Origin of the sequence: Nocardioides speluncae (assembly GCF_003121585.1) — a bacterium.
Classification (GTDB): domain Bacteria; phylum Actinomycetota; class Actinomycetes; order Propionibacteriales; family Nocardioidaceae; genus Nocardioides; species Nocardioides speluncae.
On sequence record NZ_QEOO01000029.1, the window covers coordinates 1 to 54952 of the forward strand.

The 54952-nt window shown below is 70.9% G+C and carries 57 protein-coding genes (1 of these 57 cut by a window edge); 27 read left to right on the forward strand and 30 right to left on the reverse strand.

Annotated elements, in window-relative coordinates:
• Window positions 1-467: 467 nt before the first annotated feature.
• From DDV73_RS16020 to gabT, 4 genes are read right to left on the reverse strand one after another with little or no spacing between them, the layout of a single operon-like run.
• Window positions 468-1736 (reverse strand): NAD(P)/FAD-dependent oxidoreductase, encoded by a 1269-nt coding sequence (locus DDV73_RS16020; RefSeq protein WP_206050915.1) that lies wholly within the window; start codon window positions 1734-1736, stop codon window positions 468-470.
• Entirely contained in the window at window positions 1733-3109 is a 1377-nt protein-coding gene (locus DDV73_RS16025) for an NAD-dependent succinate-semialdehyde dehydrogenase (protein ID WP_109508270.1), read from the reverse strand. The genes DDV73_RS16020 and DDV73_RS16025 overlap by 4 nt, the downstream gene beginning before the upstream one ends.
• Window positions 3106-4377 (reverse strand): Glu/Leu/Phe/Val family dehydrogenase, encoded by a 1272-nt coding sequence (locus DDV73_RS16030; protein ID WP_109508271.1) that lies wholly within the window; start codon window positions 4375-4377, stop codon window positions 3106-3108. Before DDV73_RS16030 ends, DDV73_RS16025 begins: the two co-directional genes overlap by 4 nt.
• The gene (gabT, locus tag DDV73_RS16035; RefSeq protein ID WP_109508323.1) at window positions 4377-5720 is read right to left on the reverse strand and encodes a 4-aminobutyrate--2-oxoglutarate transaminase; all 1344 of its coding nucleotides are present in this window, start codon (window positions 5718-5720) and stop codon (window positions 4377-4379) included. Before gabT ends, DDV73_RS16030 begins: the two co-directional genes overlap by 1 nt.
• A gap of 83 nt (window positions 5721-5803) precedes the next feature.
• On the opposite strand from gabT, the gene DDV73_RS16040 reads away from it, so the two are divergent.
• Entirely contained in the window at window positions 5804-7285 is a 1482-nt protein-coding gene (locus DDV73_RS16040) for a PucR family transcriptional regulator (protein ID WP_109508272.1), read from the forward strand.
• Here DDV73_RS16040 and DDV73_RS16045 read toward each other — a convergent pair.
• On the reverse strand, window positions 7276-8490 hold the full coding sequence (locus DDV73_RS16045) for an oxygenase MpaB family protein (RefSeq protein ID WP_109508273.1): 1215 nt from the start codon (window positions 8488-8490) through the stop codon (window positions 7276-7278). The two genes, DDV73_RS16040 and DDV73_RS16045, sit on opposite strands and share 10 nt — an antisense overlap.
• An 81-nt stretch (window positions 8491-8571) precedes the next feature.
• On the opposite strand from DDV73_RS16045, the gene DDV73_RS16050 reads away from it, so the two are divergent.
• From DDV73_RS16050 to pdxR, 3 genes are all read left to right on the forward strand, one after another.
• Window positions 8572-9222 (forward strand): TetR/AcrR family transcriptional regulator, encoded by a 651-nt coding sequence (locus tag DDV73_RS16050; protein WP_206050916.1) that lies wholly within the window; start codon window positions 8572-8574, stop codon window positions 9220-9222.
• A gap of 129 nt (window positions 9223-9351) precedes the next feature.
• Complete coding sequence (locus DDV73_RS16055) at window positions 9352-10128, forward strand: DeoR/GlpR family DNA-binding transcription regulator (RefSeq protein WP_240617317.1); 777 nt, start codon at window positions 9352-9354, stop codon at window positions 10126-10128.
• A 22-nt stretch (window positions 10129-10150) separates the two neighbouring features.
• Entirely contained in the window at window positions 10151-11563 is a 1413-nt protein-coding gene (pdxR, locus tag DDV73_RS16060) for a MocR-like pyridoxine biosynthesis transcription factor PdxR (RefSeq protein WP_109508275.1), read from the forward strand.
• A gap of 53 nt (window positions 11564-11616) precedes the next feature.
• Here the strand turns inward: pdxR and DDV73_RS16065 are convergent, their stop codons facing one another.
• The 3 genes from DDV73_RS16065 to DDV73_RS16075 form a co-directional block, all read right to left on the reverse strand.
• On the reverse strand, window positions 11617-12906 hold the full coding sequence (locus tag DDV73_RS16065) for an amino acid permease (protein ID WP_109508276.1): 1290 nt from the start codon (window positions 12904-12906) through the stop codon (window positions 11617-11619).
• 71 nt (window positions 12907-12977) lie between these two features.
• Window positions 12978-14516: an MXAN_6640 family putative metalloprotease gene (locus DDV73_RS16070; protein WP_154402781.1), complete on the reverse strand. Its 1539-nt coding sequence runs from the start codon at window positions 14514-14516 to the stop codon at window positions 12978-12980.
• Between the two features lie 174 nt (window positions 14517-14690).
• Window positions 14691-15095, reverse strand: coding sequence for an FAD synthase family protein (locus tag DDV73_RS16075; RefSeq protein ID WP_109508278.1), 405 nt, complete (start codon window positions 15093-15095; stop codon window positions 14691-14693).
• 106 nt (window positions 15096-15201) lie between these two features.
• Between DDV73_RS16075 and DDV73_RS16080 the strand changes: the two genes are divergently transcribed.
• Both DDV73_RS16080 and DDV73_RS16085 read left to right on the forward strand, forming a co-directional pair.
• Window positions 15202-16488: a DUF445 domain-containing protein gene (locus DDV73_RS16080; protein WP_338066400.1), complete on the forward strand. Its 1287-nt coding sequence runs from the start codon at window positions 15202-15204 to the stop codon at window positions 16486-16488.
• Window positions 16489-16595: 107 nt separating this feature from the next.
• On the forward strand, window positions 16596-16811 hold the full coding sequence (locus DDV73_RS16085; protein ID WP_109508279.1) for an RNA-binding S4 domain-containing protein: 216 nt from the start codon (window positions 16596-16598) through the stop codon (window positions 16809-16811).
• A 102-nt stretch (window positions 16812-16913) separates the two neighbouring features.
• On the opposite strand, the gene DDV73_RS16090 is transcribed toward DDV73_RS16085, so the two are convergent.
• Entirely contained in the window at window positions 16914-17345 is a 432-nt protein-coding gene (locus DDV73_RS16090) for a heavy metal-responsive transcriptional regulator (protein WP_109508280.1), read from the reverse strand.
• Between the two features lie 91 nt (window positions 17346-17436).
• On the opposite strand from DDV73_RS16090, the gene DDV73_RS16095 reads away from it, so the two are divergent.
• Window positions 17437-18012 (forward strand): GNAT family N-acetyltransferase, encoded by a 576-nt coding sequence (locus tag DDV73_RS16095; protein WP_109508281.1) that lies wholly within the window; start codon window positions 17437-17439, stop codon window positions 18010-18012.
• A 17-nt stretch (window positions 18013-18029) separates the two neighbouring features.
• Here the strand turns inward: DDV73_RS16095 and DDV73_RS16100 are convergent, their stop codons facing one another.
• From DDV73_RS16100 to DDV73_RS16120, 5 genes are all read right to left on the reverse strand, one after another.
• Window positions 18030-18398, reverse strand: a complete 369-nt coding sequence (locus DDV73_RS16100) for an FKBP-type peptidyl-prolyl cis-trans isomerase (protein ID WP_109508282.1) — start codon at window positions 18396-18398, stop codon at window positions 18030-18032.
• Window positions 18399-18443: 45 nt separating this feature from the next.
• The gene (locus DDV73_RS16105) at window positions 18444-21083 is read right to left on the reverse strand and encodes a DUF4153 domain-containing protein (RefSeq protein WP_109508283.1); all 2640 of its coding nucleotides are present in this window, start codon (window positions 21081-21083) and stop codon (window positions 18444-18446) included.
• The gene (locus tag DDV73_RS16110; protein ID WP_109508284.1) at window positions 21080-21769 is read right to left on the reverse strand and encodes a response regulator transcription factor; all 690 of its coding nucleotides are present in this window, start codon (window positions 21767-21769) and stop codon (window positions 21080-21082) included. Before DDV73_RS16110 ends, DDV73_RS16105 begins: the two co-directional genes overlap by 4 nt.
• Before the next feature lie 72 nt (window positions 21770-21841).
• Window positions 21842-22276: a CBS domain-containing protein gene (locus tag DDV73_RS16115; protein WP_109508285.1), complete on the reverse strand. Its 435-nt coding sequence runs from the start codon at window positions 22274-22276 to the stop codon at window positions 21842-21844.
• Between the two features lie 73 nt (window positions 22277-22349).
• Window positions 22350-23258, reverse strand: a complete 909-nt coding sequence (locus DDV73_RS16120; RefSeq protein WP_109508286.1) for an inositol monophosphatase family protein — start codon at window positions 23256-23258, stop codon at window positions 22350-22352.
• An 84-nt stretch (window positions 23259-23342) separates the two neighbouring features.
• On the opposite strand from DDV73_RS16120, the gene DDV73_RS16125 reads away from it, so the two are divergent.
• Complete coding sequence (locus DDV73_RS16125) at window positions 23343-23834, forward strand: DUF2231 domain-containing protein (protein WP_109508287.1); 492 nt, start codon at window positions 23343-23345, stop codon at window positions 23832-23834.
• 119 nt (window positions 23835-23953) lie between these two features.
• Here the strand turns inward: DDV73_RS16125 and rsgA are convergent, their stop codons facing one another.
• Genes rsgA through DDV73_RS16140 form a run of 3 tightly spaced genes read right to left on the reverse strand, consistent with a single transcriptional unit; the run spans window position 23954 to window position 27825 of the window.
• Window positions 23954-24952, reverse strand: a complete 999-nt coding sequence (gene rsgA, locus DDV73_RS16130; protein ID WP_109508288.1) for a ribosome small subunit-dependent GTPase A — start codon at window positions 24950-24952, stop codon at window positions 23954-23956.
• Window positions 24949-26223: a 3-phosphoshikimate 1-carboxyvinyltransferase gene (gene aroA, locus DDV73_RS16135; protein ID WP_109508289.1), complete on the reverse strand. Its 1275-nt coding sequence runs from the start codon at window positions 26221-26223 to the stop codon at window positions 24949-24951. Before aroA ends, rsgA begins: the two co-directional genes overlap by 4 nt.
• A gap of 9 nt (window positions 26224-26232) precedes the next feature.
• The gene (locus DDV73_RS16140) at window positions 26233-27825 is read right to left on the reverse strand and encodes a sigma-70 family RNA polymerase sigma factor (RefSeq protein ID WP_109508290.1); all 1593 of its coding nucleotides are present in this window, start codon (window positions 27823-27825) and stop codon (window positions 26233-26235) included.
• Window positions 27826-28006: 181 nt separating this feature from the next.
• Here DDV73_RS16140 and DDV73_RS16145 point away from each other — a divergent pair, with 181 nt between their 5' ends.
• The 10 genes from DDV73_RS16145 to DDV73_RS16185 all read left to right on the forward strand — a co-directional run bounded on the left by DDV73_RS16145 (window position 28007) and on the right by DDV73_RS16185 (window position 33649).
• Window positions 28007-28849, forward strand: coding sequence for a hypothetical protein (locus DDV73_RS16145; protein ID WP_109508291.1), 843 nt, complete (start codon window positions 28007-28009; stop codon window positions 28847-28849).
• A 33-nt stretch (window positions 28850-28882) separates the two neighbouring features.
• On the forward strand, window positions 28883-29641 hold the full coding sequence (locus DDV73_RS16150) for an SOS response-associated peptidase (protein WP_109508292.1): 759 nt from the start codon (window positions 28883-28885) through the stop codon (window positions 29639-29641).
• Window positions 29638-30330, forward strand: a complete 693-nt coding sequence (locus tag DDV73_RS16155) for an alpha/beta hydrolase family protein (protein ID WP_109508293.1) — start codon at window positions 29638-29640, stop codon at window positions 30328-30330. The genes DDV73_RS16150 and DDV73_RS16155 overlap by 4 nt, the downstream gene beginning before the upstream one ends.
• A 98-nt stretch (window positions 30331-30428) precedes the next feature.
• Entirely contained in the window at window positions 30429-31058 is a 630-nt protein-coding gene (locus tag DDV73_RS16160) for a sigma-70 family RNA polymerase sigma factor (protein WP_109508326.1), read from the forward strand.
• Complete coding sequence (gene rsrA, locus DDV73_RS16165) at window positions 31055-31318, forward strand: mycothiol system anti-sigma-R factor (protein WP_109508294.1); 264 nt, start codon at window positions 31055-31057, stop codon at window positions 31316-31318. The genes DDV73_RS16160 and rsrA overlap by 4 nt, the downstream gene beginning before the upstream one ends.
• Before the next feature lie 79 nt (window positions 31319-31397).
• Window positions 31398-31472 carry a 50S ribosomal protein bL37 gene (locus DDV73_RS29730; RefSeq protein WP_369759046.1) on the forward strand — a complete coding sequence of 25 codons (75 nt, stop codon included), beginning with the start codon at window positions 31398-31400 and terminating at the stop codon, window positions 31470-31472.
• A gap of 75 nt (window positions 31473-31547) precedes the next feature.
• Window positions 31548-31913 carry a thioesterase family protein gene (locus DDV73_RS16170; protein ID WP_240617318.1) on the forward strand — a complete coding sequence of 122 codons (366 nt, stop codon included), beginning with the start codon at window positions 31548-31550 and terminating at the stop codon, window positions 31911-31913.
• A 37-nt stretch (window positions 31914-31950) separates the two neighbouring features.
• The gene (locus DDV73_RS16175; RefSeq protein ID WP_109508296.1) at window positions 31951-32451 is read left to right on the forward strand and encodes a SigE family RNA polymerase sigma factor; all 501 of its coding nucleotides are present in this window, start codon (window positions 31951-31953) and stop codon (window positions 32449-32451) included.
• The gene (locus tag DDV73_RS16180) at window positions 32448-33365 is read left to right on the forward strand and encodes a PASTA domain-containing protein (protein WP_109508297.1); all 918 of its coding nucleotides are present in this window, start codon (window positions 32448-32450) and stop codon (window positions 33363-33365) included. Before DDV73_RS16175 ends, DDV73_RS16180 begins: the two co-directional genes overlap by 4 nt.
• A 29-nt stretch (window positions 33366-33394) precedes the next feature.
• The gene (locus tag DDV73_RS16185; protein ID WP_154402783.1) at window positions 33395-33649 is read left to right on the forward strand and encodes a hypothetical protein; all 255 of its coding nucleotides are present in this window, start codon (window positions 33395-33397) and stop codon (window positions 33647-33649) included.
• Here DDV73_RS16185 and DDV73_RS16190 read toward each other — a convergent pair.
• Genes DDV73_RS16190 through DDV73_RS16200 form a run of 3 tightly spaced genes read right to left on the reverse strand, consistent with a single transcriptional unit; the run spans window position 33634 to window position 36704 of the window.
• The gene (locus DDV73_RS16190) at window positions 33634-34113 is read right to left on the reverse strand and encodes a GNAT family N-acetyltransferase (protein WP_109508299.1); all 480 of its coding nucleotides are present in this window, start codon (window positions 34111-34113) and stop codon (window positions 33634-33636) included. The two genes, DDV73_RS16185 and DDV73_RS16190, sit on opposite strands and share 16 nt — an antisense overlap.
• Window positions 34114-34123: 10 nt before the next feature.
• Window positions 34124-35842: an acetolactate synthase gene (locus DDV73_RS16195; RefSeq protein WP_109508327.1), complete on the reverse strand. Its 1719-nt coding sequence runs from the start codon at window positions 35840-35842 to the stop codon at window positions 34124-34126.
• Between the two features lie 10 nt (window positions 35843-35852).
• The gene (locus DDV73_RS16200; protein ID WP_109508300.1) at window positions 35853-36704 is read right to left on the reverse strand and encodes a DUF2785 domain-containing protein; all 852 of its coding nucleotides are present in this window, start codon (window positions 36702-36704) and stop codon (window positions 35853-35855) included.
• Window positions 36705-36804: 100 nt separating this feature from the next.
• Here DDV73_RS16200 and DDV73_RS16205 point away from each other — a divergent pair, with 100 nt between their 5' ends.
• Window positions 36805-38265, forward strand: a complete 1461-nt coding sequence (locus DDV73_RS16205; RefSeq protein ID WP_476703545.1) for a sensor histidine kinase — start codon at window positions 36805-36807, stop codon at window positions 38263-38265.
• A gap of 4 nt (window positions 38266-38269) precedes the next feature.
• On the opposite strand, the gene DDV73_RS16210 is transcribed toward DDV73_RS16205, so the two are convergent.
• Window positions 38270-38521, reverse strand: a complete 252-nt coding sequence (locus tag DDV73_RS16210; protein WP_109508302.1) for a WhiB family transcriptional regulator — start codon at window positions 38519-38521, stop codon at window positions 38270-38272.
• Between the two features lie 335 nt (window positions 38522-38856).
• Here DDV73_RS16210 and DDV73_RS16215 point away from each other — a divergent pair, with 335 nt between their 5' ends.
• The gene (locus DDV73_RS16215) at window positions 38857-39114 is read left to right on the forward strand and encodes a hypothetical protein (RefSeq protein WP_154402784.1); all 258 of its coding nucleotides are present in this window, start codon (window positions 38857-38859) and stop codon (window positions 39112-39114) included.
• Window positions 39115-39118: 4 nt separating this feature from the next.
• Here the strand turns inward: DDV73_RS16215 and DDV73_RS16220 are convergent, their stop codons facing one another.
• The 4 genes from DDV73_RS16220 to sodN all read right to left on the reverse strand — a co-directional run bounded on the left by DDV73_RS16220 (window position 39119) and on the right by sodN (window position 42220).
• The gene (locus tag DDV73_RS16220) at window positions 39119-39928 is read right to left on the reverse strand and encodes an RNA polymerase sigma factor SigF (protein ID WP_109508304.1); all 810 of its coding nucleotides are present in this window, start codon (window positions 39926-39928) and stop codon (window positions 39119-39121) included.
• 14 nt (window positions 39929-39942) lie between these two features.
• Entirely contained in the window at window positions 39943-40353 is a 411-nt protein-coding gene (locus DDV73_RS16225; RefSeq protein ID WP_240617319.1) for an ATP-binding protein, read from the reverse strand.
• Window positions 40354-40437: 84 nt separating this feature from the next.
• Window positions 40438-41652, reverse strand: coding sequence for a Fic family protein (locus DDV73_RS16230; protein WP_206050918.1), 1215 nt, complete (start codon window positions 41650-41652; stop codon window positions 40438-40440).
• A 166-nt stretch (window positions 41653-41818) separates the two neighbouring features.
• Complete coding sequence (sodN, locus tag DDV73_RS16235) at window positions 41819-42220, reverse strand: superoxide dismutase, Ni (RefSeq protein WP_109508307.1); 402 nt, start codon at window positions 42218-42220, stop codon at window positions 41819-41821.
• A gap of 51 nt (window positions 42221-42271) precedes the next feature.
• Between sodN and DDV73_RS16240 the strand changes: the two genes are divergently transcribed.
• The 4 genes from DDV73_RS16240 (at window position 42272) to DDV73_RS16255 (ending at window position 45690) form a co-directional block, all read left to right on the forward strand.
• Window positions 42272-42628 (forward strand): S24/S26 family peptidase, encoded by a 357-nt coding sequence (locus tag DDV73_RS16240; protein WP_240617320.1) that lies wholly within the window; start codon window positions 42272-42274, stop codon window positions 42626-42628.
• Between the two features lie 228 nt (window positions 42629-42856).
• On the forward strand, window positions 42857-43972 hold the full coding sequence (locus tag DDV73_RS16245) for an NAD(P)-dependent malic enzyme (protein WP_240617323.1): 1116 nt from the start codon (window positions 42857-42859) through the stop codon (window positions 43970-43972).
• Window positions 43973-44014: 42 nt separating this feature from the next.
• Window positions 44015-44983, forward strand: a complete 969-nt coding sequence (locus DDV73_RS16250) for a zinc-binding dehydrogenase (RefSeq protein WP_109508309.1) — start codon at window positions 44015-44017, stop codon at window positions 44981-44983.
• A complete protein-coding gene (locus DDV73_RS16255) occupies window positions 44980-45690 on the forward strand; it encodes an SDR family oxidoreductase (RefSeq protein WP_109508310.1) in 711 nt (236 codons plus the stop codon). Before DDV73_RS16250 ends, DDV73_RS16255 begins: the two co-directional genes overlap by 4 nt.
• Here DDV73_RS16255 and DDV73_RS16260 read toward each other — a convergent pair.
• Complete coding sequence (locus DDV73_RS16260; RefSeq protein WP_109508311.1) at window positions 45668-46318, reverse strand: TetR family transcriptional regulator; 651 nt, start codon at window positions 46316-46318, stop codon at window positions 45668-45670. The genes DDV73_RS16255 and DDV73_RS16260 overlap by 23 nt on opposite strands.
• Before the next feature lie 136 nt (window positions 46319-46454).
• Between DDV73_RS16260 and DDV73_RS16265 the strand changes: the two genes are divergently transcribed.
• Genes DDV73_RS16265 through DDV73_RS16275 form a run of 3 tightly spaced genes read left to right on the forward strand, consistent with a single transcriptional unit; the run spans window position 46455 to window position 48880 of the window.
• On the forward strand, window positions 46455-47531 hold the full coding sequence (locus DDV73_RS16265; protein WP_109508312.1) for a ferredoxin reductase: 1077 nt from the start codon (window positions 46455-46457) through the stop codon (window positions 47529-47531).
• 21 nt (window positions 47532-47552) lie between these two features.
• A complete protein-coding gene (locus DDV73_RS16270) occupies window positions 47553-48653 on the forward strand; it encodes a fatty acid desaturase family protein (RefSeq protein WP_109508313.1) in 1101 nt (366 codons plus the stop codon).
• Window positions 48654-48667: 14 nt separating this feature from the next.
• Complete coding sequence (locus tag DDV73_RS16275; RefSeq protein ID WP_109508314.1) at window positions 48668-48880, forward strand: hypothetical protein; 213 nt, start codon at window positions 48668-48670, stop codon at window positions 48878-48880.
• 42 nt (window positions 48881-48922) lie between these two features.
• Here DDV73_RS16275 and DDV73_RS16280 read toward each other — a convergent pair whose 3' ends face one another.
• The 4 genes from DDV73_RS16280 to DDV73_RS16295 form a co-directional block, all read right to left on the reverse strand.
• Window positions 48923-49327, reverse strand: coding sequence for an MmcQ/YjbR family DNA-binding protein (locus DDV73_RS16280; protein ID WP_109508315.1), 405 nt, complete (start codon window positions 49325-49327; stop codon window positions 48923-48925).
• 40 nt (window positions 49328-49367) lie between these two features.
• On the reverse strand, window positions 49368-50591 hold the full coding sequence (locus DDV73_RS16285; protein WP_240617321.1) for an ROK family transcriptional regulator: 1224 nt from the start codon (window positions 50589-50591) through the stop codon (window positions 49368-49370).
• A gap of 4 nt (window positions 50592-50595) precedes the next feature.
• The gene (locus DDV73_RS16290; protein WP_109508316.1) at window positions 50596-54462 is read right to left on the reverse strand and encodes an endo-alpha-N-acetylgalactosaminidase family protein; all 3867 of its coding nucleotides are present in this window, start codon (window positions 54460-54462) and stop codon (window positions 50596-50598) included.
• A 97-nt stretch (window positions 54463-54559) separates the two neighbouring features.
• Window positions 54560-54952, reverse strand: partial view of a vWA domain-containing protein gene (locus tag DDV73_RS16295; RefSeq protein WP_109508317.1) — the end only. It continues 903 nt past the right edge of the window; 393 of the gene's 1296 nt are visible here — the last part of the coding sequence; its start codon lies beyond the right edge, outside the window — the gene reads right to left on this strand; its stop codon occupies window positions 54560-54562.

Consider the following 54952-nt stretch of genomic DNA (forward strand, 5'->3'; position numbering starts at 1 on the left):
CCGCCAGCACCAGCCACCCAGATCCACCCACGATCAACCTCCACGCCCTCAGACCGAGAGCCGCATGACAGACCGATCTACGCTACGTGGCATTGCCTCTAGCCGAGACAGCGCGAGCAGGGCGTCGGCCTTCTCGTCGGTCCGCATGAAAGCGGGCTCAACCTCGACAACTTCACTCAATGCGGCCTCAATAGCGGCAGCACACGCAAGCACCGGATGTGGTGAATTAACGAGCATTCCTCCGGCACCTCCCCCGAAGCGTACCGATCAATTGGACAACTCCATCGTACATATGTTCGGGCGATAGTCAAAGGTTTGGAAACCGCAACCACAGACCGTTGACCCGAACAAACCGTAAGCCGAAAAGCAGCCGAACCAAGTACCGCAACCAACCGCCAACGGTAACCACGTAACTCTGTAGTTGAGCCCCCAGCCCGAAACGGCCCTGCCAGATCGCCAGCATGGGTCTAATCAGCAGCCTGGGCGTGGATCGCGTCGCGGAGGGCGGCCCGGGGGGACTCGATGGCGGTGACGGCGACCGGGTCGCGGCCGCGGGCGCCGAGCGCCCAGATCAGGTTCACCAGCAGCCGCCGCTTGGAGCAGGGCAGGCGGGAGCCGTGGTAGAGCCGGTGCACCAGCCAGGCGGGCAGCCCTCGCAGCGGTACGCCGTAGAGCTCGGCCACGCCCTTACGCAGCCCGAGTGAGGCGACTGCACCCGCGTCCTTGTGCCGGTACGGCGCCGGCCGGCCGGTCAGGTTCCGGCTGAGCCGTGCGGCCTGCCGGACGGCGTGCTGTGCGGTGGGTGGGCACAGGCCGCCGCCGACCAGGTCCGGGACCGCGGCGCAGTCCCCTAGCGCCCACACCCCGTCGCCGACCCGGAGGAACTCGTCGGTGACCACCCGGCCGGCCGGGTCGCAGGGCAGACCCAGACTGCGCAGCGCCGGGTTGGCGACCACCCCGGCGGTCCACACCACGGTGTCGGTCGCGATCACCGTCCCGTCGCTGAGTACGGCGCGGCCCTCGGTCAGCTCGGTCAGCGAGGTCGCGGTGCGGATCTCGACCCCACGCTCCCGGAGCTGCGCAGCCGCATACCGGGCCAGCCGGTCCGGCAGCTGGCCGAGGATCCGCGGCCCGGCCTCCACCATCACCCACCGCGCGTCGGCGACCGACAGGCCGTCGTACCGGGGGAGCACCCGCCGGACCATGTCCTCCAGCTCGGCCAGCGCCTCGACGCCGGCGTACCCGCCGCCGACGAAGACGAAGGTCAGGGCGCGTGCGCGAGCGTCCGGGTCGGCCGTGGTCGCGGCCAGCTCGAGGCGGCCGAGGATCCGGTTGCCGAGGTGCAGCGCCTCCTCGACTGTGCGGAAGCCGACGGCGTGCTCGGCCAGCCCCGGCACCGGAAAGGCGCGAGTGACCGAGCCGAGCGCGAGCACGAGGTCGTCGTACTCGAGCCGCTGCACGGTGCCGTCGGGCGCGGCGACGTCGGCGACCCGAGCCGAGCGGTCGACGGCGACCAGCGACCCGGTGAGCACCCGAGCGCCGGGTAGCGCCGAGCGGAGCGGTACGACGACATGGCCAGCGTGCACGGTTGCGGCCGCGGTCTCGGGCAGCAGCGGCTGGTAGGTCATGTAGCCGTGCGGGTTCACCACGGTGACCTCGCAGCCGCGCTTGAGCAGCAGCCGCGCCGCGGCCAGGCCGGCGTACCCGCCGCCGGCCACCACCACTCGGCGGCTCACGGCCAGTCCAGGCTGAAGTACTGGGTCTCCTGGTACTCGCGGATGCCCGCGCGGGCGCCTTCCCGGCCGATGCCGCTCTGCTTCACACCCCCGAACGGAGTCGACGGGTCCGACACCACGCCGCGGTTCACCCCGACCATGCCGGCCTCCAGCCCCTCGGCGATCCGCAGCGCGTCCTGCAGGCGCCCGGCGTACACGTAGGCGGCCAGGCCGTGCTCGCTGTCGTTGGCCTGGGCGAGCATCTCGTCCCGGTCGGTCCAGGTGATCACCGAGACGACCGGGCCGAAGACCTCCTCGCGGGCGATCCGCATCTCCGGCAGTACGCCGGTCAGCAGCGTCGCCGGGTAGCGCCAGCCGTCGGGCCCCGCCAGGCCCTGATGCCGTACGACGGCGCCCGCGGCCACCGCCTCGTCCACCAGGGCGGTGACCTTGGCGACCGCGTCGGCGCTGATCAGCGGCGCGATGTCGAGCGCCTCGACCTCGGCGCCGAACCTGGCCACGAACTCGTCGACGACGTCGGCGTGCACGAAGAACCGGTTGGCGGCGGTGCAGGCCTGGCCTGCGTTGCGGAACTTCGCGATCATCGCGCCGGCCAGCGCCGCGTCCAGGTCGGCGTCGGCGGTGATCACGAACGGCGCGTTGCCGCCGAGCTCCATGCTGCTGTTGAGCACCCGGTCGGCCGCCTGCTTGAGCAGCACCCGGCCGACCCCGGTCGAGCCGGTGAACGAGAGCTTGCGGACCCGGTCGTCGGCCAGCCAGGTGCTGACCACCTCGGCCGGCGTGGTGGTCGGCACGACCGTGACCACGCCATCGGGCACGCCTGCCTGGGTGAGCAGCGAGGCGATCGCCAGCGCGGTGAGAGGCGTCTCCGCGGCCGGCTTGAGGACCACCGTGCAGCCGGCCGCCAGGGCCGGGGCGATCTTCCGAGTGGCCATCGCGGCCGGGAAGTTCCACGGCGTCACGAGGGCCGCCACTCCGACAGGGCGGTGGGTGACGACCGTGCGGGTGCCGCCGGCGGGGGAGACGCCGTACTCGCCCTCGGTGCGGACGGCCTCCTCGGAGAACCAGCGGAAGAACTCCGCGGCGTACCCGACCTCGGCCCGGGCGTCGGCGTCGGACTTGCCGTTCTCGGACGTGATCAGTGCGGCGAGCCGGTCGGTGTCGTCGACAATCAGCTCGTAGGCGCGGCGCAGCACCTCGGCGCGGACCCGCGGCGCCGTCGCGGACCAGGCCGGGAAGGCCCCGGCCGCGGCGTCCACTGCGCTGGTGGCGTCGGCGGCGGTGCCGTCCGGCACCGATGCGATCGGCTCGGTGGTGGCGGGGTTGCGGACCTCGAACCGACGGGTGGCGGTGCTGGTGGTGGTGACAGTCACGGGTACAGACCTCTCAGGAGATGGGCTTGGGCGACGCGCTCGACGGCAAGGCAGGTGGCGGCGGTGCGCAGGGGCAGGTCGAGCCGGGCGGCGTGCTCGCTGACCCGCTCCCAGGCCGACGTCATTCGGTCGGCGAGCTGCGCCTCGACCTCGGCGGCGGACCACCAGTAGGCCTGGTTGGCCTGGACCCACTCGAAGTAGGACACGATCACGCCGCCGGCGTTGGCCAGGATGTCGGGTACGACGAGCCGCCCGGCGTCCTGCAGGATCACATCGGCCTCCGGGGTGGTCGGGCCGTTGGCACCCTCGACGATCACCTGCGCGCGGACCTCGGCGGCGTTGCCGGCGTGCAGCACGCCCTCGACCGCAGCGACGACCAGCAGGTCGACATCCAGGGTGAGCAGGTCGTCGACCTGGTCCCCGCACGCGAAGCCGACCACCGAGCCGGTCGCGTCGACGTGCTCCTCAACCGCGGGGATGGGCAGGCCGGCGGACGCGGCGGTCGTGCCGTACTGGTCGGAGACCGCGGCCACGCGCACGCCCGCCTCGGCGAGGAACCGCGCGGCGTACCGGCCGACCTTGCCGAACCCCTGCACCGCCGCCGTCGCGCCGGCCGGGTCGATGCCACGGGAGCGCAGCGCGGCGAGTGCCACCTGGACGACGCCGCGCGAGGTCGCGGTGGCCCGGCCACGGGAGCCGCCGAGGCTGACCGGCTTGCCCGTCGTCACGCCGAGCACGGTGTGCCCCTGCTGGGCGGAGTACGTGTCCATCAGCCAGGCCATGGTGTTCTCGTCGGTGCCGATGTCGGGTGCGGGGATGTCCCGCTCGGGTCCGATCAGCGGGCTGATCTCGCTGGTGTACCGACGCGTCACCCGCTCCAGCTCGGCCTGGGAGTACTGCCGTGGGTCGATCCGGATGCCGCCCTTGGCGCCGCCGTACGGCACGTCCAGCAGCGCGCACTTCCAGGTCATCCACATCGCCAGCGCGCGCACCTCGTCGAGGTTCACGTCGGGGGAGTAACGCAGGCCGCCCTTGGCCGGGCCGCGGGTGAGGCTGTGCTGGACCCGGTGGCCGGTGAGCAGCTCGATCCGGCTGTCGTCGCGGCGCAGCGGGATGCTGACCGTGACCTCGCGGCGAGGAGCGGCGAGCATCGCGTGCAGGCCGTCGTCGTAGCCGAGGATCGTGGTCGCCTCGCGCAGCTGCGTTTGGGCGTCGTTCAGCGGCCCGCCGGCGACTTGCTGATCGGCGGGCTGAGTCATGGTGGTCATTACGTGTCCTTGAAGATCTGCTCGAGGACGTCGAGGGCCTCGGTCAGCAGGTGGTCGGGGATGGAGAGCGGGGGCAGGAAGCGGAGCACGTTGCCGTACGTGCCGCAGGTGAGTACGACGAGCCCCTGCGCGTGGGCGGCGGCGGCCAGTGCCTTGGTCAGGTCGGCATCGGGCTCGGTGGACCCGGGCTTCACCAGCTCGACCGCCATCATCGCGCCGCGGCCGCGGACCTCGCCGATCCGCGGGTCGGCCGCCTGGATCGCGGTGAGCCGCTCGTGCATCAGCTTGCCGATGGCCCGGGCGCGCGCGACCAGCCCTTCGGACTCGATCGTCTCGATCACGGCCAGCGCCGCCGCACACGCGATCGGGTTGCCGCCGTACGTGCCGCCGAGCCCGCCGACGTGCGGCGCGTCCATGATCTCCGCGCGCCCGGTCACCGCGGCCAGCGGCAGACCGCCCGCGATGCCCTTGGCGGTCACGATCAGGTCGGGCACGACGCCTTCGTGGTCGCAGGCGAACAGCTCGCCGGTGCGGGCGAAGCCGGTCTGGACCTCGTCGGCGATGAAGACCACGTCGTTGGCCCGACACCACTCCGCCAGCGCCGGCAGGAAGCCCTGGGCCGGGACGATGAACCCGCCCTCGCCCTGGATCGGCTCGATCACGACCGCGGCCAGGTTCTCGGCGCCGACCTGCTTCTCGATGACGTCGACCGCCCGGCGCGCGGCCTCGGCGCCGTCCACGCCGGAGTCGCGGAACGGGTAGGACAGCGGCGCCCGGTAGACCTCGGCCGCGAACGGCCCGAAGCCGTGCTTGTACGGCATGTTCTTCGCGGTCATCGCCATGGTCAGGTTGGTGCGCCCGTGGTATGCGTGGTCGAAGACGGCCACCGCCTGCCGCTTGGTGTGTGCGCGCGCGATCTTCACCGCGTTCTCCACGGCCTCCGCGCCCGAGTTGAACAGCACGCTGCGCTTGTCGTGGCTGCCCGGCGTGATCCGGTTCAGGGCCTCGGCCACCTCCACGTACCCGTCGTACGGCGTGATCATGAAGCAGGTGTGCGTGAACGCCGCCACCTGCTCGGCCACCGCCGACGACACCCGGGGAGCGCTGTTGCCGACGGTGGTGACCGCGATGCCGGAGCCGAGGTCGATCAGCGAGTTGCCGTCCGCGTCGACGACCACGCCGCCGCCGGCGGCCACGACGTACACAGGCAGCATGGTGCCGACGCCACGCGCGACCGCCGTGGTCTTGCGCTGCTGCAGCTCCTGGGAGATGGGTCCGGGGATTGCGGTGACGAGGCGGCGCTCCTGGGGGAGCTGCGGGCCGCCGGTGGGGTTCTCGCTCATGATGCTCACGCTAGGGATCCGAGCTCGGCGAGGCGATGGTCAAGACGCACAACCTTGGCGGCACAGTTGTGCAACCATGACACATGGTCGACGTCGCACTCCTGTTGGAGCAGCCGGAGCTCGTGCTCCGCGCCGTACACCTGCCCCGCCCGGACGCCGAGATCCGGTGGGTGGCCACCAGCGAGCTCGAGGACCCGACCCGGTTCCTTGAAGGCGGTGAGCTGCTGCTGACCACCGGCCTCGCCACCAAGGGCTGGCGCGGTCAGTGGGACGAGTACGTCGCGCGGCTGGCCCGGGTCGGCGTCAGCTCGCTGGCGCTCGGCGTCGGGCTCACCCACGCCCGGGTGCCGGCGACGCTGCTCACCGCCTGCGAGAAGCACGGGCTGAACCTGCTCGAGGTCCCGCGCGAGACCGCGTTCGTGACGGTCAGCAGGGCCACCGCCGGGCTCATCGACGAACGGGATGAGGGCGAGGCGCGGCTGGCGCTGGAGACCCAGCGGCAGCTGACGTCCGCAGCGGTCCGCAACGACGGCCAACGGGCCGTCGTGGGCCGGCTGGCGCAGCTTCTCGACGGCTGCGCGTTCCTGCTGACCGCCGACGGCCGGCTCGCGGCCGGGCCGACCGGTCCGCGGCCTGAGCTCGCCGACGTCGACGCGGCGCTCGCCGAGCTGGCGAAGATCCGCGCCGAGGGGCTCCGGGCCGCCTCCAGCGCAAGTGACGAGCACCGCACCAGCCTGCTGCTCCCGGTCGGGCTCCGCGGCCGGCCGGCGTACTACCTAGCGGTGGCGGTGCCCGGCCGGGTCACCGACGTACGCCGCAACGCGGTCACCACGGCCGTCGCCCTCCTCGGGCTGGCGGCCGAGCAGGAGCGCGGCCGGCTGGACACCCAGCGCCGGCTCTGGCAGAAGATGTACGAGCTGCTCGTCCGGGGCCAGGTCGAGGCGGTCCACGTCGTCGGCGAGGCCGCCGAGCTGCCCGCGCTGCCGGCGCAGGTGCGGGTTGTCCGGGCGGCTGGAGGTGCCGATGTACTCGATGACGCGCTGGGCGAGCTGGAGCGCCGGCGGGTGCTGGCCACGGTGCACGACGGCGTACTCAGGCTGGTCGCGGCACCGGCCAGGGCCACGCGCGCGGCCGAGCGGCTGAGCGTGCGCGGGCTGACTGTCGGGCTGGGCGAGATCGCCGAGCTCGCCGCCGCGGCCACCTCCGACACCACGGCCAGGCTGGCGCTCGAGCGCGCCACCGTGACGACCGGGGTTGTCCGCTGGGACAGCGTGGTGCGCGAGGGCGCGGTCGGTCTCTTGGCCGCCGACGTGGCGGCGTCGTTCTCAGCGTCCTTCTTCGGCGGCCTCGACGACGAGCAGACCGCGACCCTCGGCTCCTTCCTCAAGCATCACGGCTCCCGGCTCAAGGTCGCCGAGGAGCTCGGCCTGCACCGCAACACCGTCCGCAACCGGGTCGCGCAGATCGAGCTGGCGATCGGCCGCTCGCTCGACGACCCCGACACCCGCGCGGCGGCCTGGCTGGCCTGGCAGGCCCGGGACCTACCTGGGTCGCGTCACGGGTAGTGCGGGTTGTTGCCGGTCGGCATGGTGATGTTGATCCGCTGCCCTTCCCCGAGGAAGAACAGGACCGCCCGCCTGAGGCACTCGTCGAAGGTCCAGTAGCCCGCCGGCGGGAACGGCAGGGCCATGGACGCCTCCCGGAACGCGATGAACGCCGGCCAGCCGACGGCGACGAAACCGTCGGTCAGCGGCTCGCGGGGGATCTCCAGCCAGTCGGTGATCTGGTTGCCCAGGCAGTACCGGGTGAACGAGTGCAGCATCGGCTTGCTGACGCCCAGGTCGTACTCGGCGGCCAGGTTGAGCAGGATCTCGGCGAGGCGCACGCCCTCCGTGGTCGGCGCCAGGATCGGGTCGAGCACCTGGCGGGACTGCTCGTTGGCCGCGCTCCAGGTGGCCGGGATGTACTCGTCCTTGACGCCGAGCATGTGGGCGGTGAGCTGCCACAGGTGGAGGAAGGCCGCGGAGTCCGCGGCCGCGACCGAGACGTCCCAGGCCGCCAGCTTGTTGCTGGTAAACGTCGCCAGGCTGTGCCAGGTCACCATGATGTCGGCCTGGCTGATCGGCTTGGTCTCGTCCGCGGCGTCGTTCCAGTGCCGAGACCTCGGCAGCAGGTAGCGGACGGCGGCATGGGTCAGCCGGGTCTTCACGCAGGTCACGACCATCTGGCCACCGGCGCCGAAGGCGCCTCGTTCGCCGAGGTCGTAGCCCAGCTTCGCGGTCTTGGCGATGCGGTCCTTCATGTCCGCGCCGCCCGCGGAGTAGTAGACCGCCCGCGCCTCCCGCGGGATCACGCAGCTCATCATCCCGCTGCCGAACCCGTAGAGGAGGCCGATGTAGAGGCCGCGTCGCTGGTAGAGGTCGAAGGCCCGGCCGAGCTTGGCCTGGTCGGTCCACGACGGGAGCCGCCTGGCCTGGTCGAGGAAGGCGTGGAGGTCGGCCGGGGGGCCGGCCGGCAGCGGCTGGTCGTTGTGGGTCCAGTCGGCCAGCAGCCTGTTGACCAGGTCGACCTCGCCGCGCTCGAAGAGCTGCGCGACGACCGAGTCGGCCTCGTCGTCCCACACCTGGCGCGGGTCCGTCCCTAATCCGCTGCCGGCGACCGACCCGCTGGCCGCCCAGGTCCATGCCTCGGCCGGCGCCACGATCCCGAGCGCTCCCACGGCTCCGAGCGTGCCGCCGATGATCAGTCCACGCCTGCTGAGCTCCGCCATGTCGAGCCTCCCGGGAGTTGGCCGGTCACACTGATACGCTGATACTCAATCAGTATCACCGTATCACGAGGACGTGGATCTGTGACCGAGCTTGCTAGCCCTGACTCACTGCTGGGCCGCGCACTCCTGGGCGCCGTCGAAGGGGCGGGCGACGAGGCGAACGCCGACCTCCTCGACGCGGCGTACGAGCTGTTCTGTCGGTACGGCATCCAGCGCACGACCATGGACGACGTCGCCCGGCGGGCCGGCGTCTCCCGGATCACGGTGTACCGGCGGGTCAGCTCCAAGGAGGCCCTCGTCGAGCAGGTGATGCTGCGCGAGTTCCGCGCCTACGTCGAGCGGTTCCTCGCCGACGTCGGCCGAGCTGAGACCCTGGAGGACCGGGTCGCGGTCGGGTTCGCGAGCGCGCTCCGCGCCGTCCGGAGCAACCCGCTGGTCGACGGGCTGCTGCGGGCCGAGCCGGACCTGGCGGCGCCCTCCGTCCTGGGCCCGGACGGCAGCACCCTGACCGTGATCGGCCGGTTCCTGGCCGGGCAGCTTCGGCGCGAGCAGGAGGCCGGCAACATTGCCGCGGCCGTCGACGTCGACCTGGTCGCGGAGCTGATGGTCCGAGTCTCCTCGTCGCTCCTGCTCACCCCGAGCGACCTGGTCGATCTCGAAGACGCCGAGCAGCTGGAGACCATCGCCCGCCGCTATCTCGCGCCGATGCTGCAGCCGGTCCGGCGTCGCTGACCTGACCTGACCTGGCCGGATGTCGCGGGGCGCCCGCGCCGCGGTGGCCACGCGTCGTACGATCAGGGCCCCGCCTGGTCGTCCGTCGGAAGGTCGCTTACGTTGCAGCGTTACGAACGCCTGAACGCCGTGCTCGAACTCTTGGCCGCACGCGGCAAGCTGTCGGTCGAGGAGCTCGCCGAGGAGTTCGCGGTGTCGCCGGCGACCGTCCGCCGCGACCTCGACGATCTCGCCGACCAGCGGCTGGTCACCAGGACCCGCGGTGGCGCGGTGATCCAGTCGGTCGCCTACGACCTGCCGCTGCGCTACAAGACGGTCCGGCACCGCGACCAGAAGCAGGAGATCGCCGAGTACGCCGCGTCGATGGTCGACCCGGGCGCGGTGGTCGGCCTCAACGGCGGGACCACGACCTCGGCGGTGGCCCGCGCGCTCGCCACCCGCGCCGACCTCGGCGCACCGCCCGCCACGGCTGCCGCGCCGCCGCCCGCGCTGACGATCGTGACCAACGCGCTGAACATCGCCAGCGAGATGGTGGTCCGCCCGCACATCAAGATCGTGATGGTCGGCGGCGTCGCGCTCCCGCAGTCCTACGAGCTGATCGGCCCGCTGGCCGGCAAGGTGCTGGAGGAGATCACGATCGGCACCCTGTTCCTCGGCGTCAACGCGATCTCCGCGGAGGCCGGCGCCACCGCGCACCACGAGGGCGAGGCCGAGATCAACCGCGGCATGGCCGAGCGTGCCGAGCGGGTCGTGGTCGTGGCCGACGGGTCGAAGGTGGGCGAGGTTGCCTTCGCCCGGATCTGCGACATCGACGCGGTCGACGTACTCATCACCGACGCCGGAGCGGACGCCGACGAGGTCGCCCGGATCAAGGATCTCGGCATCGAGGTAGTGCTGGTGCCATGACCGGTCTGACAGGCTCGTAGCCATGGACCTGTCGGTGGATCTGGAGGCGCGGGGCGACCGCGCGTCGGCGATCTACCGCGCGCTGCTCGACGCCGTACGCCGCGGGCGGCTGCACCCGGGCGACCGGCTGCCGCCCACCCGGCAGCTCGCGCTCGACCTCGGCGTGTCCCGCAACACCGTGGCCACGGCGTACGAGCGGATGACGGCCGAGGGCTGGTTCGAGGCCAGGGTCGGCGCCGGCACCTATGTCACCGACGCCGCGATCCCGACCTCGCCTCGGCGCAAGCCGTCCGCGCTCGTGCCTCGGTCGGGCTGGAGCTTCGTGCCGCAGCCGGTCAGCGGCGGCGCGGTCGTGCCGCCGTACGACTTCAGGGTGGGCATCCCGGACGCCGGCCTGTTCCCGTTCGACACCTGGCGCCGGCTGCTGACCGCGGAGGTGCGCCTGCGCGCCAACAGTCCGGGCACCTACGCCGACCCGGCCGGGCTGCCGCAGCTGCGGGAGGCGATCGTGCGCAACCTCGCGCTGTCGCGCGGGGTCGATGCGGACGTCGAGGACGTGCTGGTCACCAACGGCACCCAGCAGGCGCTCGACATCGTCGCGCGGGTGCTGGTCGGGCCGGGCGACGTGGTCGCGGTCGAGGACCCCGGCTACCCGTCCGCCGTCGAGCTCTTCGAGGCCGCCGGCGCCAAGGTGGTGCCCGTGCCGATCGACGAGGAGGGGATCCGGGTCGACCTGATCCCGGGCAGCGCGGTGCTGGTCTTCACAACGCCGTCGCACCAGTTCCCGCTCGGCGTACCCATGTCGCTGGCGCGGCGCCGCGAGCTGCTCGACTTCGCCGAGCGGCACCGGATGGCGATCGTCGAGGACGACTACGACAGCGAGTTCCGCTTCACCGAGCGGCCCCTTGAGCCGCTGCACTGCCTCGACCGGGCCGGCCGGGTGATCTACGTCGGCACCTTCTCGAAGTCGCTGCTGCCGTCGCTGCGCGCCGGCTACCTGGTCGCACCCGAGTCGCTGCGCGACGCGCTGCGCGCGGCCCGGCAGATGACCGACGGCTACGGCCTGCTCCCGATCCAGGCCGCGCTCGCGAGGTTCATGGCCGAGGGCATGTTCGCCCGACACGTGCGCCGCGCCGCCAAGGTGTACGGCGAGCGTCGGGAGCTGGTGCTGGCCGAGCTGAACCGGGTCCCCGGCTGGGAGCCGGTGCCCTCCGCTGCCGGCCTCCACGTCACCGCCCTCGGCCCCGCCGGCGCCGACACCGCCCGGATCCGGCAGGCCGCCGCCGAGCACGGCATCGCGATGGAGTCGCTCGACAGCTTCAGCCGCCTCCCCACCCGCCCCGGGCTGGTCATCGGCTACGGCGCCGCCCGCACCGACTCCATCCGCCCCGGCCTCCTCGCCCTCCGCCGGATCCTGCTCACCACCAACGGATAGTCCAGTACGTTCGGCATCACCTTTCGCCGTCAACTGATGCGAAACGTTCTGGACTATCGACCCTTCCGGCTGCTCCACAGGACTGCGAGGGCGGCGACGACGACGGCGCTGACCACCTGGAGGCCGGTCATCCAGAGCAGCGCGAGGGTGGCGATGAAGGAGACGACGGCGCCGCGGTGGACCCAGGTGCCGCGGGGGAGGACCTTGACGGCGGCGGCGGTGCCGACGACGTACACGAGGGTGAAGGCGCCGGTGACGACCAGGATCGTGGCGGCCAGCGGGGCGCCGCTCACGCCGACGACGGCGAGCGTGGTCAGCGACATCCCCGCGACCACGAGCAGCGACCGGCGCGGTACCTGACCGGCGGCCGAGCCGTGCGCCAGCCACTCCGGCAGCGCGCCGTCCCGGCCGAGCGCGGCACCCAGCCGGGCGCCGCCGGCGAAGTAGGCGTTGATCGCGCCGAGCGAGAGCATCACCGCGGCGAGCGTGGTCACCGGGCGGGCGACCTCACCGAAGCCGAGAACCAGCAGGTCCGACAGTGGCGCCGAGCCGGGGTTCGGGCCGAGCACGGTCACCGTCGCGAAGGCGATGCCGAGGTAGAGGGTGGCGACCACGACCAGCGCGACCATCGTCGCGCGGGGTACGTCGCGGCCCGGGTTGCGGTAGTCACCGGACAGCGAGCTGACCGCCTCCCAGCCGGCGAATGCCCAGACCAGCAGCGCGGCGGCAGCGCCGACCGAGCCCCAGCCGTGTGGCGCGAACGGCGTCAGGTTGCCGAGGTCGGCGTGCGGCAGTGAGACCAGGGTGGCCACGGCCAGCATGGTCGCGAGTACGCCGGCGATCAGCAGCTGGACCCCGCCGGAGATCCGGATCCCGAACCAGTTCATCGCGGTCACCACGACGATCAGCCCGGCCGCGGTGAGCAGCTCGGAGGTGCGGCCGCCACCGAGCGAGTCCGCGACGTAGAAGCCGGCGAAGCTGGCCGCCGGGGGAGCGCCGACGGGGATCGCGAAGTAGAAGCACCAGCCGACCGCGGCCGACGCCTTGGCGCCGAACGCCTGCCGGGCGAACGTCGAGACACCGCCGCCGTCCGGGAACCGGGCGCCCAGTGCGGCGAAGGTGGCCGACAGCGGGATCGACAGCAGCACCAGCCCCAGCCAGGCCACCAGCGAGGCGGGACCGGCGACGGTGGCGGCAACCGCCGGGAGAGCGAGTACGCCGGTCCCGAGGACCGCGCCGATGGTGAGTGCCGAGCCCTGGGCGACGGAGAGCCCGGTGCTGGCTGTGGCAGGGGCGCCGGTGCCTGTGGGGGCCGCGGAGACGGGGGAGACGGTGCTGGTCATGCCATAAAACTAGGGCCCGGATTGGCGCAAGTGCAGCGCCAATCCGGGCCCAAGTCAGCTGGGCCAATATGTCAGCCCTGGACGTTCCTCACGTTGAACTTGAACACCTTGCCGTTGCCGAGCGGAGTGCCCTGGCAGGCGTAGCCGGTGTTCTTCCAGCACCGGTACGAGGTGCTGGCATTGGCCAGGGTGAGCGTCACCCGAGCCACGTTGCTGTTGGTGTAGGACGCCAGCACCTTGCCCCAGCCCCTGTTGTTGAGCCTGACCTCCTTGGAGATCACCTTGCCGTTGCGCAGGTGAACCAGCACCCAGGCGGCCGAGCCGGTGTTCTTGTTCGGCGCGTTCACGATGATCCGGAGCTTGCGCTTGCCGGAGAAGCCCGTGGTCGGGACGAACGAGTAGTTGCGGTTCGTCAGGTGGTTCAGCGTGAGTCGCCCACTGGCGCCCGGCTTGCTCCGGGTCAGCGTGTAGGTCTTGGCGATCTTCGCCGCCGGATAGGCCGAGCCCTCCGAGTACACCTTCTCCGGGACGATGTTGGCCGCACCGAACGCCGCGTAGAAGCGGGGAAGCTTCATCTTCTTGGTGGCCAGGAACGCCTTCACACCCTGGATCGAGTAGCGGTCCTGGCTGGGCCTGGTCGAGTCCAGCTTGTTCCAGATCTGCCGGACCGCGCCGGTGCCGTACTTGGCCGAGATCGCCTCGAAGAAGATCCAGTTGCCGTACGGCGTCAGCGACTGCCGCGCGAACTTGTCCAGCGGGATGTCGTTGCGGCGCATGTGGCCGTAGCCGAGGTACTGACGGTTGTCGTTGACCGAGTCGGCGTACCGCTCCTCCATCCAGGTCGCGGTCGCCTCCATCGCCCAGCGGTCCTCGGCGGCGTCGTAGTTGTACTGCACCGCGTGGAAGAACTCGTGCGCGGCGGTGACCTTCAGGCTGGCGGCGCGGGGCTGCGGCTCGAACTCGACGAAGTCCTCGTCGAGCACGCAGTAGCCGGACGCGCGGAACCGGTGACCGGGCACCGCCTTCTCGGTGGTGCAGTAGCCGTAGAGCCCGTCGTTGCCGACGTCGGAGAGGTAGACGTCGAACTTGTTGTTGCCGCCCTTGCCGCGGTCGGACGCCGGCGCCCGGTACTTGAGCTGGCCGACCTCCTTGCGCCAGACCGACTCCATCACCTTGAGCGAGTACTCCGCCCAGTCGAAGTGGCCGTTGCCGTCGTTGTCGGTGGACGACGGCGCGTCGTTGGTGGACTTGACATAGTGCACACAGACATGGGGGCCGCAGACCTTGGTCGCACGGACGGTGTAGCCGTCGCCGAGCGGGTCCCGTACGCCGTCGGTCGGCCGGGCGAGCAGGGCGTCGGCCTGCTTCTTCTCCGAGGCCGAGAGGCTGTCGTAGCGGAGGAAGAGGTCGGCCATCGCGAGGCTCGTGTCGCGGCCGGTCTCCTTGCCGGAGCGTGCGGCGATCGCGGTGTTGAGAGCAGCCGTCGCCTGGCGGGCGTCTTTCGACTGCAGCGTGAGCTCTTTCTCCGGGTCGGACGCCGCGTTGGCCCCGAGGGGCGCGACGAAGCCGATGGCGAGCACCAGCAGTCCTGCCGAGATTTTGCGAAGCATCGTTTGTTTGACTCCCAGTCGGGATGTGGATGAGGACGCGGGCACCTGCATAAGGCTCTAGCACCCGGAGACCGATTATGGAGATACAGGGGGTGGCCTCCGTTTGCTAGGGCACCCCAGCCGCCCGGCGGGCAACGCCGGGCACTCTACCGAACTACCCCCACGCGGCCGTTTCTAACCGTTTCCGGAGATCTTCTCGATGAGTGCGGTCGTCGAGATCGCTGGCGTCCGGGACAGATAGACGACCTCGCAGACGTCCTTCAGCTCGTCGAACCGGCCGGCCCAGTCGTCGCCCATCACGAGTACGTCGGCGCCGTACTCGACGATGTAGTCGCGCTTCAGTTCCAGGCTCTCCTCGAGGAAGACCCCGTCGACTGGCCGCAGGGCCGCGATGATCGCGAGCCGTTCCTGCTCGCTGAAGACCGGCTCCCGCCCCTTCTTCCGCACGTTCAGCGCATCCGCCGAGACGCCGACGACGAGCCGCTCGCCCAGCCCTGCCGCCCGCTCGATCATCCGCAGGTGGCCGACATGAAAGACGTCGAAGGTGCCAAACGTGATGACGGTGCGCGGCTCAGACATGCGAGGCATCCTCGCACGAGGGGGTAGAAGCCTTGAGCCCTGATCCACGGATGGCCGCGTGCTGCGCGGCGCCCATCGGTGGATCAAGGCTGAGAGGATGGCCAGCGTGACGGATCAGCTGACGCCGAGCATGGGGGCCATCGACATGGTCACGCCCGACCCCGAGGCCGACGAGCAGCGGCGGCGGGGCTTGCGCCGGATGCGGACGCTAGCGGTCTCACTGCTGGTCTTCGCGGCCATCGTCTACCTGGCCACGCTCGGCCAGGACGGCTTCTGGGGGTTCGTGAACGCCGGCGCGGAGGCGTCGATGGTGGGCGCGATCGCGGACTGGTTCGCGGTGACCGCGCTGTTCAAGCACCCGCTCGGGCTGCCGATCCCGCACACCGCGCTGGTACCCAAGCGCAAGGACGACCTCGGCCGCGGGCTCGAGGAGTTCGTCGGCGAGAACTTCCTGCAGGAAGGCATCATCCGCGACCGGGTGGTCGCCGCGACCATCTCCCAGCGCATCGGCGACTGGCTCGTCGTACCCGACAACGCACGGCGAGTGGTCGACGAGGTCGCCGAGATAGCCGGCATCGCGCTCGGCAAGGTCCGCGACGAGCACATCTCCGACCTGGTCGAGATGGCGCTGGTGCCGCGGTTCCGGGAGGAGCCGATCTCGCCGATCCTCGGCAGCCTGCTGACCGAGGCGCTCCGCGACGACCTGCACCGCGGCGTTGTCGATCTGGCCCTGGAGGAGCTGCACCGCTGGCTCGTGCACAACCCGGAGACGTTCACCGAGGTGCTGAGCGAGCGGGCGCCGTGGTGGGCGCCGCCGCGGCTCAACGAGGCGGTCACCAGCCGGATCCACGTGGAGGCGGTCCGCTGGCTGGCCGACATCCGGGAGGACCCGAACCACCACGCCCGGGCCGCGCTCGACTCCATGCTGAGCCAGCTCGCCCACGACCTGCTGTTCGACGAGGCCACCCAGGCCCGCGCCGAGAAGTTCAAGCTGCGGGTGCTCGAGCACCCGCAGGTGGTCGCCACCAGCATCTCGCTGTGGCAGGCGCTGCGGAACGCGCTGGTCAGCTCGCTGAACGACCCGACGGGCCCGGTCCGCCAACGGCTGGTCACCGAGACGACGGCGTTCGCCGAACGGCTCACCGCCGACGCCGACCTGCGCCGCCGGCTGGACGGCCTGGCCGCCGACGCCGCTGTCTTCATCGTGCAGCGGTACGGCGCGGAGCTGACCACCGTGATCACGCACACCATCGAGCGCTGGGACGGCAAGGAAGCCGCCCGCCGGATCGAGCTGCACGTCGGCCGCGACCTCCAGTTCATCCGCATCAACGGCACCATCGTCGGCGGCCTGGTAGGCCTGCTGATCCACACCGTCAGCGTTTTGGTGCACTGACTGGCGCCGGTTGTAACGCGGAGTTATGAGCACTGCCGGGCGGTAATTACTCCCCAACCAGTGCGCGTAACTGCGCGTTACAAGGAGGCGGGCGGTTGAATAGAGCCATGAGCCAGGCAGTGGATGTGTCGATCAGCGACGAGTCGATCAAGCTGGGGCAGTTCCTCAAGCTCGCGAACCTCATCGACAGCGGGTCCGACGCGAAGGGCGTAACGGCGCAGGGGTTGGTGCGGGTCAACGGCGACGTCGAGACCCGGCGAGGGCGGCAGCTGGTGAAGGGTGACGTGGTGACGCTGGCGGGCCGGTCGGCCAAGGTCAGTTAGGCCAAGCGCGGGCCAGTTCCCGGGGCCCTCGGGAACTGGACGGTCTAGTTCGACAGTGTCAGCAGCAGTGGCACGGGCAGTCGCAATCATCGACGTACACGCTCAGCACCTCCCTTCCGCGTCCGGCGGGTACCAGGTCCCGGGGGTCGGTGGTGGGCAGGTCGCGCTGGGGATCGCCGCCAGCATCTCGGCCATCTGCGCGCGCAGCGCGGTCAGCCGGACCAGCTGCTCGTCTACCTCCGCGAGCCGGCGGGTGAGGTGCTGCTCGGCGGGCTCGCACGGGCAGACGCCGGTGTCGCGCACCGCGAGCAGGTCGCGGACGTCGGCCAGGGTCAGCCCGAGCCGCTGGCAGCCCTGGACGAACGCGATCCGGTCGACCATCGACTCGTCGTACTGCCGGTAGCCCGATGCGGTCCGGGCCGGGGCGGGCAGCAGCCCCTCGCGCTCGTAGAAGCGCACCGTGTCCGGTGTGGTGCCGCTCGCGCGAGCGAGCTGGGAGACCGTGTACGTCGTCGTCGCAACCGCGGTGGTCATGCTTCGACGGTAAACCTTGGACCTGGGTCCAAGGTCAAGCCCGAGACAAATCCAGTTGCCGCCGCGGAAGCGCCGTTGATATCAACGACCAATGACGAACTCGGACGTCTCCTGGCCGCAGCGCACCGAGCGGCTCCTGCTCCGGCGGGTAACGGAGAGCGACATCGACCGGCTGCTGGAGTTCCGCAACGACCCCGAGGTCTACCGGTGGTTGCTGAAGACCGAGGTCGACAAGGACGCCCTCCGGGACGCCTGGATGCGCACCCTGACCGAGCCGGGCGAGCACTCGTCGCTCGCCGAGCTCGACGGGACCGTGATCGGCACCGCCGGACTCGTGGTCCGAGACGGCATGGGCCAGGACGGTGCCGCCGCGGTGGTCGGCGACGAGGCGCAGATCGGCTACATCCTCGATCCGGCGTATGGCGGTCGCGGCTACGGGACCGAGATCGCGAGCAACCTGCTCCGGATCGCCTTCGAGGACCTCGGTGTACGGCGGGTGGTCGCGGGCTGCTTCGCCGACAACACCCCGTCCTGGCGGGTGCTCGAGAAGGTCGGCATGCGGCGCGAGCAGCACGGCGTCCAGGACTCCTGGCATGCCGAGCTCGGCTGGGTGGACGGCTACACGTACGGGATCCTCGCCGACGAGTGGCGCGCTACGAGGTCCTAGGGCTTAGCGCCCAGGGCTTAGGAGACGCCGACCAGATCGACGACGAAGATCAGGGTCTCGCCCGGCTTGATCACGCCGCCCGCACCGCGGTCGCCGTACCCCAGGTGCGGCGGGATCACCAGCTTGCGACGGCCGCCGACCTTCATCCCGGCCACGCCCTGGTCCCAGCCGGGGATGACCTGGCCGACTCCGAGCCGGAACCGCAGCGGCTCGCCCCGGTTGTACGACGCGTCGAACTCCTCGCCGGTCGAGTGCGCGACCCCGACGTAGTGCACCGTGACGGTCGAGCCGCTGGTGGCCTCGTCACCGTCGCCGGTGGTCTCGTCGGTCACGACCAGGTCGGCCGGCGGGTCGAAGTCGGGAAAGTCGATCTCGGGCTTGTTCATGGTGCCCGACTATGCCATGCAGACCCCGGCAGTCCGGTGTCGGCGTCAGGGGCGGCGCGTGTCGGACTCCTCGTCGCAGACGAGCTGGCTCGGGAGTGTCGCCTCCTCGTCGCCGATGTCGTCGCGGGCCTGCCACCGGCCAAGGTTCCACTCCAGCCAGTCGTCGTTACCGACCTCGTGCCCGGCCAGCGCGCATGCGCGTTCCTCGCCCTTCAGCTCCGCCAGCACCGGGACCGCGTCCGAAGACAGGCCGCGCAGGTAGTACCAGTCGACCTTGCCGGTCTCGTCGTACCGCTCGAGGTTCTGCCGGGCGATCCAGGCGTCCGGGTTGATCGCGGCGATGCCGAGCAGCGCGACCACGCCGCTGAGCAGCGCGAGCCGCGGCAGCCACTGGTGGATCGGCCAGAACAGGCCGACGAGCATCGCGAGCACGAGCAGCCCGAGCCAGCCCTCGAACACGTCGACCAGCAGCCGCAGCTCCGTGAAGCCGTATGCCTCCTGGTAGACGTGCATCCGATACAGCGCCGAGGCCACCACCACCAGCGTCATCGCGCACAGCAGCCCGAGCGACGCCTGGACCCAGATCCGGTCCTGCTGGGTCTCGCGCGGAGCCTTCCTACCGGCCGCCCACACCACCAGCAGCGTCAGCGCGGTCGCGACGGTGAGCTGGCCGAAGCCTTGGTGCACGTACTCGGCGTAGGTCAGGCCGGTGGTCCGGCGCAGGTAGCCGTGGCCGCCGAAGATCACGGTTGCCTGGGCGATCAGGAAGACCGCGAACACCGCGTCCACCAGCAGCACCGGCGCCAGCCACTCGAAGCGGTGCTGCAACCGCTGCGGCGTGCCGCCCTCCCGCTCGACCGGCGGTGGGTTGAGCCCGAGGTACGCCGCGGCCAGGACCACGCCGCCGACCGCCATCGTGATGAAGGCCCGCTGCACGAACGTGTCCAGCCTCAGGTCCGGCACCAGCACGCCGACCCACTCGGCGAACAGCGCGTCGGCCGAGGCGAACAGCAGCCCGAAGACGGTCACGCCGAGCAGCGACCAGAGCGCCGTACGCAGCACCGCCGGGCCGTGCCCGAAACCGGTCAGCACCCGCAGGCTCTTGCCGAGCCACGGGATACCGCGCAGGCCGGCGAACGGCCAGGCGATGCCGCCGAGGAAGAAGCCCGCGAAGGTCCGGCCACGCACCAGCCCGGCGATGCACAGGGCGGCGCCGGCGAACATGCAGAGCACCGCGATCCACTCGGCGTCGCGCAGCACCGGCACCACCGAGAGCAGGACGCACAGCCCCGCGCAGGCCAGCGTGAACGGGTCCCGCCGATGCTTGGCGAACGCCAGCACGGTCCCGCCGGCGGCGAGCAGCACCAGGACGGTGCCGATGCCGAGGTTGCGCTCCGGGAAGATGAACGCCGCGAGCAGGCCGACGCCGAGGCTCGCCAGCACCGGCCGGATGTCCGGCTCGGCCTTCTCGGGCCAGATGTCGGCGAACAGCGGTGCCGGCGGCGGGTACGGCGGCCTGCCGCCGGTTGAGGAGGTTGCGCTAGCAACCGTCTCGAAACCAGCGGCAGGCCCAGCGGGCGCGGCCTTGGGCTCGACGGGGGGACCAGGCGGGGGCGGCGGTGAGGCAGGAGTGGTCATGGCAGTTTCCTGTCTGGGAGTCGGTCGGTCGGTGCGAGTGGGGAGGTCGACCCGGACCCGGGCGCCGACGGCGCCGTCCGGTCCATCGGCGGGGTCGACGAAGGAGATGACGCCGCCGTGCAGGTCGGTGACCCAGCGGGCGATGGCCAGGCCGAGACCGGTGCCCCCGCCGTCGTGGTTGGCGAGGGTGCCGAACCGCTCGAAGACGCGCTCGCGGTCCTCGGGTGCGATGCCGGGACCGTGGTCGGCGATCTCGATCCGCCAGCCGGCCTCGTACCCGTCGGCGGTGACCCGGACGACGCCGCCGGCCGGACTGTGCCGGGACGCGTTGTCGAGCAGGTTGGCGACGAGCTGGCGCAGCCGGGCGGGGTCGCCGTACGCGGTGTACGCCGCCGGCCGGACCGTGAGGTCCCAGGTGACGTCGCGGCCGGTCGTGTCGGCCGTCGACCGGGCCTCGGCCACCGCCTGCTCCAACAGCAGCGTGACCGGCACCGTGTCCCACGCCAGCGGCGCGATGCCGGCGTCCACCCGGGAGAGGTCGAGCAGGTCGGAGACCAGTGCCGCGAGCCGCTCGGCCTGGTCGAGCGCGGTCCGCAGCGCTGCCGGATCCGGCTCGGAGACGCCGTCGACGAGGTTCTCGAGTACGGCGCACAGTGCGGTCAGCGGGGTCCGCAGCTCGTGGCTCACGTTGGCGATCAGGTCGCGCCTCTCGCGGTCGACGGCCGCCAGGTCATTGGCCATGGTGTTGAAGGCGCAGGCGAGCTGGCCGATCTCGTCGCCGGAGGTCTCGTCCACCCGGACCGCGTAGTCGCCGCGCGCCATCCGCCGGGCGGCGTCGGTCATCTGCCGCAGCGGCGAGGTCATGCCGACCGCGAGCAGCTGGGTGACCCCGAGCGCCAGCAGCACGGTTACCGGCAGGCTCAGCCACGGCGACACCCCGGCCGAGGAGCCGATTGTCGCCACCACCGCCGCCACCGCGACGCTCGCGACCACCAGCAGCCCGAGCTTGACCTTGATCGAGGTGACCTGGTCGAGGGGAGTGGTCACCGGCTCGGTCCTAGCGGTTCCAGCGCGTAGCCGACGCCGTGCGCGGTGCGCACCCGGTCCGGGCCGATCTTGGCGCGCAGCGCCTTCACATGGCTGTCGACCGTGCGGGTACCGGAGGCGCCCGGCCAGCCCCAGACCTCGGCGAGCAGCTTCTCGCGGGTCAGCACCTGGCCCGGTGTGGTCGCGAGGCAGACCAGCAGGTCGAACTCGGTCGGTGTCAGCCGCACCTCGTCCTCGCCGACCCAAACCCGGCGGGCGCCGACGTCGACGCGGAGGTCGCCGTACTCGAGGGTGCGCGGCGTGCCCAGCGAGGCGGCCCGGTCGACCCGGCGCAGCAGCGCGTGGATCCGGGCGACCAGCTCGCGCATCCGGAACGGCTTGGTCAGGTAGTCGTCCGCGCCGACCCCGAGCCCGACCAGGATGTCGGCCTCGTCGTCGCGCGCGGTCAGCATCAGCACCGGCACCGGCTGCACGGCCTGGATCCGGCGGCACACCTCGTGCCCGTCGTACCCCGGCAGCATCACGTCGAGCACGACCACGTCGGGCACGTGGTTGGTGAACGCCGCGACCGCTCCGGGGCCGTCCCACGTCTGGACGACGTCGTACCCCTCGGACAGCAGGCGGTCGGTGACGGCCTGGTTGATCAGCGGCTCGTCCTCGACGACGAGTACCCGACGTTGTGCCATGCCCCGAGCGTAGGAGCGCAGAGGGTCAGAAGTCGGGGATGACCCGTGAAGGTTCTGTGCAGGTCGCGCCGGCTACTTCGTCTGGTGCACGTAGTGGTCGAGCTGGTCGCGCTCGAACTCCAGCTCGCCGATCCGGCTCTTCACCACGTCGCCGATGCTGATGATCCCGGTGAGCTGCTCGTCGCGGACGACGGGAATGTGCCGAATCCGGTGCTCGGTCATCTGCTGCATCAGCTCGTCGACCGACGACTCCGGCGTGCAGGTGTGCACGACCGCGGTCATGATCGCCTGCACCGGGCCGTTGAGGACGGCGTCGTCATCGTTGAGCCGGCGGACCACATCGCGCTCACTGACGATGCCCTCGACCTTGCTGCCGTCGGTGCTGACGATCAGGGCTCCGACGTTGTGCTGGGCGAGCAGAGCGACCAGCTCGCGCACCGTCGCATCGGGGGGAATCGTGACGACTTCCTGGCTGGGCTTTCCCCTGAGTACATCGCTGATCCGCATCGGTGCACCTCCAGCATCACGAGAGTTGTCTGACCACGCTACTGCCGGGTATGCGCAAATGAACAGACTTGTCTCAGCCACCAGGCTCAGGGTCAGGCTCGTCGGGCGTACGTCGCCTCTCGGCGAGGTCGTGCACCGAGCCGGTCCGGTACGCCGCGACGTCCGGGTCGCTGTCGTCGTCGGCGAGCGAGCCGAGGAAGGCGAGCGCGGCCTCGTGCAGGTGGCCGTTGCTGGCCAGCGCGTTCCCGCCGAACGGGCCGGGCGTGCCGTCCAGCGAGCTGAACTGGCCGCCGGCCTCGCGGACGATGATGTCCAGCGCCGCCATGTCGTAGACCTCGAGCTCCGGCTCGGCCGCCAGGTCGACGGCGCCCTCGGCGACGAGCATGTAGGACCAGAAGTCGCCGTACGCCCGGGTCCGCCAGCACCGCCGCGCCAGCGACAGGAACGCCTCCAGCCGGTCCCGCTCGTCCCAGCCGAACAGCGAGCTGTAGGAGAGCGAGGCGTCGTCGAGGCGGCGCACGTCGGACACGTGGCACTGGGTTGCCTTGAGCAGCGAGCGGCCGGTCCAGGTGCCGTTGCCGACCGAGGCCCACCAGCGGCGCTGCAGCTGCGGCGCGGACACCACGCCGAGCACCACCTCGTCGTCGACGACCAGCGAGATCAGCGTCGCCCAGACCGGGACCCCGCGGACGAAGTTCTTGGTGCCGTCGATCGGGTCGATCACCCAGCGGCGCTGGCTGTGCCCGGTCGTGCCGTGCTCCTCGCCGACCACCGCGTCCCGGGACCGGACCCGCGACAGGGTGCGCCGAATGCCCTCCTCGACGGTCTTGTCGGCGTCGGTCACCGGAGTCAGGTCCGGCTTGCTCATCACATGCAGGTCGAGCGCCTTGAACCGGCCCTGGGTGATCGAGTCTGCGTCGTCGGCAAGCACGTGCGCGAGCCGCAGGTCGTCGGTGTAGTCGGTCGGCCGTGAGCTGGGCATGACGCACACGCTAGCGGCAGTCGTCCTGGTGAGGGTGCGGCATAGCGCTCCCATCCCGGCACGACCTGCCGCTAACGTGCATCCATGGAGATCAACGGAGTGCCGCTGCACCCGCTCATCGTGCATGCCGCTGTGGTTTTCGCGCCGCTGGCGTCGCTGGCCGGCCTGCTGTACGCCGTGCTGCCGAGGTGGCGCTGGGCCACGCGCTGGCCGATGATCGCGCTCGCCGTGATCGGTGCCGGATCGGTGCTCGCGGCGTACCTGTCCGGCAAGAACTTCCTCGGCGACCGGCCAGGTCTTCGAGAGGTCCCCGAAATCTGGGAAGACCTCCAAGTCCACCAGGATCGAGCGCTGGCGCTGCTCTGGATCTCGCTGATCTATGTCGCCATAGTCCTGCTCGCAGGCTGGACCCTCGGCGGCCCGAGCGCGCTGGCGTCAGGCGCAGGTGCGCAGGAGACCCGGGCCGGCGCGCTGAGCTGGGGCGCCATCACGCTGCTCGTGGTTGGCGCGGTCGCGGTCCTGGTGATGACGATCCTCACCGGCGACGCCGGTGCCCGGGCGGTCTGGGAGAGCTAGGCCGGTCGTGGAGCTGGGACAAATTCACTAGGTACCTAGTGAATTTGTCCCAGCCCACGGGAAGTTTCCGACGGGGAGGGCCGGTTTCACTGGGTGCCTAGTGAAACTGCCCGGCCCGCTCAGTCGCCCGCCCCACCCTCGCGGGCGTCGAGGAGGCGGCGGAAGGACTGGACGCGGTCGGGGTCGGCTTGGGCGGCGGCGACGGCGATGTCGAGCCCGCACTCCGGCTCGTCGCTGCCGTGCGTACAGCCGCGCGGGCACTCCTCGGTCATCTCGTCGAGGTCGGGGAACGCCTCGATCAGCCGTTCCGGGCGCACGTGCGCGAGGCCGAACGAGCGGATGCCCGGGGTGTCGATTATCCAGCCGCCATCGCCGTCGACCGGGGGCAGCGCCAGCATCACCGCCGAGGTCGAGGTGTGCCGGCCACGGCCGGTGACCGCGTTGACGATGCCGACGTCGCGGCTGGCGGTGGGCACCAGTGCGTTGACCAGCGTCGACTTGCCGACGCCGCTGTGGCCGACCAGCACGCTGGTGTGCCCGGACAGCTGCTCGCGCACCTTGGTCAGGTCGCCGCCGCGCTGAGTGACGACGTACGGAACCCCGAGCGAGCGGTACGTCGACAGCAGCGTCTCCGGATCGGCGAGGTCGGCCTTGGTCAGGCACAGGATCGGGTGCATGCCGGCGTCGTACGCCGCGACCAGGGCGCGGTCGATCAGCCGCGGCCGCGGCTCGGGGTCGGCCAGCGCGGTGACCACCACGAGCTGGTCGGCGTTGGAGACGATGATCCGCTCGATCGGGTCGTCGTCGTCGGCGGTACGGCGCAGCGTGGTGCTGCGCTCGGACACCTCGACGATCCGGGCCAGTGAGCCGTCGGCTCCGGAGACGTCACCGACCACCCGGATCCGGTCGCCCACGACCACACCCTTGCGGCCGAGCGGCCGGGACTTCATCGCCATCACGGTCTGTCCGTCGACCAGCAGCGTGAACCGACCCCGGTCCACCGCGACTACCACGCCGTCGACGGCGTCGTCGTAGGTGGGTCGTTCCTTGGTGCGTGGGCGGGTCCGACGGCGCGGTCGTTCGTAGTGCTCCGCGTCGTGGTCGGACCAGCGGCTCACAACAGGCCGGACCAGAACTCGGCGAACCCGGGGAAGGTCTTGGCGGTGGTGCCGACGTTCTCGACCAGGACGCCGTCCACGGCAGCGCCGATGATCACCGCGGCGTGTGCCATCCGGTGGTCGGCGTAGGTCCGGAACACCCCGCCGCGCAACGGCGCGGGCCGGATCGCGAGCCCGTCGGGCAGCTCGTCGACGTCGGCGCCGAGGTTGCTGAGCTCGGTGGCGAGCGCGGCCAGCCGGTCGGTCTCGTGGCCGCGGATGTGGGCGATCCCGCGCAGGTGGGACGGCGTCTCGGCGAGCGCGCACAGCGCCGCGATCGCCGGGGTCAGCTCACCGACGTCGCGCAGGTCGATGTCGATGCCCTGCAGCGCGTCGGGCCCGGTGACCCGGAGACCGGCGTCGACCAGCTCAACCCGGCAGCCCATCCGGGCCAGGATCTCGCGCAGCTCGTCGCCGGGCTGGGTGGTCTGCAGCGGCCAGTCGCGGATGGTGACCGTGCCGCCGGTCACCGCGGCCAGTGCCAAGAACGGCGCGGCATTGGACAGGTCGGGCTCGATCTCGCAGTTGACCGCGGAGATCGGGCCGGGCGCCACCAACCAGCGGTTGGCGTCGAAGTCATCGACCACCACGCCACGCTGTCGGAGCATCGCGATCGTCATCTCGACGTGCGGCAGCGACGGCACCTGCTTCCCGTCGTGTCGGACGTCGACGCCCTGCTCGTAGCGGGCACCCGCCAGCAGCAGCGCGGAGACGAACTGCGACGACGCGGACGCGTCGATGACCACGGTGCCGCCACGGACCGCCCCAGCACCGTGTACGGCGAACGGCAGCGCGCCGCGGTCGTCGTCGCTGATCTCTACGCCGAGCCCGCGCAGTGCCGTGAGCACCTCACCGATCGGCCGGTTGTGCATGTGCGGGTCGCCGTCGAACAGCACATCACCGGACGCCAGCGCGGCGACAGGCGGCACGAACCGCATCACCGTCCCGGCCAGGCCGCAGTCGACGCTGCCGCCGCCGGTCAGCTGTCCGGGAGTGACCGACCAGTCGTCACCGGAGGTGTCGACCGTCGCCCCCAGCGTGGTCAGCGCGGTAGCCATCAGCAGGGTGTCCCGCGACCGCAGCGCGCGCCGTACCACCGAGGGGCCGTCGGCCAGCGCGGCCAGCACCAGCGCCCGGTTGGTCAGCGACTTCGACCCTGGAAGGGACACCACGGCATCGACCGGTGCCTCCACACGGGGAGCCGGCCACGGGTCGATCAGGGTCGTCGTCACAGCCGAAGGCTACCGACCGGACGCCCGTTCGCCTTCCGACAGCGTCACCGTGGCCACGTCATTGGTGGTATCGGCGTTCTCGGTGTCGCCCAGCGGTACGACGGTGAAGGTGATCGTGCTGACGGTGGTGGGCCACTTCGTCAGCGAGAACTCGTAGGTCGTCGGCGTCTCGTCGACATCGCAGGAACGGAGCCGGCAGCGCGAGTCGTCGGTGCGCAGCAGGCCGAGCCCGCGGCCGTCGATCTGCAGGCTCGCCTCGCCGTCGGGCTCCAGGCCGTCGACACTGACCGTGATCAGCCACTGCACGCCCCACCGGTCGAGCGGGACCGCGCTGGCGGCGACCGTCAGGTCGAACGGCGCCGGCGGCGGCGTGGTCGGCGGCGGGGTCGGGGTGGGAGTAGGCGACGGCGGCTCCGAGGTCGGTGGCGGCGAGGGCGGTGGGCTCGGCGTCGGCGAAGGCTGGGTCGGTGTCGGCTCCGGGCTGGGCTCGGGGCTCGGGGTCGGCTCCGGCTCGGGCGTGTCGGCCGGCGGCGGGATCACCGCGGGCGGCGGCGGGGCCGGGTCGTCCTTGGGCGGTGGGTCCGCGGGCGGCGGGTCGGCGGGCGGCGGCGCCGGAGCCTCGCTGGCCGGCGGATCGGCGGGCGGGTCGGCAGCGGGCTTCTTCTCCTCGCCACCGGTGAGTGCCAGTGCCAGCACGGACGCGGCCACCACGGCCGCTGCAGCGACGCCACCCGCGGCGGCCGTCGCAGGCCCGTTGGCGGACACGAAGTCCTTGGCCCGGTCCACGAGCAGGAAGAGGCCGCCCTTCGCGGCGGCACCACCCGCGGCCACGGCGTACGTCGCGCCCGCGCTCCCGAGCAGCAGCGGCGCCAGGATCCCGGCCAGGTTGGAGTTGACCTCGATCAGTTCCAGGTAGATCGCGGTGCACTTGCGGCAGTCGTCGAGGTGCGCCTCGACCTTGCCGGCATCACGCCGCGACAGCCCGCTTCGGATGTAGCCGCCGAGGTGGTCGTGGGTCCACCGGCAGTTGTCGTCGTCGATGTCCTGGGCGTGCATGTTGAGGAACGCCTGCCGCAGCCCCTCGCGAGCCCGGTAGGCGAGCGCGCTGACCGAGTTCGGCGACATGCCGAGCAGCTGGGCCACCTCGGCCGGCTTCTGGCCCTCGACCTCGGTGTGCCACAGCACCAGCTGCCAGCGCTCGGGCAGCGAGGCGAACGCCTTCGCGGCGGCCGCGTTCTCGAAGCCCGCCACGGCGGTGTCGGTGAACGGCACGCCCGGGTCGAACGACTCCATGTCGTCGGTGGTGTGCAGCTTCGAGGTGGCGCGGACCCGGTCCACGTGCAGCCGGCGTACGGCGGTCAGCAGGTAGGCGCGGAAGGCGACATCGGGCCCGCCGCCACGCTGCAGGACGCCCAGCACCTTCGCGAAGGCATCGGAGACCAGGTCGTCGGCGTCGCTCGGCGACAGCTGGCGGGCCAGCCGTCGGGCAGCCCCGACGTGCCGCTCGAAGAGCGCGCCGTAGGCGTCGACGTCGCCGCCGCGGACCGCCGAGATCAGCTCGGCGTCACCGGGGCCGTCGATGCGGGAGAGGGTTTCAGTCACGTGTGGGTCAACGACCTTCGTCGCGAGGAATTGTCCGAATTCTAGAACACCCTAAGCCCGCCGGACCGGCGCAAAACAAATTCTGTGGAACCGCGTCATGGCCCGGGACCTGGTCCGTCTCAGCGCTGAGATGCACCGTACGGGGGGTGGATCTTGATACCGAAACACGAGGGGAGCAATCGTGGGGATCTTTGCGACGCGTTCGCGGCGCACGACCGCCACGGACGGTCCCGAGGCGAGGAGGGAGCTGCCCGAACGGGTGCGAGCAGGATTGCCCGCACAGTTCGAGGCGGTAGGAGAGGCCCTCGCCTCGGGGTTGGGCTCTGCACGCGACTCTGCTGGTGTCGGCCGGGCGGAGGCCGCATGTGCCGAAGCGGGCCGTGAGCTGGCCCGCGACGGCGCGTCGCTGGACGAGGCCCTGGAGGGGCTTCGACTCACCAGCCTCGCGGTCATCGGCCTTGAGCCGGCGTACGTCGACATCCGCGCGCTCAGCAACGCGTGGAGCGAAGCCACCCTCGGCTACCTGCACCAATTGTCATGTGAGGACCCGATGACTGGCCTGGCCAGTCTGGCGCACGTACGCAGCCGCCTCTCGGAGCTCTACAGGGGAGAGCTCCGCGAGCGCGGCCGCGTGCAGGAGGCGCACGCGCTGGTTGTTGCCAGCCTGCCTGCTGGACCACCGGGCGAGCCGCAGGAGGGCGGCTCGCCCGGCCTCTTTCTTCTTGGGCCGGACGGCAGCCCGGAGGTCGGCCCGGACGCGCACCTGACCCGCACCCTGCGGATGGCCCGCCTCGGCGAGGCCGCCCGCACCGTCTTCGCCGGGCCCGAGACCATCGGCCGGGTCGGTCAGCACCGTGTCGTCGTACTCACCGACCGCGACGAGCTGCTCGGCCGGCGTGTCGCACTGCTACGCCGGATCCTCGGCTCCCTCGTCAACGCCGGCGACGCGCCGCGCGTGTGGATCGAGGGCCTGCCGTCGACCGACGCCGGCGCCGCGCAACTGCTGGACGAGCTCGCCCGCTGACCCGAGGCCCATCGATCCCGATAGCCTGGCCGCATGTGCGGCCGCTATGCGTCGAGCAAGAGCAGTGACGACCTGATCGAGGAGTTCGAGGTCGAGGAGTCGCGGGTCGCTGAGCCGCTGGCGCCCGACTACAACGTGGCTCCCACCAAAGAGGTGTACGCCGTGATGGCGCGGCCGCCGTCCAGTGACAAGTCCGCGCCACCGCAGCGGCAGCTGCGGGTGCTGCGCTGGGGCCTGGTGCCGTCCTGGGCCAAGGACGCCGCGATCGGCAACAAGATGATCAACGCCCGGATGGAGACGGTCGCCGAGAAGCCGTCGTTCCGCCGGGCGTTCGCCTCCCGCCGCTGCCTGCTCCCGGCTGACGGCTACTTCGAGTGGTATCCCACCTCCGCCAAGACCAAGGCCGGCAAGCCGGTGAAGCAGCCGTTCTTCATCCGGCCCAAGGACGGCGGCAGTCTGGCGATGGCCGGCCTCTACGAGATCTGGCGCGACAAGTCGATCGAGGACGAGGACGAGCCGGGCGCGTTCCGCTGGACCTGCACCGTGCTCACCACCGACGCGGAGGATGATCTCGGCAAGATCCATGACCGGATGCCGCTGATGGTGCCGCCGGAGCGGTGGCAGCGCTGGCTGGACCCGACGAAGGCGGAGAAGGACGACCTGCTCGCGCTGCTGGAGCCGGCCGCGCCGGGCCGGCTGGAGGCGTTCCCGGTGTCCAAGCTGGTCAGCAACGTCCGCAACAACGGGCCCGAGCTGGTCGAGCCACTTCCGCTCGAGGAGGCCGACCTGTGAGCACGGCCAAGTCGATCAGTACGCCGCAGGGCGAGGCCCGGCTGATCGCCAACCGGGCCCGGCATCCGGTGGCGACGCTGCTGCTCGGGCACGGCGCCAGCAACGGCGCCGACACCGGTGACCTGGAGACGCTCGCCAAGAAGCTGCCGCCGCAGGGCATCACCGTGCTCCGGCTGGAGCAGCCGTGGCTGGTCGCCGGCCGCAAGGTCGCCTCGCCGCCGGCCGCGCTCGATGAGGCACTGATCGCGGTCGCCGACCGGATCCGGCCGCGCACGCCGATGGTGGTGGGCGGTCGGTCGGCCGGAGCCCGGTCCGCGGCCCGGTGTGCCCGTCAGCTCGGGGCCGCCGGCTGCCTGGCGCTGGCGTTCCCGCTGCACCCGCCCGGCAAGCCGGAGGCTCGCTTCGCGACTTCCCGGCCGTCGGCGGGGCCGACGGCCGGGAAGTCGCGCCTGGACGAGCTGAAGTCGGCCCGGGTGCCGACGCTGGTGATCCAGGGAGAGCGGGACCCGTTCGGCGCCCCGGAGGAGTTCCCCGGCGGCGTCGACGTGACCGTCGTCCCGTCGGCGGACCACTCGTTCAAGGTGCCCAAGCGCGCGGAGATCAGCCAGGTCGACGCCTACGCGATCATCGTCGAGGCGACCCTGGAGTGGATCGTGCGCGACGTCATCGGGAATCAGCCCGGTGGCTGAGGTGTTCTGCTCTCGTGCCCACCCTTCTCGCACCTGTGCCTCTCGTGGATGGGCCGCGCTTGCCGCTCGCGCCGCCGATCGACGTACCCTGGGGGACGATGACTGACTCAATGACCGAGCCCGAGATCGACGTGGCGACGGAGACCGCCGAGGAGCGGACCGCCCGCTTCGAGCGCGACGCGCTGCCGTTCCTCGACCAGCTCTACTCCGCGGCGATGCGGATGACCCGCAACCCGCAGGACGCCGAGGACCTGGTGCAGGAGACCTTCGCGAAGGCCTACTCCTCGTTCCACCAGTTCCGGCCGGGCACGAACCTGAAGGCGTGGCTCTACCGGATCCTGACCAACACCTTCATCAACACCTACCGCAAGAAGCAGCGCCAGCCGCAGCAGTCGATGTCCGAGGACGTCGAGGACTGGCAGCTCGCGCGCGCCGAGTCGCACACCTCGTCCGGGCTGAAGTCCGCCGAGACCGAGGCGCTCGAGCACCTGCCCGACTCCCAGGTCAAAGAGGCGCTGCAGCGGCTTCCCGAGGAGTTCCGGCTGGCCGTATACCTCGCTGATGTCGAGGGGTTCCCGTACAAGGAGATCGCCGAAATCATGGACACCCCGATCGGCACCGTGATGTCCCGGCTGCATCGCGGCCGTCGCCAGCTGCGCGACATGCTCTCGGGCTACGTGCGCGAGAACGACCTGCTCCGCACCAGCAACGGGGGAGGCGAGTCATGAGCTACTCCGAAGACGACGGCGGCTGCGCCGACTACCTCGAGCGGATCGCCTACCTGATCGACAACGAGCTCGACGAGGCCGACTGCGCGGAGGTGCGGGTGCACCTCGACGAGTGCGGCCCGTGCCTGCGCAAGTACGACCTCGAGCTGACCGTGAAGTCGGTCGTCGCCCGGTCCTGCCACGAGTCCGCACCCGCCTCGCTCCGCGACCGGGTGCTGCTGCAGATCCGCGAGGTCCAGGTCCGGATCACCGACGCCTGACTGACATCTCCGCTGATTGGCACTTCCGCTCGCCGACCTGAGAGACTGGGTCGATTCCGCAGACTTCAGGAGGATCACCATGGGCAAGACCGGACGCAAGCGCCGCGCGCGCAAGAAGAAGGGCGCGAACCACGGCAAGCGCCCCAACGCCTGATCCAGGCGAACGCACCGAGCCCCCGAGCCATGCCGGCCGGGGGCTCGTCGCATTTCTCGTGACAGGATCGCCGGCGTGGAAGCGACGCTCACCTTCACCGTCACCGAGTCCGACACAGCCGCTGCCATCGGCTCCGGCAGCCTGCCCGTCCTCGGTACGCCGCGGCTGCTGGCCTGGTGCGAGGCCGCGACCTGCGCCGCAATCGACCCGACCCTGGGCGACGGGAGTACGTCGGTCGGCACCCGGGTCACGCTTGAGCACCTGGCCGCCAGCCCGGTCGGCGCCTCCGTCGAGGTGACCGCGTCGTCGTCGTACACCGACGGCCGGCTGGTCCGGTTCACCGTCGCCGCCCGCGACGCCGGCAGTGGGAAGGTGCTCGGCACCGGAGAGATCACCCGCTTGGTCGTCGACGCCGACCGATTCATGTCCCGGATCTCGTAGGGGAACCCGGGCCGCCGGCCAACGCGTCTCTTCGGTTATGGGCAGGGATGACGAGTTCAGTGAGTACGTCGCGGCGCGATGGCCGCGGCTGGTGCGGTCGGCCGTCCTTCTCGGCTGCGCGCCGGCGGAGGCCGAGGACGTCACCCAGGCGGCGCTGACGCAGTGCCTGGTGAACTGGTCGAAGGTACGCCGGGCAGCCGACCGCGACGCCTACGTCCACCGGGTGCTGATCAACACCTTCGTCTCCGGCCGGCGCCGCCACTGGCACGGTGAGAGGCCGACCGGTGAGCTCCCGGAGCGAGTGGTGGCCGACGAGACCGACTCGGTCGATCTCGCCGACGCCGTCTCCCGATCCCTCGGGCGGCTGAGCCACGACCAGCGAGCGGCGGTGGTGTTGCGCTACTTCGCACACCTCACCGAGGAACAGATGGTCGACGTGCTCGGAGTGGCTCCCGGCACCGTCAAGAGCCGGCTCTCCCGGGCCCTGAAGATCCTCGCCGACGACCCGAACCTCTCAGAACTGCGAGAACTGTCATGAGCGACCGCGACCTCACCGACCTCCTCGAACGCCTCGGCGAGCGCGTCGACGTCTCCCCGCCACCGCTGGCCGCGATGACCCGCGCCGCCGACCGCACCCGGCGACGGCGTACCGCCTGGGTGGTCGGCGGCGCCGTCGCTGCCGCCGTCGCGCTGGTGGCCGGGGGGACCCAGGTCATCGGCGACGGTCTCGCCGACGGCACCGACCCCCGGCCGCCCGCCGATCGCGCCGTCCCCGCCGGCATGCGCCTGGTCGGGCTTGGTCATGCCGCCATCGCCGTCCCCAACGACTGGGGCAGGAATGAGGTCGGATGCGGCACGCCGATCAAGGACACGGTCGTCATCGACCTCACCGTGACCCCGGCCTGCCTCATCCAACGTCCTGCAGATGTCGACGCCGTCCGGATCAACGTCGGTGTCCGGCGCGGTGGCGAGGACATCGAGATCGACGGCACCGCCGCGAGGCGGACACCGACGACCTGTTCCCCCGGCCAGAACGACGAAGGGATCGTGACCTGCAGCGCCTCGATCTACGTTCCGTCGGAAGGTGTCGGGTTCGAGGCATCGTCGTCCACGAGCCGGGAGCGGGTCGACGAGATCCTGGACGAGGTCCGGATCCTCGATGACGAGGTCGGGGTACCCCTCTTCGACCCGCTGGCGGGCCGAGTCTCGGCGGACAACTACGCGGAGCGGCTCCGCGACGCTGGCCTGACCATGGTGAAGAAGTGGGGGGCCGGGCAGGGACCCGCGGGCGCGATCCTCGACGTACAGCCGGAGTCGGGCACCGTCGTCGAGCCCGGCACCCAGGTCACCGTCACGGTCAACAGGCCGCGGTCGCCTTTGGATCAGCTAGAGCTGGGCTATCGGCAATCCGCGCCGCAGCGTCGCGCGACGAACCGCCGTACACCGAGCTGACCGATGCGCAGGTGCGGGCCGGTGCCACGGTGCGGCTGAAGGTCGGCGAGCGGGTCTTCTTCCACCGGCGTGGCGATATCACGGGTCTCTACGCCGCCGAAGTGAACGGCACCTCGCTCGACGTCAAGCATCTGCCGGCCGATGACCCCTATCCGCGCTACGCACATGCGGTGCGGGCCGGCACGACTATGGTCACGCTGACCTTCACGACCAATGGCAAGAAGTCCGAAATCGCCTTGATCACCATTGTCGTCACCGCTGACTCCGGTCAGAGCGAGCGGTAGAACGCGATCAGATCGACGCCGGGGGCGGGTGCCCAGTCGCGTTCGGGGGCGCGGGTGAAGCCGTGCCGGCCGTAGAGCCGGTGCGCGGCGGCCATCTCCTCCAGGCTGGACAGGACGACGCCGGTGCAGCCGCGCTCGGCGAGCACTCTCAGCGTGTTCGCGACCAGCGCGTCGCCGACGCCCTGCCCGCGCGCCTCGGGTGCGACTGCGAGCATCCGGAACTCACCCTCGCCCGGCCGTCCGATCTCGCGCCAGGGCGAGTCCTCCGGGCAGATGGTGACGGTGCCGACGATCTGGCCAGCGTCCTCGGCCAGCCACAGCTCCGCCTCGCGGGCCCGCCCGGCGGCATCGCGGAGGCGGTCGATGTAGCCGTCCTCCGGGCCCTCGGTGAACTCCTCGTACGCCGTCACCGTCAGCTCGCCGACCTTCTCGAGGTCGGCCGGTTCCGCGAGCCGGATCCGCATCGGAGGCCGCCTAGATCCCGAACGTGCTGCGCGGGTAGACCGCGGCCACGTCGGTCACCACGTTGACCAGGTACGGCACACCCGAGGCGAAGGCGCGGTCGAGTGCCGGGCCGATTTCCCGCGGGTCGGTCACGGTCTCGCCGCCACCGCCCAGTGCCCGCACGACACCGTCGTACGACGCCGCGGGGTTGAGGTCGGCGGCCACGTCGTACCCGTAGAGCATCTGCATCGGGCCCTTCTCCAGACCCCACGCCGAGTTGTTGCCCATCACCATCACGACCGGCAGGTTGTGCCGGACCAGGGTGTCCACGTCGAGCAGCGAGAAGCCCGCGGCGCCGTCGCCGAACAGCACCACCACCTGCGACGACGGCCGCGCGATGCGGGCGGCGATCGCGGCGCCGAGGCCGGCGCCCAGGCAGCCGTACGGGCCCGGGTCCAGCCAGCCACCGGGCCGCTTCGGCTCCACGAACTTGCCGGCGAACGACACGAAGTCGCCGCCGTCGCCGATCACCACGGCGTCCTCGGCCAGCCGGGGGAGCAGCTCGCCGTAGATCCGGGCCGGGTGGATCGGGTCGGCCTCGGCGGTCAGCAGCGCGGCGTCGCGCTCGGCCGCGGCGCGGGCGGTGTCCTGCAGCTCGGTGACCCAGGCGGCCCAGTCCGGCCTGGTCGGCGACGCCTGCACCGCGGCGAGCACGCCGTCGAGGACCAGCGTGAGGTCGCCGGCCACCGACGCCGCCAGCTCCGCATGCTGCGAGATCTGGGCGGACGAGTCCGCGATGTGTACGACGCGGGCCGGCGCGCCACTGCCGTCAGCTCCGCCGAAGACGCCGAAGCCGAGCCGGAAGTCGAGCGGCGTACCGACGACGACCACCAGGTCCGCGCCCTTGAACGCCGCGCCGCGCGCCTTGGTAACCAGCAGCGGGTGGCCGCCGGGGATCACCCCGCGGCCCATCCCGTTGGTGATCGCCGGCAGCGCCAGGTCCTCGACCAGCCGCAGCGCCGCGTCCTCGGCGCCGTCGGCCCAGACGTCGGTGCCGAGCACCAGTACCGGCCGCCGGCTCTCGGCGAGCAGGCGTGCGACGGCCGCGACCGCGTCGCCGTCCGGCTCGGTCCGCGCCGGGGCGGCCGCGGCCGGGATCGCGGAGGTCGCCTGGTTGAACAGCTCGTCCATCGGTACGTCGACGAACGCCGGGCCCCGGTGCGCGGAGCCGGCGACCGAGAACGCCTCGTGCATGCCCTCGGCGATCTCGGCGGCGGTCGGGATGGTCCGCGACACCTTGGCGACCGGCGCGATGATCGGCGGCTGGTCCAGCTCCTGGAGCAGCCCGGAGCCCCACTTCGCCGCGGGTGCCCGGCCGCCGACCACGACCATGGGCGAGCCGGCGAACTGGGCCTGGGTGATCGCGCTGATGCCGTTGGTGACGCCCGGCCCGGCGGTGAGCACGGCGAGTCCCGGCTTGCGGGTCAGCTTGCCGGTCGCCTCGGCCGCGAAGGCGGCGGTCTGCTCGTGCCGGACGTCGACCAGCCGCATCGGTGGCTCGGCCTTGACCGCGCCGTCGTACATCGGGAAGACGTGTGCCCCCGACAGCGTGAACATGGTCTCCACACCGTGCGCCCGGGCCACCGCGACCGCGATCTCGCCGGCGTGACCGGTCAGCGCGCCGGGCGTCGTGGGGGGCGGCTCAGGCTGGGTCTCGGTCCGGGCAGTGGTGGCATCGGTGTCGGGCATGCGCCGCATGTTACTGCCGAGGAACCGCGAGAAAGCGAGGGTTGGTGGTCCGAAGTGCGTCGACCAGCACCAACAGCAGGTCGGAGCGGACCGACGGGTGCGCGGGCGCCAGCGACAGCTGCAGGTAGAGCGCGCGCAGGAACGCCTCCGCGTCGCCGGTGGTCTGGTACGGGTCGACCGCCATGTCGTAGGCGTGCGCGGTCGCGCCCGCGACGATCCGGGCCACCCAGGGCTCCAGTACCTTCAGTGGCACCACGTTGCGCCGAAGCACCCTCATCGTGGCCGCGGCCAGCCGGTCCGGCTCGCCGGACTGGAGCAGCCCAGGGGCGGGCAGCAGCAGCCGGTCGGCGAGTACGTCGAGCATCACGGTGAGCTCGGGCGGCCCGAGCCGCGGCGACTCCGCCAGCGCGCCGATCGCGTCGGAGCCGTGGGCGAGCGCGTGCGCCCAGCCCTTGTTGGGGACCCAGCCACGCAGGTCGCGCTCGCGGAGGAACCAGCTGGCGATCCGGTCGCCCCACTCCATGATCTTGGTCCCCGGGAGCCGGCTCACCACGGTGTCGCGCGCAATGCAGTCGCCCAGTACCAGGGCTGAGAAGCTGCGCCGGAAGACCGAGTCGGTGTCGCGCTCACCCAGGCCCACGTCGAGGCCGGTCGCCATCCCGTCGCCGAGGCCCGCGAGCAGGTCGTCGTACACCCCACGCCGGATCCAGGCCTCCAGGGTCGGATAGGCGAGTCCGTCGCGCTGCGCGGGGTCCGGTGAGCCGAGCAGCGTGGTCAGCTCGGCGGTCATGTCGTCCAGCGGGCGGTCAGGCGGTACGGCGAGCCCGCCAGCCAGGACCTGCTGCCAGAACGCCGATGCCATAACCCCATCCTGCCAGCCGATGCGGTGGGTTCGCTCGCCACCCTCGCGGCCGATCGCCGCCGATTTGTCCTGTCCTCACTACGCTGAGGCCGTGCCGACGATGAACGAGCTGGTGCGAGCGCACACCGAGCTGAGCGACGAGGACGTCGCCTGGCTGCACCTGCTCGTGGCGGACTGGCAGATCATCGCCGACCTCTCATTCGCGGATCTGGTGCTGTGGCTGCCGGACCGCGAGGGGAAGGGCTTCTGGGCAGGCGCGCAGATGCGACCGACCACCGGCCCGACGGCGTACGTCGACGACGTGGTCGGCACCTTCATCCCGGTCGGCCGGCGGCCGATGCTGGACGCGGCGTACGCGCAGGGACGGTTGGTTCGCGAGGGCGACCCGGAGTGGCGCGACGACGTGCCGGTCCGGGTGGAGACAATTCCGGTACGCCGCGGCGACCGGGTGCTGGCCGTGGTCGGCCGCAACACCAACCTGCTCGGCGTCCGCACTCCGAGCCGGCTGGAGCTGTCCTACCTCCAGACCGCCAGCGACCTGACCCAGATGATCGCCCACGGCTTCTTCCCGTCGCCCGGACCGCGGTCCGACCACGCGGACACGCCGCGGGTCGGCGACGGCTTCGTCCGGGTGGACGCGACCGGACGGGTCGTCTATGCCAGCCCGAACGCGCTCTCGGTCTATCGGCGGCTCGGCCTCAGCGGCGACCTGGCCGGGCTGAGCCTGGCCGAGCTCACCCGCGAGCTGGTGCCGGCCCGGCGCCGACCCGATGAGGAGACGGTCAGCGCGGTGCTCGGCGGCCGGATGCACCGCGACACCGAGATCGGCAGCGACCAAGTCGCGATCATCCTGCGCTCGGTGCCGCTGCGCCCGCAGGGCGACCACATCGGCGCGCTGATCCTGCTCCGCGACGTCACCGACCTGCGCCGGCGTGACCGTGAGCTGGTCACCAAGGACGCCACCATTCGCGAGATCCACCACCGGGTCAAGAACAACCTGCAGACCGTCGCCGCGCTACTGCGGCTGCAGGCCCGTCGGATCGACTCGGCGTCGGCCAAGTCGGCGCTGGAGGAGGCGGTCCGCCGGGTCGGGTCGATCGCGATCGTGCACGAGACCCTGAGCCAGGCGGTCGAGGAGAACGTCGCCTTCGACGAGATCGCCGACCGGCTCGGCCGGATGGTGACCGAGGTGTCGGCGGCGGGCGAGCTGATCGAGGTACGCCGGGACGGCAGCTTCGGCGTACTGCCGTCCGAGGTGGCCACTGCGCTGGCGATGATCCTGACCGAGGTTCTCCAGAACGCCGCCGAGCACGGCTACGGAGCCGGGCAGGAAGGTGCGTCGAGCGGCCAGATCACGGTGACGGTACGGCGCCTGGTCGGGCGCCTGCACGTCACGGTCAACGACTACGGCCGCGGGCTGCCCGAGGGCTTCGACCTGGACAGCACCAACCTCGGCCTGTCGATCGTGCGGACGCTGGTCGAGTCCGAGCTCAACGGTCAGCTGGAAATGACGGCTGGGCACCCGCAGGGCACCCAGGTCGTCATCGACATCCCGGCCTGAGCCGTCAGGCGGACCGCACTCTCGCTCTGGCATTGCGCCGCTTGAGCGCACGCCGCTCGTCTTCGCTAAGGCCTCCCCAGACCCCGTGGTCCTGACCCGCCTCGAGCGCCCAAGCGAGGCACTGTTCGCGCACCTCGCAGCGACGGCACACCTGCTTGGCCTCCTCTATCTGGAGGATGGCCGGGCCGGTGTTGCCGATCGGGAAGAACAGCTCCGGGTCCTCATCGAGGCAGGCGGAGCGATGGCGCCAATCCATGGCCGGGGAATCCCCTCTTTCATCAGGTCTCGGCAGCATGCCTCGCAGGCCCTGCCTCGGGTTTGGGTGCCGACGGGCGTGGCCGTAGGCGGAAGTTGTGCGGCGTGTGAATGACTTCACGAACGCATCGAATAGAGTTGCAAGAGATGGGGCCGCACACAACCCCTTACGCGAATCAAACTCGTCACATCTACTCTTTTCGTGTGCAGAGCCCCTCTGGAGACGACCCGCCACCACCTCTGATTGTCGCTGCGTCACTGGCCGTGGTCGAGGGTCTCGTGCTCGTGGTCCTTGCAGTTGCCGAGCTGATCAACTTCTCATCCGACCGTGCGGTTATGGGTCTGACCACGGCAGCTTTCTTCGTTTTGGCTGGGGTAGCGCTCATTGGGTGTGCGTACGCCGTCACCCGGCTCCGGCCCTGGGCCCGCAGCCCGATCCTGCTCGCCCAGCTGATCCAGCTCGGCCTCGCCTGGAACTTCCGCGACAATCCGACCACCGTGGTCGCGATCGCGCTGGCGGTCGTGGCCGCGGTGACGCTGGCCGGCCTGCTTCACCCGGCGAGCATGGAGGCGCTGGCGGACGAGTCCCGCTGAGACCTCACTCTTCCAGTGATGTGCGGAGCTGCTCGAGGGTGCGGTTGAGCAGCCGCGAGACGTGCATCTGGGAGACGCCGATCTCGGCGGCGATCTGGGACTGCGTCATGTTCTTGAAGAAGCGCAGCATCAGGATCGTCTTCTCCCGCGACGGCAGGCTCTCCAGCAGCGGCTTGATCGACTCGCGGATCTCGACGTGCTCCAGGTTGGCGTCGTCGATGCCGATTGCGTCGAGCATGGTCGCCGCGCCGCCCTCGTCGGAGTTGTCGCCGGCGTCAAGCGAGAGCGTGGAGTAGGCGTTGCTGGACTCGATGCCCTCGACGATCTCCTCGACGGTGCAGCCGATGTTCTGGGCGAGCTCGGACGGCGTGGGGGAGCGGCCCAGTGACTGGGTCAGCTCGGCGGTGGCGGCGCTGATCTGCATCCGCAGCTCCTGCAGCCGCCGCGGCACCCGGATCGCCCAGCCCTTGTCGCGGAAGTAGCGCTTGATCTCGCCGATGATGGTCGGCGTGGCGTACGTCGAGAACTCCACGCCGCGGTCGGTGTCGAACCGGTCGATCGACTTGATCAGGCCGATCGTGCCGACCTGCACCAGGTCCTCGAACGGCTCGCCACGGTTTCGGAACCGGCGGGCACAGTGCTCGACCAGCGGTAGGTGCAGGTGGACCAGCGCGTCGCGCGCGCCCGCACGCGACGCCTCGCTCCCGTCTTCGTCGCGGAACTCCACGAATAGGTCCGCGCTTCGCCGACGGGTGAGCTCGACGCCCGTCAGCTCTGTCTCCACGTCGATGTCTCCCAAGATGTCCCGGCTCATCTGGCGAGCCCCCGTTAGTTGCCGGTGGCGCTGTGCTCGGAGTGCATGACCAGACGGACCGAGAACTCCGATCCCTCGGTGACCGCCTCGGCGGAGGACGCGAGGGTGTTGAGCACGGTCCAGGCGAAGCTGTCGAAGTCGGGCTCCGGTGGGTTCGACGAGGTGACCGAGACGCTGATCGTCAGGTCACCGGGCCGCATGAAGAACCGGCAGGTCAGGTCGGACTCGGGGTCGGCCTCCGGCAGCACCATCGCGCACGCCTCGCCGACCGCGATCCGCAGGTCCTCGATGTCGTCGATGGTGAAGTCGAGCCGCGCGGCGAGCCCGGCAGTCGTCGTACGCAGCACGGACACGAACGCGCTGTCCGCAGGGAGTCGTAGCTCGACGTCGGCGTGCCCCGTCGCGTGCGTGCTCAATGCGTTCATGACCATGTCCTTACGTCCCGTGCTCCGGCCGTCCGGTGCCGGCTCCCCGAGCGGGCCGGTCGGTCACACAGTAGCCCGGAGGCGTCACCATGTTGTCGACTGGGCGTCCAGTAGCGCGTCCATGACCCGTGGCGCGCAGAACCTGCGGTTGTAGGCCTTCTCGCCGACCGGCCGCAGCACCTCGAGGGTGACCAGCTGTTCGACCAGCTTGTTGGCACGGCCGTAGGAGAGGTCGAGGTGGCGCTCCACGTCGCGGACCGTGAACGACGGGTGCCCGACGGCGTAGTCGACCAGGAAGAACGCGGAGTCGGCCCGCAGCCGCGAGTCGTGTACGACGCGCCGCAGGTCGTCCTGCACGTCCAGCAGCGCCAGCATCTGCCGGTGGGTCAGCTCCGCGGACTCCCGGATCCCGGTGGCGAAGAAGCGGATCAGCTGATCCCACTCGCCGTCGGTGCTGACCGCGAGCAGCCGGTCGTAGTAGGCGACGCGGCGCTCCTCGAACCACGGGGAGACGGTCAGCGTCGGCTCGGTCAGGATCCCCAGCGAGAACAGGTGCATGACGATCAGCAGCCGCCCGATCCGCCCGTTGCCGTCATGGAACGGGTGCAGCGCCTCGAACTGGTAGTGCGCCATCGCCGCTGCCGCGACCGGGTCGAGCTCGTCGGACAGGTCGCTCCCGATCCAGTCGACCAGCTGCCGGAACGCGGCCTCCAGGGCAGGCCCTGGTGGCGGCGGGATGTAGCGGGCGGTCCGGATCGCGAGGTCGCCCGGCCCGAGGTCGCTGCGCCGTCCGATCAGCACCTGGATGTCGCGGATCCGGCCCGACGAGTGATGCTCGGCCCGGGTGTCGCGGAGCAGCCTGGCCTGCAGGTCGCAGAGCAGAGTGGTGGTGATCGGCCGCTCCTCGCTGACCCACTGGAACGCCAGGTCGGCCGTCACGACGTAGTTGAGGACCTCGCGCAGGCTGTCGTTGCTCGGGGTCTCCTCGTCGGCGGTGAGGACGTCGGTCAGCGGGGCGTAGGTGCCTTCGAGCGCGGACGTGCTCTGCGCCTCCATCTGGAGGGTGGGCCGGCGCAGCAGCGAGGGGTTCGGCAGCCGGCGCGCCGTACTGTCCAGCGCGGCGAGCGCCGCCCGCGCGTTGCCGAGCTCGAGGTGGGTCTTGGCCGACAGTGGCGGCGCTGTGGTCGGCAGCGGCGCCGGCAGGAACGCGCGGTGCTCCCACGGCCCGCGCCGCTGGTCGCGTCCGGCAATCGCAACCAGCTCCCCAGTCGCGTTCTTGCCGAACATTCGAAGGTCCACAATGTCACTCTATCGCTCGTTCAGTGACATTTCGCGCTTGAAATGTTCTTGATGGGAAGGGCAGTTTCGCTAGGTACCTAGCGAAACTGCCCCACCCGTCGGAAACTTCGTGTGGGCGTGGACAAATTCACTAGGTACCTAGTGAAACTGCCCGGGACCCAGGCGCTCAGGCCTTCTTGGTCGCCCAGAAGATCTCGGCGATCTCGTCGATCTTGGCGAGGAGCTGGTCGGCGACCGCGGCGTCGAGGGAGCCCTTGGTGCCGCCGGCGCCGGCGAGCTTGGTGGCCTCGTTGATCAGCGTGTGCAGCTGCGGGTAGGCCTCGAAGTGCGGCGGCTTGAAGTAGTCGGTCCACAGCACCCACAGGTGGTGCTTCACCAGCTCGGAGCGCTGCTCCTTGATTACCACCGCGCGGGTGCGGAAGTCGGGGTCGTCGTTGTCGGCGAGCTTCCCGATGAGCGCCTTGATCGACTCGGCCTCGATCCGGGCCTGCGCGGGGTCGTAGACGCCGCACGGCAGGTCGCAGTGAGCCTGGGCGTCGACGGTGGGGGCGAACAGTCGCGCGAACATCCGTGAGAGTCCTCTCGTTGGTTCTTGATCTTGACTGCGACACTACTCCGCGTGAACGCGCTCCTGCCGCTGGGCATGGCGGTGGTCCGTGGCCGGTCCATGGAGCCGGCGCTGCGGGCGGGCGACCGGCTGCTGGTCCGGTACGGCGCCCGAGTGCGGCCCGGTGCCGTGGTGCTCGCCCGCTTCGCCGACGGCACGCTCGCGGTCAAGCGGGCCGCCGAGCGGCGTACCGACCGAGCGGGCGAGCCGGCCTGGTGGCTGCTCAGCGACAACGCCGACGACGGCGTCGACTCCCGCCACCGCGGGCCGGTCAGCGACCGCGACGTACTGGCCGTGGTGCAGCTGCGGCTGTGGCCGAGACCGGCTCGCACGGGTGTGACAAGATGGGGGCCCAGGGCGACCCCCTGACCGATCGGCTCCGCGAACCACCTGCAGCGCGTTGAGCCTGGTCACCTGATCATTCGCTTCCCCCCAAATGGCTTGCCTGTGGCCTTGCCTGGAAAGTTCTGAACCGCGATGGTTGCTGACGTGTCACCCACCGAGATCGACCCTGCTCACCCCGACGGACTGGACGGCCTGGGCGGGGTGCACCCGTACGCCGGGGACCCGGTATTCGACCTCCACGCCGGCGGCAAGATGGAGACCGTGTCGACCGTCGCCCTGACCGGCGCCGACGAGCTCTCGCTCGCCTACACCCCCGGTGTCGCCCGGGTCTGCGAGGCGATCGCCGAGGACCCGTCGATGACCCAGCACTACACCTGGGTGCCCAACACCGTCGCCGTCGTCACCGACGGCACCGCCGTACTCGGGCTCGGCGACATCGGCCCCGCGGCCGCGATGCCGGTGATGGAGGGCAAGGCCGTGCTGTTCAAGCAGTTCGGCAAGGTCGACGCGGTGCCGATCTGCCTGGCCACCACCGACGTCGACGAGATCATCGAGACCGTCGTCCGGCTGGCTCCGAGCTTCGGTGGGATCAACCTCGAGGACATCTCCGCGCCGCGCTGTTTCGAGATCGAGGAGCGGCTCAAGGAGCGCCTCGACATCCCGGTCTTCCACGACGACCAGCACGGTACGGCGGTGGTCGCGCTCGCCGCGCTCGTCAACGCGCTCCGGCTGACCGGGCGGACGCCCGAGACCACGCGGGTTGTGATCTCCGGCGCCGGCGCGGCCGGCGTGGCGATCGCCAAGATCCTGCTCGGCGCCGGCATCACCGACATCGCGGTCACCGACCGGCGCGGCATCGTCAGCTCCGACCGCAGCGACCTCACCCCGGTGAAGCGGGAGCTGGCCAAGGTCACCGCCGACCGCAACGGTCGTCGCGGCACCCTGGCGGACGCGTTCGCCGGCGCCGACGTCTACCTCGGCGTCTCCGGCGGCACTGTGCCCGAGGAGGTCGTGGCCACGATGGCCGGCGACGCGATCATCTTCGCGATGGCCAACCCAAACCCCGAGGTGCACCCCGACGTCGCCCACCGGCACGCGCGGGTGGTCGCGACCGGGCGCTCGGACTTCCCCAACCAGATCAACAACGTGCTGGCCTTCCCCGGGATCTTCCGTGGCGCCTTCGACGTCCGCGCGTCCGCGATCACCGAGGGCATGAAGCTCGCCGCCGCCGAGGCTCTCGCCGACCTGGTCGGCGACGCGCTTGCGCCGGACATGGTGATCCCCAACCCGTTCGACCCCCGAGTCGGCCCCGCGGTCTCCGCCGCCGTCGCCGCCGCTGCGATCCGGGACGGCGTCGCGGGTATCTGATCTCACACCGCCGGCTGAGCAGCAGCGGCATAAGGTCGACTCATGTTCGCTGTGTACGCCGACAAGTTCTCCGCCGACGACCCGCTGGGTGGCCTGGTGGTGGGGGAGCGGCCCGACCCCGTTGCCCCCGACGGCTGGACGACGGTCACCGTGAAGGCGGCCTCGCTCAACCACCACGACCTCTGGTCGCTGCGCGGCGTGGGCCTCAAGGAGGAAGCGCTGCCGATGATCCTCGGCTGCGACGCGGCCGGCCTCGACGAGGACGGCAACGAGGTCGTCGTACACGCGGTGGTCTCCAGCCCCGACTGGACCGGCGACGAGACCCTCGACCCGCGCCGCTCGCTGCTGTCGGAGCGGCACCAGGGCACCTTCGCCGACAAGGTCGTGGTGCCGCGCCGCAACGTGGTCCCGAAGCCGGCGTCGATGTCGTTCGAGGAGGCAGCGTGCCTGCCGACGGCCTGGCTGACGGCGTACCGGATGCTGTTCACCCAGGGCGGGCTGAAGGCCGGTGACTCGGTGCTAGTGCAGGGTGCCGGCGGCGGGGTGGCGACCGCGCTGATCGTGCTCGCCCGCGCGGCCGGGCTCCGGGTGCTGGCGACCAGCCGCGACGAGGCCAAGCGGGCAAAGGCGCTGGAGATCGGCGCCCACGACGTGTTCGAGGGCAACGCCCGCCTGCCGCGCAAGGTGGATGCGGTGATGGAGACCGTCGGCCGCGCCACCTGGTCGCACTCGATCCGCTCGCTGCGGCCGGGTGGCGCGATCGTGATCTCGGGTACGACGTCCGGGCCGAAGCTCGACGACGCCGAGCTGACCCGGATCTTCTTCCTCCAGCTGCGGGTGATCGGCTCCACGATGGGCACCCGCGGCGAACTCGCCTCGCTGGTCGAGCTGCTCGACGCCACCGGCACCAAGCCGCTGCTCGACCGCACGCTGCCGATGGAGAAGGCGGCCGACGCCTTCGCCGCGATGGCGGCCGGCGAGCTGTTCGGCAAGGCCGTGCTCACCCGATGACCCGCACCCACGTCGTCACCGGCGCCACCTCCGGCATCGGCGCTGCGGTCGCGAGGGCGCTCTACGACCGGGGCGACGAGCTGATCCTGGTCGCTCGCAACGACGAGCGTGCCCACGAGCTGACCAGGGCGTACGACGGGGCGCGCGTGGTCGTCGCCGACCTGACCCGGCCGGATCACCTCGAGGGCCGGCTGGCGGCCGGCACGCTGCCGCCGCGTGTGGACTCGCTGCTGCACATCGCCGGCGTGGTCGAGCTCGGCACCCTCGCCGATCTGCCGCTGGCCAAGCTGCGCGAACAGCTCGACGTGAACCTGGTCGCGCCGGTCGTGATCACCCGGGCCTGGCTGCCGGCGCTGCGGGCGGCCCGTGGGCTGGTGCTGTTCGTCAACTCAACGGCCGGGCTCACCGCCAACGCCGACTGGTCGGCGTACGCCGCCTCAAAGTTCGGCCTGCGTGCGGTGGCCGACTCGCTGCGTGCGGAGGAGGCTCAGTACGGCGTCCGGGTGACGACGGTCTACCCGAGCCGGACCGCGACGCCGATGCAGGCGAAGGTGCACGAGCAGGAAGGGTCGACGTACGACGAAAGCCGGTTCGTGCAGCCTGCGTCGGTGGCCGCCTCGATCCTGCACGTCCTCGATCTGCCGCCGGACGCCGCGATCCCCGAGCTGACGATCAGGACGGCCCCTAGGACACAGAGCGCCAGTTGAGGGCGCCGATCAGCACCATCCGGAGCTGAGCGCGGGCGGTCTCGGCGATCCGCGCGACCTCACGCGGCCGGGCGGCAGCGTCGACGAGTGCCTCGGCGTGGCCGATCATCGCGGTCACGATCAGGTTCGCGAGCACCAGCAGGTCCTCGCCCGACCACTGCTCGCTGCCGGGGATGCGGGCGATGTCGGTGGCCAGCTCGCGCTCGACGAGCTGCAGCTGGTGGCCGACCGCCTCGCGGACGGCGGGCGGTCCGGCGAAACGCTCCCTGGCGATGAACCGGAAGTGCGCATGGTCGTCGTGGACGTGCGCGACCAGCGAGGACACCGAGCTGTCCACGATCGCCAGGAACAGGGCCTGCGCGGAGTCGACGTCGGGGGCGATGGTCCGGGCGTCACGCAGCATCGCCCGCAGCGAGACGAACGACTCCTCGACCAGGGTCAGCCCAAGCTCGTCGATGGAGGAGAAGTGCCGGTAGAAGGCGGTTGGTACGACGCCGACCTCCTTGGCCACCTGGCGCAGTGAGAGCACCCCGAGGCTGCCGTCGGCCGACAGTCGGAGCGCCGCATCGAGGATCGCTCGCCGCGTGCGCTCCTTGCGCTCGGTGCGCGTCTCCGCTGTCTCGGTCATGGCGCCGATCCTACCCATGAGTGAACATCTGTGCACTCAAGTGGTCAGTGTCACCCGCCTTCCTGTTGACGCCTTCGGTCCTGCTTGCCATCGTTTCAGTGTACGAATGTTCACTGACTTTGAAGGAGGTGTCGCCATGAGTCTCAGCACCACGATCCTGCGCTCCCGGGCCCTGAACGCGTTGACCTCGCCGCACGGCGTGGACCGCTACCTGGAGCTGATCAACCCGATGTGGGCCGCGAACGACGTGCGCGCTCGCCTGGTCGATGTCCGCCGTGAGGTGGACGTCCCCGGTGCGCCGCCCGTGGCCACCCTGACGTTTCAGCCGAACAGCACCTGGCAGGGCCACCGCGCCGGTCAGTACGTCCAGCTCGGTGTCGAGGTCGAGGGTGCTCGTCGTACGACGCGGTGCTTCACCGTCTCGTCGCCGGGCTCCGGGCCGGGCGACCGGTTCACGATCACCATGCGAGCCAACCCAGAAGGGGTGGTCTCTCGCTACCTGGTCGAGCGGGCCGAGCCCGGCACGATCGTGCACCTGTCTCAAGCAGCGGGGGAGTTCACGCTGCCGGACCGGATGCCCGACCATGTGCTGTTCATCACCGGCGGCTCCGGGATCACCCCCGCGATGTCGATGCTGCGCTCGCTGCAGCGGCGTACCCATCGCGGCCGGGTGACGTTCCTGCACTACGCGCAGTCGCCGGAGCACCAGATCTTCCGCGACGAGCTGGAGCAGATCCGGATGGCCGGGTACGGCGTGGACCTGCACCTGGTCTACCCGGAGACCGGCGGTCGGTTCTTCACGCCGATGGAGCTGGGCCGGTTGGTGCCGGGCTACCGCGACGTGGACACCTGGGCCTGTGGCCCGGCCGGCCTGATCGAGAAGGTGCAGACGGCGTACGACGGCTCCGACCGGCTGCGGGTCGAGTACTTCAAGACGCCCGTCGTCAGCAATGGCTCCGCCGAAGGCGACGTGACCTTCAGCCGGGCCGGCGCCACCGCCGCCAACTCCGGCGCCACCCTGCTCGAGCAGGCCGAGGCGGCCGGGCTGACGCCCACCTTCGGCTGCCGGATGGGCATCTGCTTCTCCTGCACCTCCCGCAAGACCGAGGGGACGGTCCGCAACGTGCTGACCGGCGAGACCTCCTCTCTTCCCGACGAAGACATCCGTATCTGCGTCAGCCGCCCCGAGGGCGACTGCGCGGTCGACCTCTAGCCGACCGACAAGGAGACCGACATGAGCAACCCGTACAAGACCCTGACCGCCGACGAGCTGGAGCAGTTCGGCGCCGAGATGGACGCGATCCGGCAGCGGATCATCGCCGACCTGGGCGAGGACGACGCGGCGTACATCCGCAAGGTCGTGCAGACCAAGAACCGCTTCGAGATCGCCGGCCGGGCGCTGTTCTACCTGCCGCCGGCGTGGCCGTTTGCGGTCGCCGCGCTGAGCGTCAGCAAGATCCTGGACAACATGGAGATCGGCCACAACGTCATGCACGGCCAATACGACTGGATGGGCGACCCGGGCCTGAACTCACGGATGTACGAGTGGGACAACGTCTGCCCGAGCGAGCAGTGGAAGTACTCCCACAACTACCTGCACCACACCTACACCAACATCGTCGGCAAGGACCGCGACGTCGGCTACGGCATCCTGCGGATGGACGAGGACCAGGAGTGGAACCCCTACTACCTCGGGAATCCGCTCTACGCGTTCTTGCTGATGATCTTCTTCGAGTGGGGCGTGATGATGCACGACCTGGAGGTCGAGGAGATCGTCGCGCGGCGGCGTACCTGGGCCGACACCAAGCACCTGCATCGCGGGATGCTGCGCAAGATCCGCAACCAGACGGTCAAGGACTACGTGCTGTTCCCCTTGCTGACCGGGCCGTTCTTCCCGCTGACCTTCCTCGGCAACGCGACCGCGAACCTGGTCCGCAACATCTGGGCGTTCAACATCATCTTCTGCGGCCACTTCCCGACCGGCGTGGCGACGTTCTCGATGGAGGAGTCCGAGGACGAGACCCGCGGCCAGTGGTACTACCGGCAGCTGCTCGGCTCGGCCAACATCACCGGCGGCCGGCTGCTGCACCTGATGAGCGGCAACCTGTCGCACCAGATCGAGCACCACCTGTTCCCCGACCTGCCGGCCCGGCGCTACCCGGAGATCGCGGTCGAGGTGCGTGAGCTCTGCGAGCGCTACGACCTGCCGTACACCACCGGGCCGCTCTGGAAGCAGCTCGGCAGCGTCGCGGCCAAGATCTTCCGGCTTTCGCTGCCGCCGCGGCGGCAGCCGAAGAGCGAGGTTGGCACCGAGCCGGAGCTGGCCGCGGCATGAGGGAGACTGAGCCCATGACCGACCGGATCAGCAAGGCCGAGATCACCAAGGACGCGGTGCAGAGCACCGCCGAGGCCACCGTCCACACCGTCGGCGAGGTCACCAAGATCGTGGCCACCGCGGTCAAGGACGTCGTCGGCGCCCTCGGTGGCCTGGCCACCGAGGTCTTCGAGATCCGGGACGCCGCCCGCAAGGCCGCTACCGATCACGACGAAGCCGCTGGTTGAGGAGGTTGCTCTAGCAACCGTCTCGAAACCAAGGCCGCCGTCTCATGCCTGGTCGAGCAGACGGACCAGCTTCTGCGGCGCGCAGATCCGGAAGCTCTCGGTGAGCAGCTCGGCGACCTCGGTCCAGTCGGTGTCCTCGCCCAGGACCAGCCCGATGATGGTCGGCGACCACGGCGGCTTGTAGAACGGCAGCCCGGCATGGGTCAGCGCGAGCAGCTCGTCGCCGCTCGCGTGGAAGGTCATGATCGTCTCCGGGCCGGGCAGCCCGGTGATCTCGCGGTACGACGACTCGTAGCCGTCCTGCGCGACCATGACGTGCCCGAACGTCTTCTTCCGGACCCGCCACCGCACGCCGGTCCAGGCGTCCTCCTCGTAGGCGTCCGGCAGCGTGAGGGTGAGGTCGCGGAGGCGTCCCACCACGTCGGCGTCAGGTTCGATCCGGCTCACGTCGCCAGGCTACTGACGACCGGGGACAGTCAGCCGCGGCTCAGATTGGGACCACGGTGGGGTCGGTGAAGACCCGGTCCAGGGCGGCGTACGCGCCGCCGAGGGCGGCGGCGTCGAAGCCGAGGCGGGAGAGCTCGACCCGGCAGCCGTCGGCGTCGGCGGCGACGACGCGGTCGGCGATCTCTCGGCGGACGCCGTCGAGGAGGTAGTCGCCCAGGACGGCGAAGTAGCCGCCCAGCACGAGCACGGCCGGGTTCATCATGTTGATCAGCACCGAGGCGCCGAGGCCGAGCCCGGTGGCGACCTGCTCAAGGGTGGAGAGGGTACGCCGGTCACCGGCCCGGGCGCGCTGAACTATCACGGCCAGCCGTTCCTCGAGGTCGCGCTGCGGGTCGTGGACCGGGTCGTCGGGGTCGGCGGCGAGGCTCAGCAGCGCGCCCAGCCCGACCATCGTCTCCCAGCAGCCGGTGCGGCCACAGGCGCACGGCGCGGGCGCAGGGTTGAGCGGGAGGTGGCCGATCTCGCCTGCGTGCCCACGCGTACCGCGGACCAGCCGGCCGGCCGCGATCACGCCGGCGCCGACACCCATCTCGCCGCTGAGGTAGGCGAGGTCGGCGGTGCCGGCGGCGGCGCCGAGAGCGTGCTCGGCGATCGCCGCGAGCTTCACGTCGTTCTCGACCTCGACCCGGAGGGCGGCGTCGCCCAGCTGATCGACCAGCCGGTCGGCCAGAGGCGCGGCGACCGGTGCGTCGTACCAGCCGATCAGGGGTGCGTAGTCGACCCGGCCGGTGCCGGGGTTGACGTTGCCGGGGGCAGCCAGGGTCAGCCCGGCGGGACGGCCCGGGACCTCTGACGTCGTCTCCCGGACCAGCTGGCTGAGAGCGTCCAGGGTCGCCTCGCGCTCGGCCCGGGGTACGTCGTACCCGACCCGCTTCCGGGCCCGCACCTCGCCGCGCAGGTCGAGCACGGTCACGCTCAGGTAGTCCACGCTGACCTCGGCGCCGATGCCGTAGACCCGGTCGTGTAGCTCGTAGTCGACCGCCGGCCTGCCCGAGCCGCGGTTCTCCGGCGGGCCGACCTCGCGCAGCAGACCTCGCTGGACGAGGTCGGCCACCAGGACCGAGACCGTGGCCTTGGTCAGCCCGGTCTCCTCGGCCAGCCTGGCCCGCGATCGAGGACCCGCCTCGCGAAGCCGGCGCAGCGCTACGGACAGATTGCCGCGGCGTACGTCGAACTGCTCGGCGGGTCTGATCGTGGGCTGCAACGCACTAGCCTCCGCAGTGGAACCGGGCGTCGGCCCAGTCCGCGTGGTCGTTGCCGACGCCGTCGCCGCCGTCGGTGACCCGCAGCACCACCTCGTCGGCCGCACCCAGGTCCGCTTCGAGAGCGTACGCCGCCGAGTCGGACCGCAGCACCGGCGACTGTGCGACCACCTCACCGTCGGCCACCACCTGGAAGGCCACCGAGCCGCGGCTGGTCTGGTAGTCGTCGACACCGACCTGAGCCGTGAACCGGGCGCAGTTGCCGCCGAGGTAGTAGGCGATCTCGCTGGGGGCGTGCGTGCCGAGACCCTTCTCGTACGTCGTGCCGTTGAGCTTGAGCGGCGGCCCGTCGCCCGCGTCCGACTCTCCGTTCGCCCGGTCCAGCTCGACCGGACCCCAGCCGTTGCTGGACGACAGCCAACCGAGGTCGCTGGCCCAGGTGTCGGCGGTCGGCGGCGGTGGCACGGTGCCGACCAGCGTCGAGCCGGTGACGGTCCGGGCACCCTGCTCCGACCGGTAGGTCGCCGTGGTCACCAGGTCGTACTCACCGGTGGGGGTGTCCGCCGGTGGCGTCACCGCCCACTCGGTGCTGACCGCGGCGCCGGACGCCACCGAGTCGAATGTGGCCGGTCCGGTCGCGGTGGCGGTCCAGCCCTCGGGTAGGGCGAGTGCCAGGTTCACCGCGGTGACCGCGGCCGTCTCGCCGTTGCGGAAGGTGGTGGTGACCTTGTTGGCGCGGCCGGGGAGCAGGTTCTCGTTCTCGGACGCCACCTCGGCGACACCGCACGGGTCGTCGACGGTCGCCCGGCCGAGGTCCTCGACCTCGAAGCCGTCGAGGGTGAACTCGACCTGGTCCTCGTTGCCGGGCAGCCGCTTCAGGCCCACCCAGTAGTCGCCGCAGCCGCCGGCCACGAACTCCTGCACGTGGGTGGTCGGGTCGGTCTGCCGCGGCAGCTTGGTCACCTTCACCTCGCGCGAGCCCGCCGGGCCATCCACGCCGAGCACCCAGCCGTAGCGGTCCGCGGTCTCGGCCTCGTAGTCGAAGCTGACCCGGTACTTGCGGCCCGGCTGGAACCGCACCGTGGAGGGCGTGGTGCGGTAGCTGATGCCGCTGAAGTACTCGTAGGACTTCAGGCTCCACTCACCGCTGATCACGTCGTCGATGGCCTTGCCGTTCCAGCCGCGCTGCGTGTACGGCGCGTTCAGCTCGGCCAGGTGGGTGTTGGCGTCGCTGACCGGGATGTCGCCGCGGTAGAACGGCCCCCAGCCCGCGTCGACGTCCTCGAAGTCCCACGAGGCCAGCAGGTCGGCCCTGACCGGCTCCGCCATCGGCACCACGCGCACGTTGTCGAACCGCACCCGCCCTGCGCCGGCCGCGGTCTGCAGGGCCAGCTTCGCCTCGTCACCGCCGCGCGGGACGGTGAAAAACACCCGCACCCGCTGGTACGCCGTGCCGTGCTTCTCGTCCGAGGCGGTGGAGTTGGTGAGCGTGCTGCGGTCCAGCCGGTTGGTGGCGGTCCGGCCACCCTCAGGCTCAACGGTCACGAACGTCGGCCTGGTCGCGCCCGGCTCGATCTCGACGTCCACGGACGCGGAGTAGGAGCCGGGCTCCAGGCCGCGCAGCCGCTGGCTGAGCTTGGCCGACCGGCGTCCGGACAGCACCGCCTCGAACTGGCCGCGGCCGTTGCGCTCCACGGCGGCCGCGCCGCTGGGGTTCCAGGCGCGCAGGTCGCCGTAGTTGAAGCCGGGGTCACGGACCGGCGTCCCCGCGCCGTACCTCGGGTCGGGCGCGGCGGCCGGCGCCGCGGCGTACAGCACGTACGCCGTCTTTGCGGCCGCGGTCAGCGTCACCTTGCCGTTGCTGACCGGCACCGTGCCGGCCGAGACCCGGCCCCGGTCGGTCAGCTGGTAGAGGCGCAGCGAGCGGGCCTGGGCGAACGCTCCGGTCAGCTGCCAGGTGGTGGAGCCGCCGTCGGCGTTGTAGTGGTAGAGCTTGGTCGGCTGCGCCGGGTTCCAGGGCAGCAGGTAGGCGTCGCCGTCGAGCACCTTGGCGCCACCGCTGGTGATGGTGCGGTTCGCGGTCGTCGTACCGGCAACGGTCACGCCGTCGGCGAGCCGGATCTCGGTGTCGGTCCAGCGCTGGATCGGGAAGTGCTGGAGGAACTTCACCGGCAGGTTGGTGCCCCACACGTTGTGCAGGAAGGCGTTGTAGTCGACCTCGCCGGTCCAGCCCTCGAACTCGTCGATCTGGGCGCTGCCGAGCAGCGGGTGCGGGATGTAGACGTCGCGCCGGTGGTTGTCGACGAACCGCATGATCTTGGAGTTGATGCCCTTGGAGTCCACGCCGCCGTAGTCGAAGTCGGCCGACCAGTGGGTCCACAGCGCGTCGCGGACGAACCGGTGGGACCATTCGGTCGAGATCTCGTAGCCCTGCTCGCGCAGCTCGCGGGCCAGCCGGTCGGCGGTCCAGCCGGACTCGCGGAACACGTCGATGTAGAGCAGGTCCAGCTTGCCGCCGGTCTCGTCGCGCAGCTGCTCGAAGCGGTCCTGGACGTCCCCGCTGACCAGGTCGCGGCGCTGGTCGATCCGGTAGGACTGGTCCATCCACGCCCACTGCGGGTTGTTCTTGTTCACCAGCGTCTCGGAGAACGCCTTCGCCTCCGGGTAGGCCTCGGTCGCGTTGACGTGGACGCCGTACTCGGTGTTGGTCGAGGGAGCCTCGGCGAGCAGCTTGTTGAGGTCGTCGAGCCCGCCGGCGCGCGTGTTGTAGTTGCCGCCGTAGTCGGGGTGTGCGGCGTCGTGGCCCTCGGACTGGTAGCCCTTGAGGATCGCGAACTGGCCGAGGCCGTCGGTGGCCAGCGCGATCCGCTTGGTGTCGTCGCCGGTCTGCAGGAACGGGTGGGTGGCCATCGAGGCGATGTTGAAGGGGATCCGCTGCACCACCCGGTCCTTGACCGCGTCGGCACCGGCCGGCTTGTAGGCGATCTCGCGGAGCGCGATGGCGCCGTCCTGCCAGTCGGTGGCGCCGTCGTCGTTGCGCTCACCGGTGATCGCGATCTTGACGGTCGGGGCCGGCTCGGTGTCGTCGTCGGCCGCGGTCGCCGCGCGGTAGGTCCACTGGCCGCTCCACACGCCGACCTCGGTGTACGACGCGGTCTTGCGCGCCTGCCGCCAGAAGTGGCCGTTGTCGTCGGTGGTGCCTCCGCTCGGCTTGTCGTAGACCGAGTTGGTCTCCATGGCCGCGGCGACCTTGCCGGTGGAGACCAGCGTGAAGTACGAGCCGATCGGCGACGCGTTGGGCGGGGTGGCGTCGGTGACCGGGTAGATCGTGTCGCCGGTGCGCTGGGTGGACAGGTCCACCTTCGCGGCCGCGACCTGGGCCTTCGCGTCGGTGCTGCGCACCGAGACCAGGTCGTGCTGGGGGATGTCGATGGTGTTGACCCGGAACGTGCCGGACTCGGTCACCTCGTCGATGGTGAAGGTGACCACGTGACCGTCGACGCTCAGGCTGGCCGACAGCGTCACGTCGACGGTGGGGAAGCTCAGCGTGTAGCGGGCGGTCGTCGCGTCGACCTCGGAGGTGACCTCCGGTTGGTACGCCGTGCCGTTGAGGACCACCGAGCCCAGCGTGGCGGCCCGGCCATGGAGGACCTCGCCGGTGGCCAGGTGCCGGTAGTCGACGACCTGCGGGAACGCCCGGTCGACGGTCACCTCCAGCTCGGACGAGGCGAGCGTGGCGGGCTCCCCGGCAGCGGCCTGGGCGGCCGGCGTACCGGCGGTGGCGAGGCTCGGCGAGGTCGGGCTCAGCGCGGTGGCGGTGACCGCGGTAATCGTGGCGAGGGCGAGTGTGGCGGTGCGCAGCAGGGGCGTCATCGGTTCCTCCGGCAGTTTGTTGACCCGTTGAACTATCTAGGCCATGGCCGTCCGGAGTCAATGGTTACGTGCAAGTAGCCGCCGGCAGGCGGACGGACTACGGGCGGATTACCCCGGCCTGCCGGGCCGCTTCCAGCCAGGATGGGAACTCCTCCAGCAGCCGGTCGTACAGCTCGGCGTCGCTGACGGTCTCGATGTCGTCGACGGCGAAGAAGCCGGCGTTGTCCACCAGCCGCCCGGGCATGGTGTCGAGCCGCTCGAGGATGCCGTACTCGGCGCGCCCGAGGCCCACGAACTGCCAGAAGATGGGGTGCTGCGCCGCGTCGACGAGCAGCTGACGGATCTGCCTGGTGCGGTTCACGCCGCCGTCGGAGAAGAAGATCACCAGCACCGGATCGCCGGGCTCGCGGAGGTACCTGTCGATGATGTCGGTGATGACCAGCGGCTCGTTGTTGCCGCCGCGGGCGTGCGCCAAGTGGTCGGGGTCGCG

What these genes read in the sequence shown, in the direction of transcription:
- DDV73_RS16030 (WP_109508271.1), bottom strand. Translation starts at nt 4,377, where the DNA reads ATGACCACCATGACTCAGCCCGCCGATCAGCAAGTCGCCGGCGGGCCG.
- gabT (WP_109508323.1), bottom strand. Translation starts at nt 5,720, where the DNA reads ATGAGCGAGAACCCCACCGGCGGCCCGCAGCTCCCCCAGGAGCGCCGC.
- DDV73_RS16040 (WP_109508272.1), top strand. Translation starts at nt 5,804, where the DNA reads ATGGTCGACGTCGCACTCCTGTTGGAGCAGCCGGAGCTCGTGCTCCGC.
- DDV73_RS16045 (WP_109508273.1), bottom strand. Translation starts at nt 8,490, where the DNA reads ATGGCGGAGCTCAGCAGGCGTGGACTGATCATCGGCGGCACGCTCGGA.
- pdxR (WP_109508275.1), top strand. Translation starts at nt 10,151, where the DNA reads ATGGACCTGTCGGTGGATCTGGAGGCGCGGGGCGACCGCGCGTCGGCG.
- DDV73_RS16065 (WP_109508276.1), bottom strand. Translation starts at nt 12,906, where the DNA reads ATGACCAGCACCGTCTCCCCCGTCTCCGCGGCCCCCACAGGCACCGGC.
- DDV73_RS16070 (WP_154402781.1), bottom strand. Translation starts at nt 14,516, where the DNA reads ATGCTTCGCAAAATCTCGGCAGGACTGCTGGTGCTCGCCATCGGCTTC.
- DDV73_RS16075 (WP_109508278.1), bottom strand. Translation starts at nt 15,095, where the DNA reads ATGTCTGAGCCGCGCACCGTCATCACGTTTGGCACCTTCGACGTCTTT.
- DDV73_RS16085 (WP_109508279.1), top strand. Translation starts at nt 16,596, where the DNA reads ATGAGCCAGGCAGTGGATGTGTCGATCAGCGACGAGTCGATCAAGCTG.
- DDV73_RS16090 (WP_109508280.1), bottom strand. Translation starts at nt 17,345, where the DNA reads ATGACCACCGCGGTTGCGACGACGACGTACACGGTCTCCCAGCTCGCT.
- DDV73_RS16095 (WP_109508281.1), top strand. Translation starts at nt 17,437, where the DNA reads ATGACGAACTCGGACGTCTCCTGGCCGCAGCGCACCGAGCGGCTCCTG.
- DDV73_RS16100 (WP_109508282.1), bottom strand. Translation starts at nt 18,398, where the DNA reads ATGAACAAGCCCGAGATCGACTTTCCCGACTTCGACCCGCCGGCCGAC.
- DDV73_RS16110 (WP_109508284.1), bottom strand. Translation starts at nt 21,769, where the DNA reads ATGGCACAACGTCGGGTACTCGTCGTCGAGGACGAGCCGCTGATCAAC.
- DDV73_RS16115 (WP_109508285.1), bottom strand. Translation starts at nt 22,276, where the DNA reads ATGCGGATCAGCGATGTACTCAGGGGAAAGCCCAGCCAGGAAGTCGTC.
- DDV73_RS16120 (WP_109508286.1), bottom strand. Translation starts at nt 23,258, where the DNA reads ATGCCCAGCTCACGGCCGACCGACTACACCGACGACCTGCGGCTCGCG.
- DDV73_RS16125 (WP_109508287.1), top strand. Translation starts at nt 23,343, where the DNA reads ATGGAGATCAACGGAGTGCCGCTGCACCCGCTCATCGTGCATGCCGCT.
- DDV73_RS16150 (WP_109508292.1), top strand. Translation starts at nt 28,883, where the DNA reads ATGTGCGGCCGCTATGCGTCGAGCAAGAGCAGTGACGACCTGATCGAG.
- DDV73_RS16160 (WP_109508326.1), top strand. Translation starts at nt 30,429, where the DNA reads ATGACTGACTCAATGACCGAGCCCGAGATCGACGTGGCGACGGAGACC.
- rsrA (WP_109508294.1), top strand. Translation starts at nt 31,055, where the DNA reads ATGAGCTACTCCGAAGACGACGGCGGCTGCGCCGACTACCTCGAGCGG.
- DDV73_RS16175 (WP_109508296.1), top strand. Translation starts at nt 31,951, where the DNA reads ATGGGCAGGGATGACGAGTTCAGTGAGTACGTCGCGGCGCGATGGCCG.
- DDV73_RS16180 (WP_109508297.1), top strand. Translation starts at nt 32,448, where the DNA reads ATGAGCGACCGCGACCTCACCGACCTCCTCGAACGCCTCGGCGAGCGC.
- DDV73_RS16190 (WP_109508299.1), bottom strand. Translation starts at nt 34,113, where the DNA reads ATGCGGATCCGGCTCGCGGAACCGGCCGACCTCGAGAAGGTCGGCGAG.
- DDV73_RS16195 (WP_109508327.1), bottom strand. Translation starts at nt 35,842, where the DNA reads ATGCCCGACACCGATGCCACCACTGCCCGGACCGAGACCCAGCCTGAG.
- DDV73_RS16200 (WP_109508300.1), bottom strand. Translation starts at nt 36,704, where the DNA reads ATGGCATCGGCGTTCTGGCAGCAGGTCCTGGCTGGCGGGCTCGCCGTA.
- DDV73_RS16205 (WP_476703545.1), top strand. Translation starts at nt 36,805, where the DNA reads ATGAACGAGCTGGTGCGAGCGCACACCGAGCTGAGCGACGAGGACGTC.
- DDV73_RS16210 (WP_109508302.1), bottom strand. Translation starts at nt 38,521, where the DNA reads ATGGATTGGCGCCATCGCTCCGCCTGCCTCGATGAGGACCCGGAGCTG.
- DDV73_RS16215 (WP_154402784.1), top strand. Translation starts at nt 38,857, where the DNA reads ATGGGTCTGACCACGGCAGCTTTCTTCGTTTTGGCTGGGGTAGCGCTC.
- DDV73_RS16220 (WP_109508304.1), bottom strand. Translation starts at nt 39,928, where the DNA reads ATGAGCCGGGACATCTTGGGAGACATCGACGTGGAGACAGAGCTGACG.
- DDV73_RS16225 (WP_240617319.1), bottom strand. Translation starts at nt 40,353, where the DNA reads ATGAACGCATTGAGCACGCACGCGACGGGGCACGCCGACGTCGAGCTA.
- sodN (WP_109508307.1), bottom strand. Translation starts at nt 42,220, where the DNA reads ATGTTCGCGCGACTGTTCGCCCCCACCGTCGACGCCCAGGCTCACTGC.
- DDV73_RS16245 (WP_240617323.1), top strand. Translation starts at nt 42,857, where the DNA reads ATGGAGACCGTGTCGACCGTCGCCCTGACCGGCGCCGACGAGCTCTCG.
- DDV73_RS16250 (WP_109508309.1), top strand. Translation starts at nt 44,015, where the DNA reads ATGTTCGCTGTGTACGCCGACAAGTTCTCCGCCGACGACCCGCTGGGT.
- DDV73_RS16255 (WP_109508310.1), top strand. Translation starts at nt 44,980, where the DNA reads ATGACCCGCACCCACGTCGTCACCGGCGCCACCTCCGGCATCGGCGCT.
- DDV73_RS16260 (WP_109508311.1), bottom strand. Translation starts at nt 46,318, where the DNA reads ATGACCGAGACAGCGGAGACGCGCACCGAGCGCAAGGAGCGCACGCGG.
- DDV73_RS16265 (WP_109508312.1), top strand. Translation starts at nt 46,455, where the DNA reads ATGAGTCTCAGCACCACGATCCTGCGCTCCCGGGCCCTGAACGCGTTG.
- DDV73_RS16270 (WP_109508313.1), top strand. Translation starts at nt 47,553, where the DNA reads ATGAGCAACCCGTACAAGACCCTGACCGCCGACGAGCTGGAGCAGTTC.
- DDV73_RS16275 (WP_109508314.1), top strand. Translation starts at nt 48,668, where the DNA reads ATGACCGACCGGATCAGCAAGGCCGAGATCACCAAGGACGCGGTGCAG.
- DDV73_RS16290 (WP_109508316.1), bottom strand. Translation starts at nt 54,462, where the DNA reads ATGACGCCCCTGCTGCGCACCGCCACACTCGCCCTCGCCACGATTACC.